This window comes from Domibacillus antri (assembly GCF_001936625.1).
Lineage (GTDB): Bacteria > Bacillota > Bacilli > Bacillales > Domibacillaceae > Domibacillus > Domibacillus antri.
This window is the reverse complement of the sequence record NZ_MSDU01000022.1, coordinates 57,672-115,342: the sequence shown is the minus strand read 5'-3', so window position 1 is coordinate 115,342 and position 57,671 is coordinate 57,672. Positions and strand designations below refer to the sequence as shown.

Below are 57,671 nucleotides of genomic sequence, written 5' to 3'. Positions count from 1 at the left end.
TAGCTGCTTAACTGTTATCCGTATTCTTCAACGGAAGCTTCAATAAAAATTCGGTTCCTTTTCCATATTCACTTTTCACCGTAATACTTCCTTGAAGAAGTTTGACAATTTCATACACGATAGCCAATCCCAAACCGGTTCCTCCCATTTCTCGTGACCGGGATTTCTCAACGCGGTGAAAACGGTCAAAGATGAAAGGAACATCTTCCTCCGGGATTCCATTGCCGGTGTCTTTGACAGAGATAGAAATATGTTCTGCCGCCTGTGTAGCTGTTACGGTCACTTTTCCTTCTTCTGTGTAGTTAACGGCATTTTCCAGCAAATTAAATAAAACTTGTTCAATACGTGCTCCGTCAGAATAGATGAGAGGCAATTCTTGATCTATCTCATACTCAATTCCTATATTTTTTTCTTTTGCTTTTAATGTTACTTTTTGAATAGAGTGTTCCAGCAGTTCTCCGACATCAACGGCCTGCATATATAATTGGATCCGTCCCTCCTCCATTTTAGAAAGTTCAAATAAATCATCGATCAGCTTGGCTAATCGAATGGCTTCGCTTTCAATAACCGCCGAATAAGATTCCAGCTCTTCTTTATCTTGATATCGATGGTGTTTGATCAACTGGGCATATCCTCTCAAATAGGAAATGGGCGTCCGCAGTTCGTGAGAGATATTTGCTAAAAATTCACTGCGATTTTTCCGGTAATGGTTAAGCTCCACGCTTAAGTCATGAATGGCCTGGGCTAAAGATCCAACTTCATCGTTAGACTTCAACTGCATCTGTGTATCTAACCGTCCTCTGGCAATTTCCCGGGTTGCTTTTTCCATTTTGATTAAAGGGCTTGACAATTTTCTAGAAACAAATAAAGTGAATCCTAATGCTAATAAAGCTGCTCCGATCATGGACATTACAATCCAGTTTCGTAGTCTGTGCATCGTACTATGTATTTCATCAATAGAGGAGAACACAATAAGGCCGCCGTGAAATGTCTCATTTTTCATCAGAGGACGCCCTACAATAAAAAATGAGGCACCCGTTTCATTATCCACATAGTTCCGTTCGAAATGCTGGCCATGTTCTAAAATATGCAGCAAATCTCGTGGTATGGGTTCTCCTTTTTTAAACTCCATCATGGAATTGGTGACAATCGTTCCCTGCTCATCGAATAAAACCAGTTCTTTGCCGGATACCTTGCTTAGTTTCTCGTAATAGTCAAATTCTCGCGCACTCGGTTCATTCAGGATATTCACCAGTTCCCGCGATAGATCATTTACCTTTTGGTAGACTTGTGTAGAGTAGACACTTAAAAAAATTCGATCTGTAAAGAATCCTAACGGCAATAAAACACTGAAAAAGAGAATCATAATGGTTGTTCCTAACTTAAAAACAATGCCATTCCATTTCATCTTGTATCCTCTTGAATATTTATTGTATAGCCTACTCCCCAAACCGTCTTAATGAAAGGATGATCCGCTTCGGCATTTTTTAGTTTGGTTCGGATGTTTTTAATATGTGTATCGACAATCCGTAAGTCACGTACCTCATAATGATCCCAGATCTGATCCAGCAAAATATCCCTTGTGAATACCCGCTCCGGATGCGAGGCAAGGAGCGACAATAGATCGAATTCTTTTGCTGTTAATTCAATCAACTGCTGATTCATCACCAGTTTTCGGCTTTCATTATCCACAATAAACCGTCCATTTAAAAACTTGATCTTATGATCATTATTCCTTTTTCGAACTTGTTCAGACCGGCGCAGCAAAGCCCTTACTCTTGCTTCCAACTCTTCAAAATCAAATGGTTTGACTAAATAGTCATCCGCACCGATCTCCAAGCCCTTTACCCGGTCACTAATCTCGCTTCGGGCCGTCAGCATCAGAATCGGCGTATCATCTTTTCCTCGTATTTTTTGACAGACAGTCCAGCCGTCCACATAGGGCAGCATGACATCCAGGATAATTAAGTCAAAGGACTGTTCCCGAATCAAAGTCAATGCCGCCTCCCCGTCTTTTGCTTCAAAAAGCTGATAATCTTGAGAAAGATGTATTTCCAATAAATCCATCATGTACATTTCATCTTCAACAAGTAATATTTTTTTCATCTTGTAAACTCCTTAAAGGTACACAATTAGTGATTATTTTAGTTCAGTAAACACTGTGAATGTGTAAAATCTTTGAAGATAAAATCAAAAAAAGAGAGGTACATTCCTCCCTTTATTGTTCCACATCTTGATGAAATTATCTATTTTGTTAGTGAACCCGCCACTCTGCACAGGCGTGAAGCCGTACAGCTGCACTTACCTTATCAGGAATCTGCCCAACCACAACGATTTAATATTGTATCAGGAGAGCACAACAGAGATGATATCGCAACGACGTTCAACAGCGCGATTCCTTTTCTTTTTAGCGCAATAACGCCTATTTATGAGCAAATCTCGCTGCCTGAAACGTCATATATTTTCTTTGGGCCGTATTAAAACAGTCCGTTTCATGGATTATTGCTCATAATCTATATTACGGTCAAACATGTTCTCATTTATTCCTTGTCATCTTCATCATGCGTCAGGTGTGCACCGGGGTCCTGCCTCGGGACGTTTTCGTGCTGGTTTCTGAACTCATAGGTAAACGCACTCGTATATTGCTGGCCGTCTTCCCACCGTGTACTCTTATTTTCAACCGGCTTTGTTTTGCCTCTCGGCGAACCAAAGGGCCCTTCCGGAAATTCTTCTGATGTTAAGAAATTCCGCTGTTTCTCCACGTTTGATAATTCTCGATATTCTTTTTTCTTATCCACACGAACACCCCGCCTTTTTTCTTATAGTGTGGCCCAAAAGGAAGAAGGTCATGCGATATACAAGAAAGTAATGTGTACGTTAATTTTGCGGTGTCGTTCCGTTCATTATCCATTTCTCCATCCCATCCGGTAAAATGGATGTGTCCCACGGATGCCAAAACCAGACATCGCCATCAAAAAATAAGGGAAACTTATAGGCAGCCGTCTGATCCGTGTAGAAAATCATTTGATACATCGCCGGGTCGCCTGATGCCGTATTCGGAGAGAAGGAAGGTGTTGTTTCCCCGCTGTCCAAAAGGTTTATGAATGCCTTTATCGTTTGTTGATCGGAAAAAGTATGAAGCAGACGGCTGTCTTCATTATATATGTCAATTTTGTTTAATTCATCTTTGTCTACATGTTTGTAATGCCATTGATATTCATCTGTATTTGCGTAGTAAAGGCGATACCCGTGAATTTCATGTTCATCCTGTACCGCAATCATGTCCGGCTCTCCCTTTACGGAAAAGATTTTTGTCCCTTTTTCCCAAAAAGCGGCATCGCCGTTTTTGGGGCGGTAATGGGGATTGGAGATGTTATCCACCACCATAAATTGGACTTGTCCGATTTCACCTCCTGCCATCTTTGGATCGGCAGCGACTCCGGAATAGATCCCTTCATATTGCCGTCCATTAAACTTGATAAAATCCACCCAATCGATGGTGCTCATCCCCGTACCGATATTGCAAGACGCTAAAAAAAGACAGCATATACAAAGCAAGAATCGTTTTTTCATCCCGTTCTCCTTTTTGCATCATGGATTTGGTGCTGCAGGAACTTTCTCTTTTGAGATCAGCTGATCATCCTCGAAAATCAACATCACTTTTCCTTTGTCCTCTTTGCTTAAAAATTCATCTGTCTCGTGTTTAACGTCTGTCCCTTGATTATTTTTTCAAATGACATCGTTGACATACCGGCCTGGCTGCCAATGATGGCTTCCACATCAGCCATACTCATCCCGTTTTGAAGGGCATCATATTCTTTTCCTGTCACAAAGTGGTCATCTGGTTCGAGCATCAAGCTTTCTTCTTTGGACGCTAACAGCCCGTTTTCAAATATAAACATGGCTCCGCCCACTTCCGGATCTTTCGAGTCCCACATATACACCTGCACCACCGCATCGCTTGCCGGATCGTCTATTTCTGTATGCAGTGTCAGTTCTACACCAAGGGTCTCTGTTGCCTCTTCAACCGTCATTCCTGACTTCACCTTATAAAAAACCGCTTTCGTGAGCTTTCCGGCAGAGGCTTTTTCAATTTCCCGATCCGGATCAAATGTATCGCTTACTGTGGCATCATCTGTTTCTTCATCCGTCTTTTCTGTCTGGCAAGCCGCGAGTCCAACGCTTAAACAAAGCACTGTCACGATCCATCCCACTTTTGTTTTCATTGCGTACAGCCTCCTTTTATACAGCTTTTTATGCTGCGTTAAGCCGATCATCACTTTTGCATTTTTAGAAAAAATAACATTACATTTACATATTTTAACATAAAAAAAGAAGGCAGGATTCCATTCTATTGAAGAGTGCTGCTGCATGTACAGAAAGAGCAGCGCAATAAACGGGTGAAGGAGATGTCTCAAAAGTTATCGTGACATCTCCTTCTTAATCTGATGGCCGGATTTTCGGTGAATCCCGCCATCTTATTTCTTTAGCTTACTTTAAATTGTTGAACGACTTTTTGCAATTCCTCCGCCATCCGGCTGAGCGAATGGGCAGAGGAAGTAATCTCTTCCATCGAGGCCAATTGCTCTTCTGCGGCAGAAGCGACTTCGTGTGTATTTTCGGTCGTTTCCTTTGTGATCGCGGCAATGGTTGTGAAGGACGCTGTCACCTGCTGCGAGCCGGCCGAAATTTGCTCGGCTGTGGCCGCCATGCTGTCAATTTGATCGGTTACTTGTTTCGTTGATTCGATAATCTCATTGAAATTTCTTTCCGTGTCGCCGGCGATGGCCAATCCTTCTTTCACTTCGCGGGTTACGTGAGCCATGCCGTCAATGGAACTCGTCATATCCTGTTGAATGGCGGTAATGAGCTGCCCAATTTGACTGGACGACCGCCGGGATTCTTCCGCCAGCTTCCGGACTTCATCCGCGACAACAGCGAACCCTTTTCCCTGCTCACCCGCGCGTGCCGCCTCAATAGCCGCATTGAGCGCGAGAAGGTTCGTTTGCTCCGCAATTCCATTGATCACTTCAATAATTTTTCCGATTTCCTTTGACCGTTCATCCAGTGTGCGGATCGTTTGATCGGATGTTAAAACAGACGTTAAAATCGAATTCATTTGGTCAACCGTCTTTTTCACCGATTCTCCGCCCGACTGCGCTTTTTGAATCGTCACAGACGATGTTTCCGAGATGCGGGAAGAAGATTCCGCCATTTGCTGAATGCCAAACGAAACTTCCTCCAGCGCCAGAACACTTTCCGCCACCCTCTCGTTTTGCTGTTCAGCGCCGCTTGATACTTGTTGAATGGAAGCGGTAATGTTTTCAGTTGCTTTGCTTGTCTGATCCGCGCTGGCCGTTAATTCGCCCGCGTATGAAGCCACATAGTCTGCATTTGAACGGACGCGGTGAATAAGATTCTTTAAATTTAACGACATTTTATTCATGCTTTCCGTGAGCCGTCCAATTTCGTCGTTTGTTTTTACTTGAAGCTCATCACCTGTTAAATCACCACCCGCAATCCGCTGTATATGTTCCGTTACGTGTTGAATCGGCCGGCTGATTCTCCCCGCGACAAACCAGGCAATAATCAGAATGCCGATCACGGATAACCCGGTGACCAGTAACGTGAAATCTCTTGTCTTATCCGCTGCGGCCAATATAGTATCCATCGGTGTATTAAAAGAGAGTGAGTAGCCTGCGATGTCAATCGGTGTATACGCAAGAACATACTCTTCTCCATTTTCAGTTACGATTGAATTGCCTGCTTCCGTCTTTCCTTTCACCAATAAATCCTTTGTATCCGCGTTCAATTCTGCTTCATTGATATTTTTCCCGATAACCTCTTTGATTGGATAAACTTGAAGGATATCCTGATTATCCACCAAGATTGGAAATGCGCCCATGTTATCCGTATTGTTCAAAAAATCATCAATCAGCTGCTCAAAATTAATTGTGGCAGACAGAACGCCCATCGTTTCCCCATTGTTTCCGATCACCGGAGACGCTGCAACAATAATCCGGTTTCCGGTTGATTTTGACGTCAGCACGTTGGAAATGGTCGATTCACCGTTCATTCCATTTTTAAAGTAATCACGGTCCCCAAGGTTCATCACACCAATATTTTCTTTTGTTGTATGGGCTTGTACAACTCCATCAGGTGCTGTAAAAACAACGGTTTCGTAAACCCCTGACTGTTCTTTCATCGTGTCCATCAATGTTAATTGTTCTTCAAGGACGAGTGATTTAATCGCTTCTGTTTTGGCGATCAGCTGTACTTCACTTGACCGTTTATCAAGCCATTGCCCCATCCCCTGCGCCGTGCTGTTGACGAGTGCCTGCAGTCCTTCCTGCTCTTTTTTTACCATTTCATTGCTGTTTAACGAATAAAGCAAAGCAGATACGAGACCTAACGGGATTAACCCGACGGCCAAAAACCAAATGATCAATTTCTTCCGAATGGTCGGCTCGGAATTTCCTTTTAATTTAAGCGTTTCCATGCTGCTCCTCCCTGGATGTCGGATGACCTGTTATGTTCATATTAACAGTATCATGTTAGATGGTGATAAAAAAGACCTAAATTTGATTGTTTTTCCATTTTTTCATCACTTCACAGATAAGCATAAGAATCTGTCCTTCAGAACGCGTTCATCTATATACATGGTTCTGCTCATCTCGTTTTATTTTAAACAGGCAAGGGAAACAAAGAAAGAAGAGGCGTATGAGGATTCAAAATCAAGTTTTTAAATACGTACACAAAGGGGAGAAAAACCATGACAAAAGCAAAGTGGACTGTGGATCAAGCCCATAGCCGTATTGAATTTTCCATCCGTCATTTGATGATGAGCAATGTAAAAGGCACGTTTCACACGTTTTCGGCTATGATCGAGGCGGAACCAGCCAATTTAACGACGGCCAACATTGCCTTTACCGTTGATCTTGACAGCGTCGATACCCAGAATAAAGAACGCGATGCTCATTTACTCACGTCCGATTTCTTTCATATTGACAAATTTCCGCAAATAACGTTTCTGGCAAACAATATTGTGAAAACGGGAGAAAACACATACGACATGATCGGTGAGTTCTCGCTGCATGGCGTCACCCGTACAGAGACGTTTGCTGTCACATTTGAAGGAGCCGCAAAAGACCCTGCCGGAATTGAAAAAGCGGGTTTCAGCGCATTTGGAACCATCAACCGAAAAGACTATGACTTACATTTCAATACGCCATTAGAAACAGGCGGTGTCCTGCTTGGGGATCAGGTAAACATTTCATTGGATATTCAAGCGGCCAAGGAATTGTAGGTTCCTTTTAAATACACCGCAGAAAGCGCCATTTTACTCTTTCGGTGTATTCGTCTATTTCTTTTTTGTTTTTACACTGAATCCTTCTGTATAAAGCACGGATAATGTTTCTTCATCAATGATGAACAAGGAACACGTAATCCTCTCTTTTTTTTCAAAGGCATTATGTACCACCATCACGCTATATGGATTCATACGTTTTCCTCCTTTTTGCCGGATTCGATTTTGTTTACCATTGTTAGCTCTTAGAATCGATTTTAATCATCCACTTGGCGAAGGCTGTATACGAAAAAACAGAGTGTCCACAGGCACTCTGCTTCACCAAATATAAATGGCTGGGTTTGTTATTTATCTGGTTTCATTCAGCCGTCCTTCTATTTATAATCCCGCCGTTTCAAGCAGAAATCCACTGTCTCAATGAAGAAAAGGAAAATGTGAATGATATGGCTATTATCCCTTATGCCCGCCCACATGATTGGCACGCTGCAAAAACGTGCCGCCCTTCATTAAACTGTGCGCTCTGAAAATGGAATCTTTCCCGTACCGCTGCCGGATCTCATCCATCACGGTGTCGATCGCGTGATTCTTTTCATCGAGTTCAGCCGGCGTAAACAAATCCAGCTGTTCGTAATCGGCCGGAGCGAGTTTGCTGCAGGTTACCTGTATTTGCCGGACGGGCTGACCGCGCCAGTATCGCTTAAACAGCTGCATAAAATAAACGGCCAGTTCTTTTGTGCTGTTTGTGCTTCGCGGCAGCAGCATTTGATGCCTGAATCCCTTTTCCTCGATGTCTCGGCTGTACGAAATGCCGAGCGCGATGCCGGACGCAGCGGCTTGGTGTCTACGAAGCCGCATCGCCACTTCATCGATCATCTCCTGTATGACAAGGACGACTTCTTGTTCCGAATAATAGTCCCTCATCAAAATCTGACCTTTCGAATACGATTTTTCCTTAGGGCCCACACGTTCAGAAAGAACACTGTAATCTACGCCCCACGCATGGTAGTACAGCTGATGTCCTAAAATCCCGAGCCGTTTCTTCAGCTTGAATGGGTCTGCGTGCGCCAGATCATATACGGTGTAGATGCCCATGTTGTGCAGCCGCTTCTGATAGCCGCCCGAAATTCCCCACATGTCCGTCAGTTCCGGAATACGCCAGACGGTTTCTTTTACACGTTCATACGGCCAGTATGCGAGCCCGTCCGGTGCCTCTTTCGCTTCGTTATCCAGCGCGAGCTTAGCCAATAACGGATTATCACCGATCCCAATCGTGACGACTAATTTCAGCTCTTTAAAAATCGTGCGCTGAATCTTCTGCGCAATGTCAACTTTATCACCAAACAATCGGCGCGAGGCGGTGACATCCAAAAAGGCTTCATCAATACTGTAGATAAATAAATCTTCGTCGGCCACAAACCGTTTAAAAATATTAATGATCATTTGGTTCACTTTTAAATACAGCGCCATCGACGGCTCCACAATCATGAGCCGGCGGTCATCGGGAATTTCATACGCACGCGAGCCCGTCTTAATGCCGAATTCTTTTTTCACTTTCGGCGAAGAGGCCAGAACGACAGAACCGGGCCGATTTTTATTGGAAATCACTACAATATACGCACTCAGCGGATGGATTTTTCGCCGGACTGCTTCGACGCTGGCAAAAAACGACTTCACATCGATACAAAGAATATCCCGCTTCGGCATTTTCGTATAGTCAATCTGCATTGCCATCACCGGCTTCATCGATCCAGCATGAAATGCCGGACTCTTCTAAGTCTGCTTCAGGATAAGCCTCATCAAACATCCTTTTATCGTGCGCTAACATGTACAACGCCTCCCGGAACATACATTCTTTATTTGTTATTATAAGAACAAACGTTTCGATAGGCAAAGGCTTATTTATGGGGATCGTGACAAAATATGCATGATTGTACGCTTTCAGCCATTCCCGCCGGTTTCCGATTCCTTCATTGAAATAAATCATCTCCGGATCGTATATGAAGAAAGAGGATGTCCCATAAGTATGGAGGAAAGGCCGGATTCTGAGCCATTTAGGCCGATTTATTGATAGGAAAGCCGGCTATAGAAACGAGAAAAGGGCTGTCTCAATGATCTTTTGAGACAGCCCTTCCTTATTTTATATGGCCGGTTTTTCGGTTACTCGCCTGTTTTGGCAAAATGTTCGATTCGTTCGCCAATTTCATCACGGACACGCTGGAATACAGCCCATTTTTCCTCTTCTGTTCCTTCCGCTTTTGCCGGATCGTCAAATCCCCAATGTTCACGGCGTACAGAAGGCGGCGTGAACGGGCATTTATCAGCCGCATCGCCGCATAATGTGACAGCCAGCGTGGCATTGTTTAAGATGTCAGCCTCAATGATGTCGGATGTTTGATTGGAAATATCAATGCCAACTTCGTTCATCGCTTTGACCGCGTTCGGATTTAATCCGTGTGCTTCAATTCCCGCACTTTTGACTTCCCACTCGTCACTTAAATATTTTTTTGCCCATCCTTCCGCCATCTGGCTCCGGCAAGAGTTCCCTGTGCATAAGAAATAAATGATTTTTTTTTCCATAATTCCGATCTCCTTTTTCCATTCAATGAATAAGCAATAACCACAAATATAATCCGGCCAGTGTGATAAACAAGGTTGGAATCGTTAATATAATGCCTGTTTTAAAGTACATCCCCCACGAAATGTTGACTCCTTTTAAACGTAAAACGTGCAGCCATAACAGCGTGGCAAGGGAGCCAATCGGCGTAATTTTCGGGCCTAAATCAGATCCAATCACGTTGGCATAGACGAGCGCTTCTCTGATCATCGGGGAAACAGCCGTATCCGAAATCGCCAGCGCATTGACCATCACAGTCGGCATGTTGTTCATCACCGACGACAAAATGGCGGCGATAAAGCCCATGCCGATTGTTGCGGCGAATAATCCCTGCTCCGCCGCCGCCTGTATCACATCCGCCAGAACGGTTGTCAATCCGGCATTACGAAGCCCGTATACGACGACATACATGCCGATCGAGAAGAATACAATCGCCCATGGTGCCCCTTTAACCACTGCTTTCGTCTGCACAGCCCGACTCTTTCTCGCCATAAACAAGAAGAAGAGCGCAATAATGCCGGCCACAATCGAAACGGGTATATCAAACGGCTCACTGGCAAAGTAGCCGATAAGAAGAAGGGCGAGCACATACCATGAAAGATGAAACATTTTGATATCTTTAATCGCTTCTTTCGGTTCTTTCAGCTCTGCAAGGCTGTATTGCTTCGGAATGCTTTTTCGGAAGTATATATATAAGACAAGAATACTCGCCCCCAGTGAAAAGAAGTTCGGCACAATCATCCGTGAAGCATATTCGATAAAACCGATGCCAAAATAATCAGCGGACACGATATTGACAAGGTTGCTGACGGCTAACGGCAATGACGTCGTATCCGCGATAAAACCACTGGCGATGATAAATGGGAAGATCATTTTTTCTTCAAAGTTTAAGCTGCGGACCATCGCCAGCACAATCGGTGTCAAAATGAGCGCGGCGCCGTCATTCGCAAAGAAGGCAGCGACTAAAGCGCCGAGGAGCGACACATACACAAACATTTTCACACCGTTTCCTTTGGCCATCCGGGCCATATGTAAAGCCGCCCATTCAAAAAAGCCTATTTCATCTAAAATCAGGGAAATGATGATAATGGCAATAAACGCTAATGTCGCGTTCCAAACAATCGATGTCACATCGACGACATCGCCAAAATCAACCACTCCCGCTAATAAAGCAGCGGCAGCCCCTATACAGGCCGACCAGCCAATCGAAAGATTTCTGGGCTGCCAGATGACGAAGATGAGCGTCACCAAAAAAATAATCGATGCTGCAATAACTGAAAACAAAATACTTTCTCCTCTCTATTCACAGGAAATACGCAATCCCTGCGCCTCCAGTTCCACTAATCGTTCCTGTTGATCCGGAAGGTGTTCTAACAAGTCTTCGATCAATCCGGCATACTCACTGTCCCGGTTCATCGAATAAAAAATCCACTGCCCGCGGCGCGATTCTTGTACAAGACCGGCATCTTTCAGCTTGCGCAAATGCTGGCTGATTCCAGGCTGGCTCATATTAAATATCGCCACAAATTCGCACACACAGCAGTCATGCGACTGAAGCAGTTTCATCATTGTCAGACGGGTCTTATCGCCAAGCAATTTCAATATTTGAGATACTTTTTGCATATCGAGCGATGTCTCCACACTCATATTGTCTCCCTCCCATTCCGATATTATTATATAACTATATGCTTATACAAATAAATGACTTTCTCAAAAAAGGATCATGGCCGGATTATGAGCCATTTAGGCCGGTTTATCAATAGGAAAGCCGGATTTTGTTTCATGAAGGCCGAATTGTTAGAAATTCGGCCTTCATTACAAGGAAATCGGCCCAAAATTAAAAAACCGGCCAGCGACAATAAGAAGGAGACGTCTTGAGACATCTCCTTCTGCAATAAAGAATTTTTTCTCGTATTCCGATCCTACCGGACAATATCAATAGCCGTCTTTTCATAATCGAATTGAACAAAACAGCCGGATAAATCATACGGCTTTTCAATGAATCCCTGATGGATGCATGCTTCATAAAAGGTTTCCAAAATCTTTTTGTTTTTGGCCCAGCCGTTGTCGTTCCATCCTTCCTGCAGGAAACTAGATTCCGTCTCATGAAGATGCCAATCCGCAAACGGCAAATAGAGGCCGCTCATGTGTCCGACTTCCCGATAGCCCATCTCTTTTGATCTCTCAAACAGCTCCATGATGCCAGGAATGATGTCCGGATTATTTTGCAGCAGGTCTTCTCTTATCGCCATGACATGCGTAATGGGGATCATCCCGCCATCTCGTATGGCTTGTACTTGTTCCTCCGGAGAAGGAGGGAATAACCAGCGGAGACCTTCGAAATGATCCGGCTTTCTTGCGTAAAAGAAGCAATCGATCTCACCGCTTCTAAGCAGTTCCGCCGCATCCCCATTTACATAATCCCAATTGAATTGATAGTTTTCCGGATACGGCATGTCCTCCATCCGATCTTTTCGCAGCGGACACCAAATAATGCTTGCTGGATCGACGCCATATTGATTTTCCAATAGCCATCTATGCCAAATGGATGCGGTTACCCAGTTTTGAAACACAGCCACTTTTTTCCCGCTTAAATCTTGATAACTGTGAAGATCGGAATGTTCCGCACAAAAAGCATAGACCTGGGGAATTTTCCGGGAAAAAATCGGCAGCGCCTTTAAACCGGAATCTTTCTCCTGAACTTTTAAAAATGTCGCCAGTGACATTTCGCCAATATCAAATTCCTTCTTCATCATTTTGAATGTGCACTCATCGATATTTTTGACCGTTTCTGCCGTATAATCGAATTGCTTCGTTTCAATAGAATGGGAAAGCAAAGAAAGAGATTGTAAATTCATCGTACTGCCAATTTTTATCGTTTGTTTAGACATTTCATCTGCTCCTTTTCATTAAACTTCGACATGCCCGACTTTTCCAATCCGCGGATCGGAAGCACCTTCCCATAAATCCGTTGTGCGCAGCGTATGATCCAGCATTCTAGGCTCACGCGGGTTTTCTTCCGGGAATTCCTCCATATCTTGCGTATATTCAAGGGTTAAGCCGTCAGGATCAAGGAAATACATAAAGATACTGCCTGAAGCAAGGTGGCGCCCCGGTCCGAAAATCACCGGCACATCTAAGTTAATTAGGCGGTTGCGCGCGATTCCTATATCGTTTATATCCTCCACTTTATAAGCGATGTGAAACATGCGCAGATCGTCTCCCTGTGAGATGCCGAAAGAGTGATGAAACGGATTAGGAAAACAGCGCATAAATGCAAAATACATTTCACCGTCCGGTTTATGACGGGTATCCGATATTTTAAAGTTCAGCACTTCATTAAAAAAGCGGACGGTGTCCTGAAGATTAGGCACCCGCAGCACGACATGATCCAATTTTAATACTCTGACCGGACTCGGCTCATACGGTTTCGCTCTTTGCATCATTTTATTGTAAAACTCAAACGTGACGCCATTTGGATCACGGAATCGAAAGGCCTTATCAATTTTAAGAAGCGCCCGCTCTTCCTTGTCCACCTCAACAGGGTCATAGCCTTCTTTTTTCAACAGTTCAAATGCGTTTTCCCACTCTTTTGTGCTTTCGAGTTCAAAGCCGATTCTCTTTAATCCTGGTTTATCGGACTTATTCAGCATTAAATTATGGTAATCCGAACTGGATGATAAAAATGCGACATCTTCGTTAATTTCTCCAACCTGGTCAAGGCAGACCATATCCCGGTAAAAATGGGCGCTCCGTTCAACATCTGTTACATTCAGTGCGATATAACCAAGTTTTTTATAGCGAATCATCGTAAATCCTCCTATTCTTATAAATGATCAGCAGTCCCATGCCGAAAAATTCCTCATTCTTTCTCTTACTGTTCCACTTTAAATTCAACCGTCCCCAATCCGTCCCATTTAGCGGATACGAGATCTCCCTGTGATAATAATTGCGCTCCGGTTATGCCACCCGTCAGAATGACTTGTCCGGCTTTCAATTTCTTTCCTTTACGGGACAGCATATTCGCCAGCATGGCCACCGAATTTGCGGGATGATCCAATACAGCGGCACTGGCACCTAAATCTCTCAATTCACCATTAATAGCAAGCGTGACACCGACTAAATCGAGTTCCATTTCATCCGGCTTCTTCATAACGGAGCCGAAAAACACCCGTGAAGAAGATGCATTATCGGCAATGACGTCAGGTAATGTAAATTGAAAATTCTGATATCTGCTGTCGATCACTTCCAAAGCCGGGACGACGTACTCCGTTGAGGCTAAAACGTCTTCGGTGGTCACATCCGGGCCTTCAAGATCGCTGCTAAGGATAAACGCAATTTCCGCCTCCACTTTTGGATGGATGAGTTCATTCACATGTAATACATTCTCATCCGTTACCATATAGTCAAAAATATAGCCGTAAATCGGTTCATCCACATTCAATTGTTTCATTTTCGCATGACTGGTCAGCCCCATTTTCGGTCCAATCATCCGGTGCCCCTGGCCAAGTCTGATATTGACAAGTTCTTCTTGAATGGCGTACGCTTCTTCAACGCTTAAATCAGGATATTCGGCGGTGATCCGGGGCACTTCCTTTTTTTCCTTTTCCGCTTCAACTAAAAAATCAGCTATTTTTTTGATGGTTTCATTTTCCATGTTATCCCTCCCGTCAAGCCTGCAGCTCCTTCTGATCTTCTCCAGTACGGATCATTTCCTATTAATCTGTAAACGCCACACTGACTTCTCCAATATGAGCCATTCGCGCGGTGAAAACGTCCCCGGCTTCCGCTTCAACGGCTGCAGAAAGCGCTCCGGACAGAATGATTTCCCCCGCTTTTAAGTAAATGCCGAATTCGAATAATTTATTGGCGAGCCAGGCAATTGCATGAGCAGGGCTGCCGAGGGCCGCTGCACCAACACCGGTATTCACCAGTTCGTTGTTTTTATAGAAAGCCATACCGAGATGGGAAATATCCACTTTATCGACGCTAAGTGGACGACCGCCTAATACGTACAAACCGGAGGACGCATTATCCGCAATCGTATCCTGCAGTTTAATTTGCCAGTCTTCGATTCTGCTGTCGACAATTTCGAGCGCCGGCTGTATGTACTCCGTAGCCAGCAATACATCCGTTGCTGTCACTCTCGGTCCGACGAGGTCCTGTTTCAATTTAAAGGCAATTTCCGCCTCCACTTTCGGCTGAATCACCCTGCTTAAAGAGATTTTCCCGCCATTTTCCACTTCCATGCTGTTCAATAAATGTCCGTAGTCCGGCTGGTCGACCCCGAGCAATTTTTGCATGGCGAGTGACGTTAAGCCGATTTTTTTCCCGACGATGCTGGCACCGGCTTCTACCTTTCTTTCAATGGTTTTTAATTGAATCATATACGCTTCTCTCATCGAAATATCAGGATACAATTCAGTTAACGGTTTCACTGCATTCCCGTTTTGTTCAGCCAATGCCAACCGCTCTGAAAAGGAGACAGTCTGTAATAAATTCATCGGAATTCTCCACCTATTCCATGATTAATTTTGTTGTAAAAACGCTCTCTGATTCCTTATTAAAATGGGGGACAGGGTGTACCTGTTCTTCTTCCCGGCCGGTACACCCCTTTGTTTCCTTTTTTTCGTGATGATTTTTAATATATGCGGCCGATAATCAGCTTATAACCGGGGCCGGATGAAATATTTTTCACCAAACCTGGAGGATAGTCGCTCTGTCAACCGCTTCCCAAACGGATATCACTTCAAACCCCTCTTTTTTCCAGTGAGCCTCTTCCGTTCCGTCTCTTAACACAACCAGCACTTCTGCATTCAGTTCCCTTAACTTTTTGGCATGTTGATAGCCTTGTTCATCGTATCCTATGATGGCAACCGTCTTATTGCGAAAATAAGAATGAATTAAATCCTCTGAATCACGCTGCTTGATCATAAGCAACTTCCTCCTATAGTTAGTTCATACCCCCCGGTGAACATTGAAATCGGGAATAAATTGAATCTGCGAAACATTCTGTGAATCAGCTCCAAGGGTTTACAGTAACGTGAATAGCCCCTTTTTCTCCCTCTCCACCGACTGTTTTTAATGCTCGGTCCACTTCGTTCAGCCCAAAATCATGTGTGCACATCTCTCCTAAAGGATATTTACCCGAGGCGATTAATTGGATGGCCCGTTCAACCGAATCATAGCTATGCCCGCGGACACCCTTCATTGTGATGTATTTTGACATCAATTTATCACTGTAAAAGCCGGGTATTTCTTGATGTTTTTTCCCTGCAATAATGATCGTGCCTCTTATTTTCACTAACTCGATTGCCAGCGTAACGGTACTTGGACCGCCGGAGGCAACATCGATGACGATATCAGCCATTGCGCCGCCCGTAATCTCTTTCACCCGTTCATGAATATCTTCTTTCTGAACATCGATTGTATAATCAGCGCCAAACTTTCCGGCTAATTCCAGCCTTTCTTTGTCTGCTGTCATCCCGCTGACGATAATGCAATCCGCTCCAGCCTGTTTTGCGGCAAGGACACAGCCCAGCCCCTGCTGGCCCGGCCCCTGTATCAGGACTGTTTTTCCAGGACCGGCGCCGCCTTCATTGACGGCCCATTCAATCCCGTTCCCTAACGGCAGAGCTAATGCGGCCTCTCTGGCGGGAACGTGTTCCGGCACTTTGTGAAAGACCGAGTTCGGATGCAAATACAAAAATTGACTGTATCCGCCCCATAAAGAGGGCGTTTCATGAACGGTCGTGTATCCAAACCGGATACCGCCGTTCCATTTGTCGGTCGCTGCGCACAAACGAAATTCACCCGACCGGCAGCGGGGACAGTGTCCGCACGGGAGATATTCCTCCAGTGCGACACGGTCTCCTTCTTTCACTCCCCATCGTTCCGCGGCAAACTTCCCGGCCTTTTCTATATAGCCAACGACTTCATGGCCTAAAATCCGATCCCCAATATATTTTTTGTAGTCCGGCCAGTCACTGCCGCAAACACCCGACACCTCTACTCTCAGCAATCCTGCATCGTCAGGAATCTCCGGAATGTCAAATGTTTTCACGATCGTTTGTTTTTCGCCTGATTGAACAGCTGCCAATACTTTTTCGGTCAAAAATAACGCCCCCTCGAATATTTAATTAAGAAAATTTCGATCATTTAAAATATTCATTTTACATCCTGCATTGATTCTGCTTTATTTTGAACAGGCTCTTTGTTTGACTCTGCATCCCGAATATAATCTTCCTCTGTTAAGGCTAAAACGTCTTTAGCCCCGATTTGAAATGGAACACCCTCCGGTAAAACAACCGATGCAGATCGAACACGATGCGTTTCGGGACTTAGCGCCGGAGGAGTTTTACCTTCTTCAAGGTCCTGCGCTGCTTTCAGCATCATTCTGCGTGCCGCAATGATCGCCGCATCACTTGATCCGAGACGTTCCTGTGTCCGGTCCGCAATCAGTCCCTGTGTTTCCTGTACCGCGCTGTCTTGCGCCTGAATGCCGTGTATACCGGTGAAGGACTGACCGCTCGCCTGCAGCTCCCGGTCAATTAAATAGTCATTTTCTTTATTTTGCTTGGCTCTCAGCGTGCCCGGGATCAGTTCCATATGAATCCCTCTGCCGCTCTTCAATACATCAATTTCATGATCTGTCAAAGGACGCGCCGGGTTCCAATTGATATTCCATGTATAGACGTTCTCATCATCCATCGGCACCCAGGCATGAGCACCTCTTGGCGTATCTTCATAAGGCGGAATCATCGTATACCAAGGCATTAAAAATTGGGTAATCCGCCAATAAAGACTTCCTTTTTCGGCATGACGATTGGCTCCCACCAGCATTCCATAATCCATTTTTTCCACTTCAAATTTCGGCGCAGTATCTTGAGTCAGGTAGTTGGCTACTTGACTTCCAGCTGTCTTTTTCAGCCCCATAAACCCTTGGCCGCCCGCCCCTCTGTGCAGGAAAGAAATATGACTGGAGTCTAATCCGCCCTCGATCGCCTGAAAATAATTGTTGTATTGAATTTTCCTTGTCATATAGCGATGACTATCGGGTACTAAATTCCATTCCAGTTCAGGTAATTCGGGCATTAATTCTTCCGGGCCCATGTAGGTCCAAATGACCCCTCCGCGTTCCCGGCAAGGGTACGATTTGATTTTCACCTTATCTTTGAAATTGCTTGAAGGCGGTTCAGACGGCATATCTACACAGTCTCCATTTACATCGAATTTCCATCCGTGATATACGCAGCGAATCCCGCATTCTTCATTTCGGCCAAAATACAGGGACACTTTACGATGAGGACAGAACTCATCAATGAGTCCAACCTTGCCGTCTGTGTCACGAAATGCCAGCAGTTCTTCTCCCAGCAGTTTAATTTTTACCGGTGTACAATTCGGCTTCGGCAATTCAGTTGAAATCATCGCCGGAATCCAATATCTTCTAAAAAGTTTCCCCATAGGTGTATCCGGGCCGGTTCTCGTCAGCTTTTCATTATTTTCTTTTGATAACATTCTTTTATCCTCCATTTCATATTTTAAATTTCTTATAAATATTGTTGTTTTCCGATTTTTCCCCTCAACAAATCCATTATGAGCGACACAACTTGATAGGATTCTTTACGCTCTAATGAGATCATGGACAGGTTCTCTATAATAGGCGGGAGATTCTTTACCTCCACTTTTTTCAACAGCCCCTTATTGATCTCTTCTTCTATGCTGATCGTTGGTAATATGCAAATAAATGGTGAATAACTGACCATTTGTTTGGCTGCTTCAATCTGATTCAGCTCCATGGCCACATTCGGTGCCGCGTTCCATTCCGCATAAATTTTCCTGATTTGAGTCCAGGCGTCTGATCTTTGCTGATACGTGACCATCGGCGCTTTTAACAGTTCGTCCATCTCCACTTCTCTATCCGCGAAAGAATGCTCGGGGCTGCATACCACACTTAACTCACAGGACGACAACTGATATTGTTTTACTTCCTGTTTTTTTACTTTCGTAGACACGAGTCCGATGTCTATTTGATCCTGCATGAGCATTTCTGTAATTTGAACGGAATTGCCTGTCATCATCTTTAACTCAATGCCCGGATAATGTTTAAGAATACTCCCTAAAATAGCCGGGAGAATGTAGACCGACCATAAAGCCGTCGCCCCGATGGTTACTTTTCCTTCCAGCGTTTCATTTAAGCTCGACAGCTTTTCTTTCACAACACTTTCGATCTCCAGCAGTTTTAATGCGTAAGGCAGAAAGGCTTCCCCCTCCTTTGTCAGCTTAATCGCGCGTTTGCTGCGGACAAACAAAGATTTTCCTAATTCCTGCTCCAGCGTCTGAATACGCGCTGTGACGGTCGGCTGGCTCAAATGTAAAATATGAGAGGCTTGGGCAAAACTCATTTCTCTTGCGATCGTGACGAAGGTATGCACATTTTTCAAGTCCATTTCATCTCACCTGTCCTTATTAGTTGAATGATTTTTTTCATTTTAAATGATATTTTCTATTTTATAAATAGAAAATATCTATCGGACAGGCAGAAGAAAAGGATGGCACAAGGAGTGCCGAATTGTGTTAATTCGGCAGCTCACTTGGCAGTTCAGCATTGCTCTTTACTTTCGTAAATCTTTGCCACAGTAATACCGCTATTCCCAAAATAAAACCGATGAGCGGATAAAGAACACCCGGTCCTATTAATAGTAACCCAGCAATGCCCGTTACAACTCTTTCTACTGTATTCATGTTTTTGATGAAATATCCCCGAATACTGCAAGCAAGCAGAATAGAACCTGCAATAGCGGTAATAACCGCAATGGTTATATCTGATACGGACCCTTTAAGTAAAAGACCCGGGCTGAAAATAAAAGCAAATGGAATCAGGTAGGCGGCGATGCCTAACCGTACAGCCTCTCCCCCCGTTTCCCAAACTTTACTTCCACTAAGTCCGCAGGCAACATAGACCGCAATACAAACCGGCGGTGTGATGAAAGAAGATAAGCCCCAGTAAACCACAAATAAATGTGCGCTAATATCCGGAATGCCCATTTGAATTAACGCCGGTACAATCAGTGTAGCCAATGTAATATAGGCAGGGATTGAATCTAAGCCCATTCCCAAAATCAAACTGGCTAATCCGACCAGAAGCAAAGTGACAAGTAAGTTTCCTCCTGATACGTCTAAAATGAATTGGGAGAATTTAATACCGACACCGCTTAATTCCAGCGCCCCTACCATAATACCGACTGCGCCCGTGACAACGGCGATCAGCACCCATCCTTTAACAGCGGTTTCAAAGGATAGCATGATATTTTTAGGAAGAAGCCAATTTTCCCGGTCTTTTGATAAAAAGCTGCAGCCGATTAAAAATGGAAGCGAGTAGATTCCTGAGATTTCAGGCGTGAAGCCTTTTACAATTAGAAAATAGACTAAAGCGATAATCGGAATTAAGTAATACCAGCCTGCTGTAAACACCTTCCAAAAATCAGGGAGTTCATTTCTTGGCAGTGCCGGTATGCCTTCTTTGTACGCTTGCAGGTGGACGGAAACAAAGATGATTAAGAAGTAAAGCAAGGCCGGCACTAAAGCGGCAATCGCAATTTGCGCATACGGTACACCGATCCATTCCGCCATGACAAAGGCGATTGCTCCCATAACAGGCGGTAAAAATTGCCCTCCTGTTGAAGCGGTAGCCTCCACGGCGCCGGCAAACTTCGGTGTATAGCCTACTTTTTTCATGAGTGGGATGGTAAAGACGCCCGTTGTGGCTACATTCCCCGATGGCGAACCGGAAATAGAACCAAATAAAGCACTTGATAAAACCGCCGCCTTGGCCGGACCGCCTTTTGACCAGCCAGTAAGAGAGAGGGCAACGTCCATAAACCATTTCCCGGCACCGGCCCGTTCCAGCAAGGCGCCAAATATAAGGAAAACAATTAAGATCGAGGTGGCTACTTTAAGCGGCAGCCCGAAAATCCCGCTGCTTCCCACGAAAGCGCTGTATAATAATCGGTCCAGATCATAGCCTTCCCCGTATAAAATACCCGGAAGATACTTTTGAAATATCGTAATACTGACTAACGACAGAATCAGAATCGGAAAGACCCAGCCTGTTTTTCTTCTGACCGCTTCCAATAATGGAATGCAAAGAAGAATGGCTAAAAGGACGCCTGTTCCATCAAGAAACCCAAACTGGCTGTACTGAAGTACTCTATCATAGAAAAAGATCACATATCCTAAGCTCACAATCGAACAGCCAATTAACAAATAATCATAAAAAGGAATTTTCGAACTTTCTTTTTTAGTAGCACGGAATAAAATGAAGATGATGATCAATGCACAAGTCAAACTGATGGCCAGATGGACTTGTGTAGGGATGAATAAACCAATCTGAGGCAAAAATTGTCCGGCGATAATAATATGGTAGAGACCAATTATTGTGGAAATCCATAAGACTAATTTAGATCGCAGCAATCTTATCACCTTCCCTTTATAATTAAAGCATCACTATTACTGGCTTTCTAATGTTTGCTGGATCGCGTCCATTTCAGGATTCCAGGCCTTGATTTCTTGATAATATTGAATGGCCCCCTCATGGAACGGGATAACAGGATCCGTTAAGGAATGTTCAACAGTCCAGTCTTTAGCCGAGCTGTGAAGCGCGCTGAATTCTCCGTAATTGTCAAACATCGTTTTCGTTAAGCGGTACACCGCATCCTTTTCTAAGTCTCCTTGTGCCACTAAATACGTGTTCAACGCAAACGCGGTGACATCTTCTTCGTGATTAGGATAGGTTCCACCTGGAATCACAAATTTATGGACCGCTTTAGGCAGCTGTTCTAAAATGGCATCGGCTTTCTCTTCATCAAAGGAAATAAGCTTAAACTCTTCATCGGAAAAGAGTTCAGATAATGTTGCCGCATGTAAGCTGGCAGGGAAAAAGGCGGCGTCCACATTGCCCAGCTCTAAAGCTTCCAGAACTTCCGGTGAATCCGTCGTTGAAATAATCGTTACATCGTCTTTTGAAACGCCATACACATCCAGGGCCGCATTCATAATTTTGGCAATCTCAGGCATGGCGGGACGATCGGCAATAATTTTTTTTCCTTTTAAATCACCCGGACTGTCAATGCCGGAGTCTTTTCGGACAATGAGCTGCCGCACGGACGCTTGTCCTTGTGCGACAAGGCGGACATCCACTTTCTTTTCAAAAGGAGCCACTCCTTTGAATCCATCCTCCGCTGCAAGCGAATTCGTGATGGCAAAGTCAACTCTATCCGTATCGAGCGCAAAAACATTCGGGTGTGATCCCCCTACAGGTTCAACGGTCATATTAAATCCGGGATCATGTTTGGACATAATGTTCGATAATCCTACTCCGACCGTATAAAAAGGACTTCCTGAACTGGATGTGCCGATTCGGACCGAAGTTTGTTGTCCGGTTTGACCGGATGAATTTGAAGGTTCAGCTGAAGTTTGTGCGGAATTTTGGTTCCCAGTTGATCCACATGCGCTTAAAAGCAAACTAAATGTGAAGATAGCTGTAAAAAAAACGACAACTTGTTTTTTGACCAAAATGAACTTCTCCTCCCTTTTCCTCTTAAATTGATTAGAGATTGTGTCAAATACTCCTTTCACCGAAAAAATGTATGCGCTTTCTTAAATTAAAAAAGGCAATAAATAATGTTTTAATATTTTGACTTTTTTAATTATTAACACTTTATCTTATACATCGTTGAATTGTAAAATAGATTTTTTCTATCAATTGCCGAAAAGAAAAATGTGTATTCGAAAAAATCTATTGTTACGAAAATTTCACCATTCCCTTTCTCTTATAAAATTGGATTGAACATTGTGACAGAATGCTCTTCACACTGTATTCTATTCTCCCTGTTTTCTCTTTATACCGGCCGATATTCAGGATAAAACAAAAAAACTCCCTGGAGGAGCTTTACACTTTTTATGTTTACGCATAGCGTTCTTCTATGTCTATTTGTTCTTTCAGGTTTTCCGCCCGCCCCATAAATCGGACTCCATCATTTATTTGAACGGTGTCACAAACAAGATGCACAACTTTGTTTTTTTCCGTCCAGGCAACCAGATCTTTTTCCAAAATCCGTTTTCCGCAGGCACAACATGTAAAACCAACTGCAAAGTTCATTTTATACCCTCCATTTGTAAGCGCTTCATTTGATTATATCTTAAATAAAATGAAAATATTGTAAAAACATCAAAAAGATTATGTCGAATAAAAGGAATATTTGCGGTTTCATCATTTCAAAAACAAGAGCTGTCCTAACAGGTAGTAAAAAAGACCTCCTTCTTATTAAAGAAGGAGGGATAATCATTTGAATAGGACACCCCATCCATCAATATGAAGCAAGGAAGCCTAAGAAGATCGTTTATTTTAAGACAGGGAATGCAATCGTGAATGTTGTCCCTTCTCCCTCCTTGCTCTGAATATCAATTGTACCGTTGTATTTTTCAATCCAGCGTTTCGCAATCGCAAGGCCCAGTCCCAAGCCCCCCTGTTTTCTGCTTCGCGCTTTATCTACCCGATAAAATCGATTTAATACATAGGGAATTTCCTGTTCCGGGATGCCGATTCCTTGATCCGTCACCTTTATCCACACAGTCTCCTCATCTGATGCACACGTAATGAAAATCTCTTTCTCTTCCATTGAAAATTTTACCGCATTGTCTAATAAGATAATGAGAAGCTGCTCTAAATGACGGGCTGGAAGGGCAGCACGCGGCGTATCTTCCTGCATGTGCATCGTAAATCGATAGTCTGGATGCAATAAGGCAAAGTTATGCTTAACGGATTGAATGACCTGAATAACCTGTGCGGGTGTCTGATCAATTTGTCCAGTTGTTCCCGCTTCCGCTCTTGACAATTCCAGCAGTTCTTGAACAAGCAAAATCAAGCGCTCCACTTCTTTTAAACTTGATTGAAGCGATTTGTTCAATACGTCAGGATCATCTTTTCCCCACCGGTTTAACAGAGCAAGGTGGCCATGGATAATGGCAAGCGGCGTTCGCAGTTCGTGGGAAGCATCTTCAACAAATTGCTTTTGCTGCATAAACGATTCTTCCAAATCGTCCATCAGTTCATTGAACAGTTTCCCTAATTGGGCAATTTCATCATTCGTTTCGCGGACAGGGACACGCTCTTTAAGACCATTCACTTTTATTTTTTGCATTGTATCGGTCATCGCCCGTACATTGGATAATAATTGTCTGGAAAGAAAGGTGCCGCCAAAAAAACTGAGTAACAGTCCGCCAATTCCCGCCGCCATTAACATAAAGAAGATGTTATCAACGAAGTCATCAAACATTTCCATGCTTCGGATAATCTCAATCGTTCCTGTAAATTCGCCGGTCACGATCGGTGCCCTTAAAATCAGAAGCGGGTCTTCACCATTGCGAACGGTTTCAAACTGCTTGCTTTTGACAGGCAATGGAGCCATTTCTGTTTCTGGATAACCATCTGAAACACTTAAAATGATCTGTCCTTTCTCATCCATGATTCGCGTTAATTGATCTTCCTCATTGATTTTTGAAAAGTCGGATTCTCTTTTTTGGATCGCTTCTATTGTAAGAGGCTGTTCAGCAGTTTCAAGTAAAACGATCATTTCTTCTAATTGTCTATTTACATTTTGTTTCTCAAAGCTTAAAGTCCTTTGTTCAATGATCACATATTGCAGCACTAAATAAGAGAAAAAAAGAATAAACATGAATGCAGAAGACCATATCGTTATTTTCCATTTAATAGGTAATCCTGAATAATAATTTTTCATTTTGTTCATTCCCGCATCACATATCCCACTCCCCGTACCGTTTGAATGTAAGCTTCTTTTTCATCTGTGTTTAATTTCGTGCGCAAGTGCCGCACATACACATCAATCACGTTTGTTTCGACAGCCGTATCATACGACCATATGCGTTCTAACAGCATGTCCCGTGTCAATACCCGGTTAATATTTTTCATAAAAAAGGAAAGAAGTTCAAACTCTTTATTCGTCAGCTCGATTGTGTCGTTCTCTTTCGTCAGGAGCCGCGATTCTAAATCGAGTTCCAGATCTTTAAATGTTAAAGTACGTGTTTGACTTGCGGCCATTCTTTCCTGGCGTTTAAATATAACACGCATTCTTGCCAGCAGTTCTTCAATAGCAAAAGGCTTTGGCAAATAATCATCCGCGCCATTATCGAGTCCCATGACACGGTCCATGACGCTGTCTTTAGCGGTCAGCATAATAATGGGCGTATTTTTGACCGTTCGCAGGCGTCTGCATACTTCGATCCCATTCAGCCCCGGCAGCATCAAGTCGAGAAGAATAAGGTGAAAATCTTGATTCATTGCTTTGTCCAATCCTTCACGTCCATCATACGAAATGTCAACTGAATATCCTTCGTATTTAAGCTCCAGTTCTAAAAATTCAGCCAGCCCTTCTTCATCCTCTATGATCAAGATCTTTTGCATCGTTTATCTCCTTTCTTCCATTCCCTGATTTCATGAGCTAATTCTACTATAAAGAATGGATCATTTTAATAAAATAAAACCGCTCATACGGAACGGTTCAAAAAGGTATGTAAGAAAGAAGCCTACTTGCGATTCGCAAATAGGACTCCCTTTTTTGTGCATTGTCATGCTTTATTCGTTATCATCATCGTTTTCTTCAGAATCATCGTCCTCTTCGGAATCGTCGTCTTCATGATCAGCCTCGGCTTTTAACACCTTGCCGGATTTTGCGTCGACCAGGATTTCCTGTTCTTGTCCTTTTTGATCTATCACGTCCACCGCATACACGACCACACCGTCTTCTTCTTCAAGCGCTGCCTCTTTTACTTCTCCGGGAACTTTTTTAAGCGCGGCCGCTATTCCCTCTTCTTTTGTTAAGACCGCTTCTTTTTCAAGCTTTTTTTGTTCTTCCTGGTCATTTTCTTCTCCATCTTCTTGTTCGGACTCGTCATCAATCGCTTCTATTTTTAACACTTTTCCCGTATTCGCATCTACCACGACCTCGTGTTTTTGGCCCTGGTCATCTGTAACTTCTACGCTGTAGACGATAACACCATCTTCGTCTTCAAGTTCAATATAAGAGGCCTGGCCCTGAACTTCTTTTAAAGCAATGTCAATGCTTTCTTGCTTTGTCAGTTTCGCTTCCTTTTCCAATTGTTTCTGTTCTTTTGTCTCGGAAACTTCTGTTTGACTGCCGCTTGTATTGCCTGTCGCAAATGCGGAAAGGTTTAATACGGAACCCGCAATGCCTCCACCTAGAACGGTTACGGCTAATGCCGGCACTAAAAATTTCTTTTTCATTGTAGTGTTCCTCCTTGATTGCTTGTTTTATCTTACATCATTACAATAACCCCCAGCCATGAAGTTCCTATGAATGGAACATAAAAACAACCTAATTTTTTCATTAAAAATTTTTCATTTTTCCATTTGTTACATTATAAAGGTCTTCTTCTCCTTCTTCCTGTCCGTGTACACGCCGCTTCCGCTTCTGCATAAATTGAGATAGAGCACTTTCAATGAATGGGGGAATACGGATGAACAACACGTATCTGGATTTACTGGCCTATTTCGGCATTGGCGGGGCGCACCCCGGGGGGTTTCCTTTTACACAGCGCATCTTTCAGGATGAACGCATTTCCCCGGCGGATTCCGTTTTAGAAATTGGCTGCGGCACAGGGCAGACTGCTGCGTTTATCGCACAAAAATACAGCTGCCGCGTGACAGCTGTCGATCATCACCCCATTATGATTGAAAAAGCAAAAGAGCGGTTCAAAGATTCAGCGTTACGCGTCCATGTCATCGAAGGAGATGCACAAAACCTGCCATTTCAAGACCATTCCTTTGATTTTATTCTGGCGGAATCTGTTATTTCATTTATGGATATTTCCAGGACTCTGCAGGAATTATTTCGATTAGTAAAACGGGATGGACGGCTGGTCATGATTGAAATGACAGCGGAAGAACCTCTGACACAGAACGTACAAAGAAAAGTAGGCAGTCTGTATGGCATCCATGAAGTGTTGAGTGAACAAGAGTGGAAAATGAAACTGCAGGAGACCGGATTCACAAAGATTGACATGCTCCCTGCCCCTTCTGAACGAATCGAAACAGCCATAGCGGATATGAATCCGTCCGAAAATATTAGCGATGAATTGTATGACAGATGGGATGAGCACAATGCTTTTCTCAGTCAAACTGATGTCCCTCTTGGTTTTCGCGCGTTTCGCTGCGGTTTTCATACGCAAAAATAGAGCCTGCTATTAACTCATCGGATGATTTGGTGTATAATTCGTTATTTGGAAAAGGACCGAGGCGAGTTTCATACGTGTCAACGATTTGAAACCCGATGTGATAGCCAATCCATTTCGGAAGCTGCCGATCCTCCCGGCCATATAAAAAATCATCGCAGCTGTCTTTGCCGGCCAGATGCAAGGCTGGTACAAAACGATGGTTCCAAATATCCGCGATATCAGCAAACGAATACAGACCGGTCCACGGAGCCAGCCATTTTTCACCGTATAACTCTTTAACGGCAAATTCCCCGAGCCCTTCAATAATAAGCGCTTCTTTTAAAGACAGCTGGTGATCATCCACATTTAGGTGCGTTAACCGGCATACATGGTTATATTCATGGGCCAAGGCGGCCTTTATTTCTTCTTTGGCAAGATCAGGGGCCAGAAATAAAAAAATCGCTTTTTTAAACGCAAGCCCATTTTTCTTCACTGCCCTTTTATCCGCCGCCAGATGGGCCTGTCTAACCGGAAAAATGAAGATGGGTATTTCAGGCCCTTTCCACTTATTTTTTAATCGGTTATATTCCCTATTCACCATCTTCCATATGTTATTTTTATCCATTTCATGAACAGTATTTTCCATATTAATCCATTCATAGGGTTCAAATAATCCATGGACAAGCAAGTGATAATGCAGTTCTGCCGGGCTTAAATCCGGAAACCATTTCGTCAGCGGCGACCCCACTGTGTCACATTGACTAAAGTAAGGATCTTTCCCTGTCTTTTTTTGGCATGCGGTCACGAAATCACAGATCCATGTTTGTGTGTTCATCACGGACACGGTTCTCTCCTCCCCTTTGCACATGGGTGCTCTCTTATCTATATGTGCTTCGCTTGTAAAGGTTCTTGATCATTCATGCATATAGACGCTTATCCATGACAATATCTCTTTTTCGGCATACGTTAATAAGTATAATAAAGTAAAATAATGAGGGGGCTCATGATGTCCAGCACAAGCATGTATAAACGCTGCTGCCATTATGACGGAAAAATAGTCCGGCTGACCGAGCATGATGGCAAAATTCATATAGCGGAAATGACCAATGTGAATCGGGAGTTTGTTTGGCTGCGCCCTGTTGGAAACTGGAGAGGATTTGGACTTGGCTATCCCATGGCACTTGCTTTTATAGCCGGAATTACCCTCGCATCCGCACCGTTCTGATCATTGATAAAAGATAAGAGTTCCTGCTGCATTTTCGCAGGAGCTCTTGTCTTTTTTCCATGGCTTCATCAGTCCTCTCCCCATCCTCCATCCGCGAAATCAATAAAGGCGATATCTTTCATATAAAAATACGCACTGGACCCAGCTATCTGGATATAGCCTTCTTCCCAGTGAACGGATTTCACCACGCCGGTCACGGTGAAATACGGCTCACCAAACGTCATCATTTTGATTTCAATCGGCTTTCCATAATGAACCGAAGCAGCGAGCACCCGGTCAAATATGTCCTTCGCCTGCTCGTCCAGAAGAATGGGGTTCTTTTCGATGACCGTTTCCTGCATCTGCTCAGCATGCTCCGACAGCATAAATCCCTGCCACTTTAACATTTTCCGGTCATTGTATAACATGTGCAGCGCCTCCTCGAACATTCGTTCTTTTCGTTTTATTATAAGAACAAAAGTTCCATTTAGCAAACGCTTCTTTTTGGTAATCATGGAAAATGTGCAATGGACCGGTATTTTCTTATAAGAAACGGAGAGAATAACAGGAACCCATTTTCAAGAAGGTATCAGGATGGCTGATCATAAAGAAGAGTATGATTGTAAAATCCGGCCCAAATGGTACAGAATCCGGCCATTCATCCGCAATTTATGGGGCAGCGGCTTCTTTTTCTTTGTAGAATCTGGACACGGCATGGCTAAATGCCTGTTTCCGTTCCAGCAGCGTCGCCTTGGCTTTTTTCATTCCTTCATCAAATGTATGCCAAGAGATTCCATATTTTTCTTCAAACCAGCCCATGAAGTCCAATTCCTTGCTGCCCTGCGGATAAACCAACTCATAAATGGTGTCGTAGGCTTTTTCGGCATCACAGGCTGACAGAGGCCCCGTCAAAACGTTCAACGCCGCTTTTCGTCCATCCCCAACATAAAACGATACGGCTATTTCGGGAATGGCGGCGATGTGCCGGCCGTTATGGGTCACAATAAAACACTCGGCATTTTTGCTCCCGCCGGCAAAAACACCGGCAATCTTGATTCGGTCCACCTTGTCATCACCTCTAAATTGGTTTCTGCCCTTCAGTTTTCCCCATTTTGCTTTTCTTTAAAATGAGGATTTTTCAGGCGGCATATAGGCCGCCGTCTGCAAATGATGACAGCCCCCAGTATGCCAGCCAGCGACAGAAAAAGAGACATTTGAAAGTAAGGCGGATAATAGACGAATTCAATATGATTGATTCCTTCTTTTAATGCAAAACCCGTCCATGCATAGTTTGCTTTTTCAACCGGCTGTTGTTCGCCGTTTATGCTCAGTTCCCAGCCTTTTTCATAAGGAATCGGCAGCATCATATACATTTCGCCGGACCGATTGTGATAGTCAATCGAGATTTTATTCCGATTCCATTCGAAAGAGGGATTGTCCGCTTCTTTCCCGGCAGCCATCTTCAGTTCACGATAGTCTTCTTCGTATAAGGCAAGTCCTTTCAATTCATAGCGTCCTTCCGGTACACGAATCGACACTTTTTCCCTTTTCGGCACCCGGATCACCAAGTCGTTCACACCTGTTTTATAAATGGACGCACCGTGTTTTCTCGTTGTCCGGTAGTCATTCACCTTCAAAGAAAAACCCTTTCCATCGAGATTTTCAATCGTAAAATGGACGTAGAAATCGCCTGATCCGAGAAGCTTCCGGTCCGGGATTAAATCGATTCCGCCTGTTTTTTCTGAAACGGTGAGGCGGTTCTGCTGATACGCTGCCCCGATTGTTTCCATGACGGTGCTGCCTATATGATTGGTTTCCTTAGACGGCTGGCGCGTACTGCTCCGGTTCAAAATGATTCCTTCGAGCATCGCATGCTCCCGATCAAGCGGCGGGGCGGATTGCAAGTCTTTTTCAGAAAACACGTTTTTAACTGTCCGGACAAAAGGCAGCGGCATGGTGTTTTTGTACACCACATAATTCTCGGATTCCGCAAAAAGAACAAAGCCATACGGTGCCTGCCCGCTTTTGTTTTTCTCTCTCATCCAATAGTCTGCCTGCAGCAGGCTGTGAAGATTCGAACGGCTGCCAAGCGTGGCAAAACGGCTGACACTTTCTCTGCCCATATCGATTTTCAAATCATGCCAATAAAAAAATAAAAGCGCTTCGTTCAAAATACTGGAATACAGGCTGGTCCCGTTAAAACCCTGCACAATGGGCGTATTATTCCTTGCCGCTGTCATCCAGTCAATCCGAAACAGGCGGTCCCCTTCTTCGTGTTTTATTTTTTCGATCAGCTGCTGCTGTTCTTCGCTGTTGAAGTCATCACTCGTTAAAAATTTATTGGACACTTGATGAACCGAATAGTCAGAAACGGCATACTTCTGGTAAACATTGACGACCAGCACACTCGACAATAAAACCCATCCTTGCAGCATCATCCTTGTCCATTTCTTTTTTTTCCAGCTGAAAAGCAGGACGATAATGACGGTCATCAACAGCAAAGACAAAATAAAAGCATACAGCGCCTTCAACTGTCCGCTGCTGATCGGCAAACGCTGTTCCGCATAGCCGATCAGCCCATACAGCAAAATCGTTCCGGCAACCGACCCGAAAACTGGGCGGAAATGGGTGTTTCTTAAAAGGTTCAGCCCCGCCCCCGTCACGCCGCCTGCTGTAAAAGACAGCACATATTCCCATCGGTATTGCGGAGCGGAAAAGCCATTAAAGGCACTGGCCGCCAGCGGGCTGAAATGAAGCAGGACCAAAAAAAGGCTCAATGCGGCAAAAAAAGCAAAGACACGGTGTTGATAAAAAGAACGTGTCAGCAAAAAGAGGACAACGAGAGACGGCAGAATAATGAAGCGGCTGGAAAACAAAATATTATCGGTAAAATCAAACCATGGTATTTCCTGTTGGTATACTGGGCGGGCATTGTTTAGAAACCCGTAAACGGCCGGGAGAAGAGCGACGGCACTGATACAAAAACTGATGCCCCCGCCTTGTATAAACCATTTCAGCTGCCGCCCTTTTGACAGCTCACTTTCCGTTAACGGAAACATCCAGCGGAAAACCATATAAATGAATAAAAAAATGAGATTGATGTAAGCAAAATAAAAGTTATGGATCAGCATGAAAGAGAGCGTCACAATGAACAAAAGAGACCGTTCTTCCCTGATGATTTTTTCAACCCCGAACACAAGCAAAGGCACCCAAAGCATCGCATCCGCAAAAAACTCCCAAAAGACCACATGCCGGAAATACATAATGGACACGCCATACACAGCGGCCCCTGAAAAAGCGGCGGCCGTATGGATGTTCATATACCGGTACACCAGTGTGGAAACAAATAAAATGACACTTAACCGGAGGATGCTGACAATCAAGCCCGCCTTCAGCCAAAAGAAAAAATCGGGCGGCCCAATTATATGAAAGGATTCCATCAAAAAAACAGCGCACATCGTGAGGAGAAACACGGCGGACGTTGAATAATAGTAGGCCAGCTGACTGTAAAATCCTCCGCCAAGTCCAAATCCCCACGAATAAAAAAAGGTCCCTTTGCTGTATTGTTCATAAATAAAGGTTTTAAAAGGAACGATTTGAGACAGTCCGTCATTGGGGCCGGCCATAAACCTTCCTTCCGTCCACTCGTGCAAAAAAAAGACATGCGCCGCCGCAGACAGCAGCAAACTGCCGAGCAGTAAAAGCCATATCGATTTTTTGCTCATCCTGTAACACGCTCTTTTTTAAATATTTTACCTGTCACGATAAACGTCACCGGAACCGCAGCGGCGACAGCGATGATCGGCGCCATCGTGCTGTTCATATGGAGATATTCAATAAAGACATACATGACAAGAGAAGAGACAGTCACATTAAAAAGCTGTGTGAGCGGGAACGCAAAAAAAGCGGACAGCGTCGGCTTTACTCTATAGGTAATGTATGAATGCAAAAAAAAGGAGAGGATCATACTGACAAAAAAGGCTGTCAGATGAGATACAATATACGTTAATCCAGCCGCCGAATGAAGCAGCAAATACATCACATAATAATTACAAGTATTCATTGCCCCTATGATGACGAATCTGATAAATTCTTGTCCTTTTCTTCTCATATGGCACTCCATTCCCAATATTGGTTTCCTGAATTAAAAAAGGAGGCCGTTTTTTCGTTTCATAATAAATCCGGCCGATATATTCGCCAATAATCCCCAGACTTAACAGCTGAATACCTCCCAGCAAAAGAACGGCTGAAATGATCGTAAAGTAGCCGGGCACGTCAATTCCATTTTTCACAATATAAAAAAACGTCATGGCGCTGTAAATCACCGCCATCAGCAAAATAAACGCACCTGTATAAAAACAGGCTCTGAGCGGCTTATGATTAAATGACCAAAGCCCGTCCAGCCCGTAGTTCAGCAGTTTTGAAAACGACCATTTTGTATCGCCGTTTTCACGGAGCACATGATCGTAATCGATGATTTTCTGCTGCATGCCGATCCAGGAAAACAGCCCTTTGGAAAAACGCTGATTTTCATTTAAGGACAAGGCGGCCTGTACCGCTCTTTCACTCAGAAGCCTGAAATCACCGACGCCGTCCTCAATATCCACATCCACCACTTTGTTAACCATTTTATAATAAGCGGCGGCGCACAATCGGCGAAACGAGGGCTCCCCTTTCCGGTTCCGCCGGGCAATGACTTGATCATAGCCTTCTTCATGCCCTTTAATTAATTCAGGGATTAACGAGGGCGGATGCTGCAGATCGGCATCCATCAAAATCGCCGCTTTGCCGGTTATATACTGCAGCCCGGCAAAAAGAGACGCTTCCTTTCCAAAATTGCGTGAGAAGGAAACGTATTTCACATTTGACGTTCTCTTGGATAATTTTTTGATCCGTTCAAGCGTTCCATCCGTACTGGCATCATTGATAAACAGCACTTCCACATCATAAGGGAGTCTTGAGAATTCTTTAACAATGCTTTCATAAATTAACGGTATATTTTCTTCCTCGTTGTAAGCGGGAATAATAATCGAAATAACCTCCATGCGGGCGGACCACTCCTTATTTAACACTCATCAGACAATAGCCTGCCCTTCTTTTTCCTTCTCTATAACCTTTTTTTAAAAGTGGAGATTCACGAAACCGCAAACGGTGAAGAGCCTATGAATCATCCAAAACAGCCATGATGCATGATAGAGATCACGTTACTAGTCCTATGTCTCGTGAACACTCAAATTTCCTTGGAAGATTAGGTTTGTTATCCAGTTACATTTTCATAGAGGTGAATATAAATATACTATTAAATCGGACAAGAAGGGCTAATGGCTCAGGCTCTTTTGAAAAAGGAGAAGGTAATCATGAGCTTCGAAATGGCAATCACCGTATTTGTGTTTATCATGACCATGTTCGTCATATTAGCAAGACCGGGCGGGATCAATGAGGCATGGCCGGCATCCGCCGGGGCAGGCGTGATTTTACTCACAGGCATTGTATCGAGCAGCGATATTTCAGATATTATCAGTAAAATCGGCGGCGCATCGATCACCATTATGGCCACGATTGTCATGGCAGTTATTTTGGAAAGTTTCGGTTTCTTTCACTGGGCGGCGGCACGGCTTCTCCATTTAGCGAAAGGTTCCGGCTATCGCCTGTATTGGTACATTCAGCTGCTCTGTTTTTTAATGACGCTTCTATTTAACAATGACGGCAGCATTTTAATTACGACACCTATCTTAATACTGCTTCTGAAAAACCTTCGATTAAAGCCGCATGAACAGCTCCCCTATTTATTAAGCGGCGCCCTGATCGCAACGGCTTCGAGCGCGCCCATTGGGGTCAGCAATATTGTGAATTTAATCGCCCTGAAAATTGTTCATATGTCGCTTTATATGCATACCGCCATGATGTTTGTCCCTGCTACACTCGGTCTCTTGTTTATGTCCTGGCTGATGTTTATCGTCGTCAAGAAAAAACTGCCAAAGGAATTGCCAAATTCTTTATATGATATAGAAGAAATTTTTTTCACGAAACATTTCCATCCGTTAAAGGGTTCCGTCAGTGTCGAAACAAAACGGAAACGAACCAAGTTTATGCTGAAAGTCCTGCTGTTTGTCTTTGTCCTGCGCTGTCTCCTTTTTGTCGCTTCTTACCTGTCCATTCCTATTGAACTGGTGGCCGTACTCGGGTCGCTCATCCTGCTCGGGTGGAGATGGTATCATTTGCGCACAAACCCGATTGATATTTTGAAAAAAACGCCTTGGCACATCCTGATTTTTGCCTTTTCCATGTATGTCATTATTTACGGGCTTCATAATGCCGGATTGACCGCGATGCTCGTTCAAGTATGCGAGCCGATCGTCAGCCAGGGACTGCTTCAGGCGAGCTTCATTATGGGGGGATTAGTATCTGTTTTATCGAATCTATTTAATAACCATCCTGCTTTAATGATCGGCACGATTACGTTAACAGAAATGGGACTGGACCCGATTACGTTAAAAACCATTTATCTCGCAAATATTATCGGCAGTGATATGGGGTCCCTTTTACTCCCGATCGGGACACTTGCCTCTCTTATTTGGATGGACATTTTGCGGAAAAACAAGATTAACGTCACATGGAATGACTATTTAAGTGTATCGTTAATCGTCATTCCTTTGACAACAGCGGTGACGCTATTTTTATTATATTACTGGGTACAAATAATCTTCTCTTAACATGTCATCCATTTCCGATGTATACCTTTCTTGACTGTTCGTCCATACTGATAAAAGAGGAAAAATGCTACCAGGAGGAAAGATATGTTGGAAACAGTAGATCTGGGTTTACTGACCATAAAAGTCATCGTCGGGTTTGCCGCTTTATTTTTCATTATTCTCGTCAGCGGCAAAACGTCCATCAACCAATTATCCCCCTATCATTTAGTGTTTGTGCTCGTCCTGGGGGATTTCTTAGGAAGTACATTATACGATAATCAGGTGAGTACGTTTCATTTTTTATACGCGATAGGCTTATGGACCGCTCTCATGCTCGGAATCGTATTCCTCACGCAAAAAGTGAAAGCGGCCCGTTCCTTATTGGATGGAAATCCTTCCATTATTATCCGTGATGGCGTACTTGACCGGACGATGTTGAAAAAGAACAAATTAGATGTCAACGAAATAACGAGTTTATTGAGACAGAAGAATGTTTTTTCTGTGCGTGAAGTGAAATACGGCATATTAGAAGCGAATGGACAAATCAGTCTCCTGCTGCAATCACCTCATGAAAATCCGACAAAGCAGGATCTCAACATTCCAGAAAGCCCCGTCGATCTTCCAACAGCCATCATTATAGACGGCGAAATTATTTGGGATAACTTACAGGATCTCGGTTTTGACCAAAAGTGGCTGTCTAAAGAATTAAAGGCGCATGGCTACAACGATGAAAAAGCGATCTTTTTTGCCGATTGGAAAAAAAGTGAAGGCATCCATATCAGCCCGAAATAAAGGCTCCATCCTTTTCATCTTGTGATACACTACAGATAAAAAGGATGGGAGGCTGCCCGGATGCTTTCGACTTTTCTCGCTAAAAAAATCATAGATGAAGTAAAGAAATGTTTAGATGAAAATGTCCTTATTGCCGGCGTGGATGGCGTGATCATGGCAAGCTCTGATGCGGCGCGGGTCGGTTTGTTTCATGAAGGTGCTTTGCTGTGTGCCCGGGAACGGCGGAAGATGGTGATTTATAAAGAAGATGAAGAGCGGCTGCAAGGGGTCAAAAACGGCTTAAATCTGCCTATTTTCTTTCTTGGCAGCGTCATCGGCGTCATCGGGATTACCGGAGAACCGGAACGCATTTTACCTTATGGAGAGCTGCTGCGGAAAATGACGGAGCTGCTTATTCAAGAAAGCTATTATTCGGAGCAGTTTCAATGGCGGACACGCGGTTTGGAGTCATTTGTCTATGATTGGCTGCAGGCGGATACGTGGTCACAGGAGTTAATCGGACGAGCGGCCCTTTTTAACATCGATTTAACCGCAAAGCGGCAATTTATTATTATTCAGCTGGAGGAGTTTACGTATAACAGCCTGGCCGAATTGACACGGTTCTGGGATGATCCGCGCGATCAGGATTTTTTCGTCCACCGCGGCAATGACCGTATTCTTCTCATTCACGGCGCGCACTTTGAGAAAGAAACCCTTACATATAAACTGGAAAGATTACGTTCATTTATGAATCTGCCTGTCCGCATCGGAATTGGACAAGCAGTGGAGGCAGCCGATGTGGCAGCCGGTTACGCACAGGCGGAGCGGGCGCTGGCTGCGGCTAAACCAAACTGGATTGTCTTTGAAGAAGACTTGCGGCTTGATTTATGTCTGCACGAAATCAGCTCCACCGCGCGGGAGGAATTCATAAAACGAATTTTGCGCAATGTGAGAAACAACCCGGAACTGCTCGACACCTTCCAGACGTTTTTTAATCAAAATATGTCTTTAAAAGAAACCGCCTCGGTCCTGAAAATTCACATTAACACGCTTCATTACCGGATGAAAAAAATACAGGACTTGACCGGTCTGGACCTGAAACAATTACCGGATGTCGTCTCGCTTTATTTAGCGCTTCGTTTTTTGGATGAACATACAAAAAACGAATAAAATTCCGCTTCATTTTCCCATTTATCTCTATATAACAACACGTGTTTATAGGTTAAGATACAAGAAAAGGAGCGAATAGTATGATTTCAGATTACATAAAAACAAAATTCACCGCGATCGTCGGCGCTGAAAATGTCGATGTCTCCCCTGCCGGACGACTTGTCTATTCATATGACGCGACGCCTAATTTTCAATCGATGCCTGACGCCGTAATAGCACCGCGGAATACAAAAGAAGTCTCTCAAATTGTAAACGTTTGCCGGGAAGAAAAGATTCCCATTGTCCCGCGCGGTTCCGGAACAAATTTAGCCGCAGGCACGGTCCCTTCTGAAGGCGGAATTGTGCTGCTGTTTAAACATATGAACCAAATTCTTGAGATCGATGAAGAAAACTTAACGGTCACGGTGCAGCCGGGCGTTGTCACACTGAATATGATTAACGCCGTCGAAAAACGCGGCCTCTTTTATCCGCCTGACCCGAGTTCCATGAAAATCTCAACCATCGGCGGCAACATTAACGAAAATTCCGGCGGCCTGCGCGGATTGAAATACGGCGTCACACGTGATTATGTCATGGCCCTTGAAGCCGTACTGCCGAATGGCGACATCATCCGGACCGGCGGCAAACTCGCAAAAGACGTGGCCGGCTATGACTTAACACGACTTTTAACCGGATCGGAAGGAACGCTCGCGGTCATTACCGAAGCGACGCTGAAGCTCATTCCGATGCCGGAAACGAAGCAGACGATGCTCGCGCTCTATCAAAGTATGGACGCCGCGGCGAAATCCGTCTCAGAAATCATCGCGGCCAAAATCATTCCGGCGACGCTTGAGTTTCTCGACCGCCCGACGTTAAAAGCCGTCGAAGACTTTGCGAAAATCGGCCTGCCCACAGATGTGGAAGCGGTCCTGCTCATTGAACAGGACGGACCAGCGGAAATTGTCGCCCGTGACATGCAGAAAATAGCGGATATTTGCACGCGCGAACAGGCCGTTTCCGTTCAAATCGCCGCAACGGAAGCCGAAGCGCTCGCCTTGACAAGCGCCCGCCGTGCAGCCTTGTCTGCGCTTGCCCGTTTAAAACCGACGACCATCTTAGAAGACGCGACCGTACCCCGTTCAGAAATTGCCAACATGGTCAAAGCGATCAACGAAATCGCGGCGAAACATAACGTGACGATTGCGACGTTCGGCCACGCGGGTGACGGCAACCTTCATCCTACATGCCCGACCGATGCGCGCGATCACGATGAAATGGAACGGGTTGAAGCGGCGTTTGCGGACATTTTCGCTAAAGCGATTGAACTCGGCGGCACGATTACCGGCGAGCACGGCGTCGGCATGATGAAAGCGCCCTATTTAGAATGGAAAATGGGTCCGGAAGGCATCGCGATTATGAAAGCGATCAAGCAGTCCTTTGACCCGGACAATATTATGAACCCCGGTAAAATCTTTGCGAAAGAAACACGGAAAAGGCTGGTGATCTCCCAATGACAACGATGACGGCACGAGAAAAAGCGATTCAAGAATCGTTCAGCTTGCGGATGGATGAAGCGGAACTGTTAAACTGTATGCGATGCGGCTTCTGCCTCCCTTCCTGTCCGACGTATCTGGAAACGGGATTAGATGAAAGCCAATCGCCGCGCGGACGAATTGCCCTCATGAAAGCCGTGCATGACGGACTGATCGCACCGGATGATGACGTCGAAAAATCATTGAATCTATGCCTCGGCTGCCGGGCGTGTGAACCCGTCTGCCCGGCCGGCGTGAAATACGGCCACTTGCTGGAAGAAGCACGCGACATTTTCAACGATCATAACGAGCATTCCGCACCGGTGAAAGCCGTTCGAAAAACCGTATTTGAAGGGCTTTTCCCGCACCAAAACCGGATGGAACACGCGGTCACACTGCTCGGCATTTACCAGCGGAGCGGCCTGCAAAACGCCACGCGTAAACTCGGTTTCATGAAGCTGTTCCCGGAAAGCATGCAGGCGATGGAACGCGCCCTTCCTGCTGTTCCGAAAAAACGCGACATGAAAAACCGTCCGCGAAGCTTCTCAGCACTCGCTGAAAAAACGGCCACGGTCGCCTTTTTTTCCGGCTGCCTGATGGACACGATGTTTTTGGAGACAAACAACGCGACGATCAAGCTGCTGCAAAAAGCGGGCTGTGATATCGTCATTCCAGACGGACAAAATTGCTGCGGCGCTCTCCATGGCCACAGCGGTGAAAAAGACGGCGCAAAAAACCTGGCAAAACGCAACATTGACGCGTTCGAAAAAACAAACGCCGACTACATTATCACGAACGCGGGCGGCTGCGGAGCCTTTTTAATCGACTACGATCATCTGCTGAAAGACGACCCGGAATATGCGGACCGCGCGAAAGCCTTTACCGCCAAAATGAAAGACATCACGCAAATTTTATTCGAGCTTGATTTCCATCAGCGGATCGAATTAAAAATGGAACCGCAGACAATTACGTATCAGGACTCCTGTCATTTGCGCAATGTCATGAACACCCATATTGCCCCGCGCGCCCTGATGAATGCAATCGACGGCGCCAACTACAGGGAGATGGAAAATGCGGACAGCTGCTGCGGATCAGCGGGCATCTACAATATCGTCGAATCCGACATGTCCATGCAGATTCTCGATCACAAAATGGAAAAAGCGAAAGCGACTGAAGCGCATACCATCGTGACTGCAAACCCGGGCTGCCTGCTGCAAATGAAGCTCGGCATCGAACGCGAAGGCCTGTCAGACAAAGTCCGGGCTGTTCACATTGTCGACCTTTTGCTTGAAGCGTGTGGCGAGCTCACGCATTAAGGACGCGCGGTCTTTTTCAAAATCAGCGTCAAATTCAATCGGCGTCTCTTCTTTCTTAAACCAGTCCGGAAGCCTTTCTACCCGGACTGATTTTTTCTTTTTCCGGCTGTCTGTCTCCCAATTGCGTAAAATCGCGCGAATATACGCCCAGCTGGTAATCCCTTTCGACCGCGCAATTTCCACCGCTTCTTCGACTTTTTCTTTTCCGATCGATTGCTCAAACATTTCGCGTTCCGATAAAGAAACATCTCCTGTAGATATCTGCTGTTGGCTACTCTCTGTTATAGGTGTATCCGGCTTGGTCACATCGTCTGTCCGTTCTGGCTCCGTCGTCACGTCAGATTGATCACATGGACCCATCATGGATTCCAGCTTGTTGTAATCAATCGTGTACCATTTTGTCCGGTCAAATGCCATCACACTAAAGGTCCCTGTCAATAAAAGCCCCTTCTTCTCAAGCCCTTTCAGCGTGCGGCGGATCGTGGTCACCGACCAGAATGGAAACTGTTTTTGCCAGTCTTCGTATGTATTGTACACCCAGCTTTTCCCTTCAATCACATGCCGTTTCTTTTCCAGCCAGTAATGAATTTGCTGCAGAATGACCGCTTCGTTCAAGCCGATCTTTTCGGCAAGCTCCGGTAAAATAATAAGCGGACGTTCGTTTCGCAGAAAGTTTGGCATCGTAAAAGCTCCTTTTATTTTTTATGTACAGAAAAAAAGGAAAAATCGATACCAGAAGAAGAAATGTATGAAAGAAGACATATTTATGAGTAAAGAAACAGTTCAAATATAAGCCTATTCAAACAGCCCTTTATTCCGTCATCTCTAACATTTTTGGTAATTTAATAGAAAATATTGCTCATTAATTGTAAAATAGGATGAGCGAAATAAAAAGGAGGACGTCAATGGAGCTGCTGCACCGGTTTCATTATTGGTCATTGCATACGATAAAAGGACGTTTTTTAGTGAGTACCGCCTTTTTGTTATTACTTGGCGGGCTGCTGGCGATACTGCCGCTTGTTGTGTTTGTGTATGATCAGCGCGAACAGGAAGCAGCTCATAGTCTTGATGAAGCGCTGCGTATGCAGCACATGATGATTGACGAATGGATGAATGGATTATCCAATGATGTATCCTATTTGGCCTCTTCCGCCGGCTCACGGAAGGATTTATACGACCGGCTGAACAAGTTTGCCGAAACACGTGATGATTTCGATAATTTAACCGTGATCAATAAAGATGGTTTAGTCGTATACAATCTAAACCGGAACGGCGTAGAGGGAACGTTAAATGTAAAAGACCGCGCTTATTTTAAAGCGGCTATTGCGGGCAATACCGTCACGACCGGTGTCATTGAAAGACGGTCTGACAATACACCTGTTGTCGTGTTTGCCTCACCTGCCCGGAACGCGGACGGGGAAATTGACGGCGTAGTCGCCGGCATGATCACGATGGATATGATCTCGAACGTTATTAACACCTTTCAATTTGGCGAAACGGGCAAGGTGTATTTAACAGATCAGTCCGGTCTTGTGTTAAGCCGAAATGATGAATCCGCCCCTCTCACCATTTCCGGAACTGATGTGTTTCAGCAGGCGCTGAAAGAAGAGGCCCCTGGGGATTCGTATGAAAATGCCTCCGGCGCATCTGTGATCGGTCAGTACCGCTGGATTCATGACGGCGAATGGCTGCTGGTCGGCGAAATTGAAACCGCGGAAGTGAATGCTCCCTTCTGGCGTTCGCTGTTCTTCATGAGCTGTATTTTGCTGTTCGTCTTTATCATTGCATCCGGCGTTATTCGGCTTCTTATGCAGCAAATCATTTTTCCAATCAATCAGCTGCTCGAAGGAACAGTTGTCCTGAGACTTGGGAATTACAGCCACCGCATTTCTAATCGGGTTCTTGATCAATCGCTCGATGAATTTAAAGCGCTCCATTCCGCCTATAATCAAATGGCGCGTGAACTCGAACAGGAATTTTCACTGCGGCGTCAGGCGGAAAAAGAACTGCGCCAGGCGAATGAAATGTTAAAACATCTTTCATTGAGCGACAGTTTGACCGGCATCGGCAACCGGCGCTATTTTGACGAAGTGCTCGAGCTGTCATGGAAAGAAGCATTGGATAAAAAAAAACCGCTGTCGCTTTTATTGCTGGACATCGACTTTTTCAAAAAATATAATGACCGGTATGGACACGACGCCGGAGATAAAGCACTCCGCCAAGTGGCCGTTTCGATTGAAGAAACAGTGAAAACAGCAGGTGCAGTCGCCGCCCGTTATGGAGGAGAGGAAATCGCGGTCATCATCCCGCCCGGCATAACGGCTGTAAGCTACGGCCTGGCCGAACTCATCCGGAAGTCCGTGGAAAACTTACGCATTCCGCACAAAGACGCACCGGACGGCATCATCTCTGTCAGCATCGGAGCCGCTACCATGTCGCCGCATCCCAGAGAACAGCCGGCGCAGCTGTTCAAAAAAGCCGATAAAGCACTGTATCACTCCAAACGGAAAGGACGCGCCCGTACAACTGTATATGACACAACTACGCCGTGAACTGAACCATCATGTCACGGTTTTTTTCTGTTTTCAGCGTCAGGACAAATGAAATATTGCCACCTTCCCCTATACGGCTTTACATGATTAATAGTCTTATTATTTCCACCAACTTGCCCGGTCCGGTTTCGATTTTTTCGCTTTCACTGTATATAACAAGCAAGAAAGGAGGAATGTTTCATGGACACATTGCTGCCGCTTATCCAGGATGTCGGATTTCCGATTGCGGTCACGTTTTATTTACTGTACCGCATCGAAACGAAACTCGACGGCGTCATCGAATCCATCCAGACTCTTCCCGACAAAATGAAACAGTAACGTATATTAAAAAAGGCAGGGGATGTCTCAAAAGCTCATTGAGGCCTCCCCTTCTTCATGTTTATAGCCGGATTTCTTGCAGTTTGGGACGTATTTTCTGATTTTGGGCCGGTTTCCTTGTAATTTGGGCCGAATTTTTGTAAATTCGGCCTTCATGAGGCAGAATCCGGCTGTAATATCGATAAATCGGCCAAAATGGTTCAGAATTCGGCCTTCCCCCATACTTTTGGGACAGCGGCGCTTTTTTATCCTGACAGCTTCTGATGTCAACTTATTTTATCTAAAGTTTTTTAAAAACAAGGTATCGATTTTTAAGATTTCGCTGTACATAACCAATGAAAGGAGGGATACAACATGGCAACCATGACGTTGAACAAATCGACGCTTCGTCTCGTGTTTGATCACGGGGTGGATGAGTCAGGCAAATCCGTGTATAAAGCGAAGTCTTATTCAAACGTGAAACCGGCCGCGACAGCCGATCAGTTTCAGGCAGTAGCCAACGCGATTGCGGCACTTTCATCATTGCCGCTCGCATCCGTCGAACGCAGTGACACATCGGTTATTAACTAACAATAACAAAGGAGGAATGTCATTATGGCGAAAACATTGAAGCTTCAGTTCAACACATCGGAAGGCGGCAGTGCGAGCTTGACGGTTGATGCCCCGGTTGAGCCGGTCAATGCCGCGGCTGTGCAGCAGGCAATGGATGCGATCATTGCATCCGGCGTGTTCATCTCGACAACCGGTTCATTCATTTCCGTAAAAAAAGCAAGCCTCGTTGACCGCGAAGTCACGGACATTTTGTAAGCAAACGAAGCCGATCCTGGCAGAGGGATCGGCTTTTTCTTATTCCCGGTGAAACAAACCAACCACTTCAACGGTCTGTGTAATGTTCACAAACGCAGTCGGGTCAATGTCATGAATGATCTGCTTCACTTCATTTAATTGATAGCGCGTGATGACGGTCATTAAAATCTGCCGGCTTTCCCCTGAATAGGCGCCTTTCCCTTCCATCACCGTAATGCCGCGGTAAAGACTTTTGAGCAGCTTCTCACACATTTCGTCGCCTTTTGACGTGACAATGTTCAATGTTAATTTAATATGTTTCGTATGAATGGTATCGACGACTTTTCCGGTCGCATAAATCCCGATTAATGTGTTTAAAGCGGCGTCCCAGCTGAACAAAAAGCCGGCCACGACGATAACAGCCGCGTTCATGACGGACAAAAGCGCCCCGAGCGGAAAATCTTTTTTTCGGGCCAGCAGCATCGCAATAATATCAAAGCCCCCGGACGATGCGGATGCGCGAAAAATAATTCCGACTCCCGCGCCCGTCAGCACGCCGCCGAATAACGAAGATAAAATCGGTTCCGTCGACAGTTCAATGACGGGCACCGCATACAGCCCGATTGACAATGTCACAACGGATAAAATGGTATACGCAATGAACCGTTTCCCCAGCTTCATCACGCCGAGAATAAGAAGCGGTAAATTTAATAATAAGTTTAAAAGACCGGTGTTGAGCGGTGTAATGATGCCGAGCATAATCGCAATCCCGCTCAGCCCGCTGCTTAAAATTTCATGCGGAATTAAAAAGAAATTATAGGCGACGGCGACAAGCATGGAACCGGCCATAACGAGTAATATGTGCATAAGACGCCCCCTTTTTCCTCCATTATAAGGGAGAAATTCTTCCCGGCTTAAAAAATAGTGTTTTCAGAAAAGCGGAAAATGCGTGTTTTTTTTTCAGTTGCGTTATAATTAAAGAAAGACAGTAAGAGGAGTTGGGGGCATGAAAGAAAACGAGCCGCAAAGTTCTCCGCTCGTCCGTTTTTTAGGCGGACGCACGGCGATTTTCGTCTTAACCATTTTGCTCTTAATCGGGCTCATTATTATGGTTTTTTCAAAAGTATCCTTTATTTTCGATCCGCTGCTCGGCTTCATTGCGACCGTAGCACTGCCGGTGATCTTGTCGGTTGTCGGTTATTATTTATTAAGTCCGCTCGTTAATTTATTGCAGCGGTATAAAATAAAACGCGGCTGGGGCATTTTGCTTGTGTTCGTCGCCTTGTCGGGACTCATCACCATTCTTGTGCTGACGATTTTCCCCTTTTTACGTGACCAGACTGAAGCACTCATCGCCTCCTTTCCTGATTACGCCCGTCAGCTTGGCATGGATATCGACAGGTGGGCACGCAATTCACCGTTTGAAGCACAATACATGGAAATTTCAAAAAACATGCAGACGAATGCCGAAGAATTTCTCGGCTCGCTGACGCAAAACTTTTCCGACATTGCCGGCCGGACGTTAGACAGTATCACCGGCGTCATTGCGACGCTCACCAATTTTGTCGTCTCGCTCGTCACCGTGCCATTTATTTTGTTTTATTTATTAAAAGACGGCAGTAAGTTGTACCAAGGATTTTTGCACATCCTTCCGCCGAAAATGCGCGGACGTACGGGTGCGATGCTTATTGAAATGGACGAACAGCTCCGTTCCTACATTCAAGGGCAGATGCTTGTCAGCCTTTGCATCGGCATCATGATGTACATCGGTTTTCTCATTATCGGTCTGGATTACGCCTTGCTTCTGGCCGCCATTGCCAGTGTGACAAGTGTCGTTCCATATCTCGGGCCAGTCATTGCGATCACACCGGCGATTATTATTGCCGTTGTCACTTCTCCGTTCATGGTGGTAAAACTGGCACTTGTCTGGACCGTTGTGCAGCTGCTCGAAGGAAAATTCATTTCTCCGCAAATTATGGGGAAAACGCTGCAAATCCATCCTGTTACCATCATTTTCGTTTTGCTGACAGCCGCTCACCTGTATGGAGTCGTCGGCGTGTTGATCGGTCTTCCGACATACGCTTTGTTGAAAGTTTTCATTCAATACTTGTTCGAACTGTACAAACAGCGCTACAACCGCTTTTCTGAACAAGAAGAGAACCAGTACGCTGTTGTTGAAAAAGATGATCTTGTTTAATGATTTGTGAGCCGGGTAAAGAAAGAACAGACAAACAACAAAGGAGAGATATTTACCATGGCTCACGACAACAACGGATTAGGCGACAAAATCAAAGGCGCCGTCAACAAAGCAAAAGGCGAAATAAAAGATCAAATCGGCAGCGCCACCGATAACGCGCGGCTTCAGGCTGACGGCAAAAAAGACAAAATCAAAGGCGAAGTACAGGAACGAATCGGCGAGTCAAAAGACCGCTATTAAAAAAGGATGCCCAGAGAGGGCATCCTTTTTTGATTATATGGAAGGCGGCTGATTTCGCTTAAATGTGACCAATGCACTTTGAACGTGACCATTTGTGTTTAAACGTGACTATCCGTTGATCAGCCTGACTAACTGGACAGGAACGTGGCTATTTGCGCTTAAACGTGACCAATTCTATTTGAAGGCGGTAAAATTCAAACAATCATTTATGATTTATTTAAATTTCGCAAATTTTCTATCTTAAGGCTGAAGACTTTCTCTTTTTGAAGTATAATGGTCACAATCTTGATTTGAAAGGAGTCTATATGACAATCATAAAAAAAGTAACGAAGCCTATTTTTCTCTGGCAAATGGACGCATTATTGCAAAGGCTGCCTGGATGTCCAAAACGAAAACGTATCGAAACAGAACGGGCCAGAACAGCAGCAGGACTTAGAGGAGAACAAACCATTGAATATTTTGCAAAAGAAATCACAGGCCCCTCATCCCTTTTCCATGACATACGTCTGCGCTTAAATTATACCTCTTTTTTTCAAATAGACTGCCTTATCTTAACCCCTTGCTTTCTCGTTATTTCCGAATCTAAAAATTATATTGGAAAACTATCATTTGAAACAGAGAATAAACAAACGATTCAAACCTTTGAAGGTCATGAAACCGTTCTCCCCGACCCTATTTTACAGTTACGAAGACAATCACGTCACTTAACGGACTGGCTGCATAAAAATAACCTTCCGCAGATGCCAGTCTTTTCATATGTTGTTCTTTCTCATCCCTCTAACCGAATTTCCATTACACCGTCAAATAGAGACTATGAAAGGCGGATTATACGCAGCATCGAAATTCCTGAAACCATTCATTCTTTATTTCAGAAAAATAAAAATCCGTATTTAAATGAACAGCAGTTTCAGAAAGCGTCCTCGCTGATCGCCAAAAGCCACATTCCATATGAACCCGATATTTTTAGACGATTCAACATCACGGCTGATGACATTCAAAAAGGGATTTTTTGTCCATTATGCAGTCATCCCGGAATGGTTCGTCATAAAAGAAACTGGCTTTGCCTTTCCTGCAAACATACTTCCAAAAGCGCGCATAATGATGCTCTGCGCGACTATTATCTTCTTTTTGGAAAGAAAGTCACCAATAAGGAATTTGCGCGTTTCATTTCAGCACCCTCATTATCTGTGAGCTATCGTATTTTGAAATCTGCTCATGCTAAAGAAGAAGGCGGAGATCGAAATCGAATCTATATTCTTCCTGACCGGTTAATTAAAGATTTGACTTGAACATGAACAACTTCTGTTAAACGTGACCAACTCGTGATGAACGTGGCTATTTCCATTTAAACGTGACCATCCGGGAACGAACGTGGCTATTCGGCAACGAACGTGACCATTTTCGCTATTCCGTCCATACCACCAAAAAAACAGGCAGCCTCCTTCAATGGAGACTGCCTGCTGCTTCATTATGCTTTTTTCCGCATCCATTTAGAAAGTGTTTCATACACGATTGGCACAATGACCAACGTCAACAGCGTGGAGCTTGTCAAACCGCCGATGACGGTTACGCCGAGTCCTTTCGAAATCAATCCGCCGCCTTCAAGTCCCAGTGCAAGCGGGAACAGGGCGCCGATTGTCGCAAGTGCGGTCATCAAGATCGGACGAAGTCGAGTTGATCCGGCTTCAAGTAAAGCTTCTCTCGTCGACAGACCTTCATTTTCTTTATGAATCACACGGTCAATTAAGACAATCGCGTTCGTGACGACAATCCCAATCAGCATCAAGGCGCCGATCATAGCGGAAATACTGATCGTCTCGCCTGCAATCAATAGCGCCACCAGTGCACCGATGATCGTAAATGGCAGGGAGAACAAAATCGCGAGCGGTGCAAGTCCGCCGCCGAACGTAATCACAAGCACGAGATAGACAATCGCTACTGCCGCGAGCATCGCAAGTCCAAGCTGCGTGAACGATTCGTTGATATCCTGCGTAACGCCGCCCATTGAGACTTCTACTCCGGATGGCAGATCAAGTTTATCCAGTTCCGCCTGCAAATCCGCGGAGGCTGCTGAAACGTCATCGCCTTCCAGTTCGCCGCTCACATCGACGAATACTTTCCCATCACGGCGATTCACCGTATCCGATGTTTCGCCTTCTTCCACTGTCATCACATCGCGGATCGCAACGGATGTGCCAAGCGGTGATGCCACTTCTTTTCCTGTCAAATCATCAATGGTTTCATATGCTTCCACCGGCACGTCTAAATACACATTGATATTTTCCCCGTCTTTTTCAACCGTGGTCAATACGGGACGTTCACGCATCGGGCTTAGTTCCATCGCAATTTGTCCAGCTGTCAAACCGGCTGCCGCCAATTTTTCCTGATCGGCAACGAGTGTGTATTCTTCATAGGAATCCGCAAGTCCTGTTTCCACTTTCTTAAACGAGCCGCTGTCGTTCATCATCTCTTCAATTTCTCCGGCGACCGGTTCAATATCTTCAACCGTTTCACCGTACACATTCACGGCAATGGCGTTGCTGACGGCGCTGGCGGAGAAGTCCTGTGACGCCCATTCTCCTTTTTCCACACTCGCCTGTAAATCAGCAATCGCTTTTTCTTTTTTCTCTGTAAAGTTCTCTGTTTCTTCATCATACATGACATAGAACATCGCGCTGTTCGACTGTCCCGGACTCATCGGGTTTTCACTTCCAACGGAGTATTGAACGGTCTCTACATCTTCAATGTCCATAAAATATTTCTCTGCATCCGCTGCAAGATCTGCAACTTCCTCCTGTGTCTGCCCTGGTTCCGGTGAATACGTCACAATGACCATTTTCTCTTCATCACCAGGCAGGAAGCTGACTCCAATTTTTGGAACGAGCAGGAAACTTCCCGCAAGCAGCGCAATGGCCATGACAAACGTGATAATTTTATGATTCAATGTCCAGTTCAACACGAACTTATACCACGCAGCCAGTTTCCCCGGCTTCTCTTCATGCGTTTTCGCTTTCACACCTTTTTTAAACATGGTGTGTGCGAGCATGGGTACAATCGTCACTGCCACCAAAAGCGATGCCAAAAGGGCAAACACAACGGTCAATGCGAACGGCAGGAATAATTCACCGACCATGCCTTCCACTAAACCGAGCGGCAAGAACACAGCAATCGTCACAATGGTTGACGACATAATCGGCACAAACATTTCCTTCGTCGATTCACGGATCAATTCTTTCCCGCGTAATGTTTCTCCTTGCAGTGACAACCTGCGATAAATATTTTCTACAACAACAATCGAATCATCGATTACCCGGCCAATCGCTACTGTCATCGCACCAAGTGTCATCACATTCAGCGTAATGTCCATCTGTTTCAGCCAAATGAGCGCAATTAAAATGGACAGTGGAATCGAGATAACCGAAATGACTGTCGAACGCACATCACGCAAAAACAGCATAATGATCACGACTGCGAAAAGCGCGCCAAATAAGGCTTTGTTCAGCATCGTGTGAACCGATTCTTCAATTGGACCGCCCTGGTCAAACGTCGACGTGACCGTTAATCCTTCAAAATCCGCTTCAAACTCGGTTACTTTTTCCTTCACCGCGTTTACAACATCTACCGTGTTGGCGTCTGCTGATTTCACAATTTGCAGGCCGATTGATTCTTGTCCGTTCGTTCTTGAAATGGATTCTGCTTTTCCTTCCATTTGAATATCGGCAAGATCAGACAGTTTAGCCGGACCAATCTGCATATTTTTCAAGTCTTCCAGCGTTGAAATATTGCCATCGACCATCACGGATTTTTCCGTGTCGCCAAACGTGAACAATCCAAGCGGCGCATTCATGTTGGACGCCTGAATCATCTGTTTAACCGTTTCTTCATCCAATTGCAGCCGTGCTAACTGATCGTCTTTAAAGATGAGTGTTGCTTCTTCCACTTGCTGACCGGAAATTTGAACGGATGCGACACCGTCCAATCCTTCAATTTCCGGTAAAATCTCTTCTTCTACTGTTTTCGTAAGTTCTGCCAAGGTTACGTTTTCATCGGAAATACTAAGCGCCATAACCGGAAAGGCGTTAATACTTAAACGGGAAACATCCGGCTCCTGTACGTTTTCAGGAAAGTCCACATCCGCCAGCGCTTCTGCTGCTTCCTGCTCCGCTTTTTCCATATCGGTGGAAAACGTATATTCCACCTGCACAGACGAGGCGTTTTGATACGACGTCGAACTGACGACTTTTACGCCGTTTAAATTTTGGAGCTGCTTTTCAATCGGTTCCGACACGCTGTCCGCCACTTCCTCCGGCGTCGCGCCTGGATACACCGTCGTCACCGTTACGATCGGCGGCGTAATATTTGGAATCGTCTCAAGCTTCATCGAAAGCCCGGAATACAGACCTGCCGCCGTGATGATGATCGTCATCAGCCAAACGGCAAATTTGTTTTTCAAGACGAAATTAATTAAGCCATTCATGAACAATCTCCTTTTTGACCAATCGGTCACTTTTTCCATAAATATATATGACTAACCGGTCAGTCGTCAATAAAAAAATTGTTTCAAATAAGTGACCATTGGGTCATAATAGACATATGAGGTGACCATCATGAACGAAAAAGAAAAACTCATCATTGAACAAGCCATGAAATTATTTGCGGAAAAAGGCTTCAACGCGACGTCCATTCAAGAAATTGCAACCGCATGCGGCATTTCAAAAGGCGCTTTTTATTTGCATTTCAAGTCAAAAGAAGCCCTGCTGCTGGCGATTTTACACTATTATTTTCAGTTAATGTACGATCAATTGAGCCAAATTGAAGAGGAAGATCTGGAGCCTAGAGATAAATTTGTTCAGCAGATAGAATGTCAGGTACGCGAAATTCACCGGCATAAAGAATTTCTCATCATGCAGGCACGTGAAAATGCGATTCCTTTTAATGATGAAATTGAAGCGTTTATTTTCAAAATGCGGATGGAAACGCATCGATTTTTTCATAAACGGCTGATATCGATTTACGGGGATTCCATTAAACCGTATTTCTGGGACTTGTCGATTGCGCTGCAAGGCATTCAGCATTCGTTCCTTCATGTCATGATGATGGATAAAGTGGAAATTGACTACAACCGCTTTGCCCGATTTGTGCTGACCTGTGCAGACGATATGGAAGCAGGCTTTCGAAAACGGGCAGCTGCCCCGGTTATTGATCCGGCTGCTATGAATGATTTATTTAAAGAGCGGATCAATGATAAAACGATTTTGGATTGGCTCATCGAGTTGAAAAAAGAATGGAAAAAGGAAGACATCCGTATTACACTGGACGTCATCGAAAGTGAAATAAAAAGCGGGCAGCCCCGCATCCCGGTTCTGCGGGGTATGCTCGTTAATTTAGAAACGGAACCCGGACTACACGAGTTTATGCACATCATAAAAGAGTATTACAACATAAAATAGGCCGCGGTACGCGCGGCCTATTTTCTTGTGTCTATATTTCTATTTTGCGTGGGCATCCGGACTGGAACGCGGCCAAGTTTTATTTCGGCCGGAATCCTTCCTCCAGCAAATAGCGCTCCGCTTCTTTAAAGGATTCAAAGCTCTCTTCCAGATTTAATCCGGTGTACACATTCCAAAGTTCATCTTCGTTCGCTAAGAGCAGCGTTTGTCCTTCCCGGTTACGCCATTCTTCTTCCTTTGAAATAGGCTCCTGTTCGATGACTTCCTCTTCTGTTTTGTCCGAGAGGTAGCGAATCGAATCGGCAATAGCTGCCCGCAGTTCTGATTCTGATGCTTCGCGAATGTTGACGAGCCCTTTTTCATTCGCCTCGTAACCTGGCAGATCACCGACAAAAACAAAACCGTTTCCATTCGGATGAAGATGGTACACAACGACGGTTTTTTCGTAAAGACTGTCTTCAAAGTGATAATTGACGCGTTTCATGGACACATCTTTCGCGGTTAGCTGCGGAAATGTATCGATAATGGCTTTTTTTTCTTCAAATGTAAGCATGTTTTGCCTCTTTTCTTCATTATTCATCATTACGAAACAGTATACCACACAAGCCGCTTTTCTTCTCCAAAGGTTCTATTCTCCATTCCCGGGCTATGCTGTCTTAAAATGATGAACGCTGCTGTGAAGCTGTTCAGACATTTCACGGAGTTCCTGAATGCTTTCGCTCATGTCATTCATCCGCTCGCCTTGCGAGGCACATTTGTCCGCAATGTCTTCAATATGGTTTTTCGCTTCATGTGACGCGCCGGCAATGGTTTCAATCGCCGCATTTACTTCCTCGGTACCGGCGGATACTTCATCCGTCGCCTTTGTAATCGCCTGCAACCTGACCGCCATGCCATGAATTTCTTCCAGGACATTCATAAACGACTGTCCCGCTTCTTCTGTAATTTCTTTTCCTTTAGCCACGTATTCACTGCTTTCTGTCATCCTGCTCGATGACCGCTCCACTTCCTGCTGCATGCGTTCAATTAATCCTTGAATTTGTCCGGTTGCCTCGTTCGTCTGTTCCGCGAGCTTGCGTACTTCATCGGCGACAATCGAAAATCCGCGTCCATGTTCTCCTGCGCGGGCCGCTTCAATGGCCGCGTTCAACGCCAGTAAATTTGTCTGGTTCGAAATAGCGGAAATCGTGGATAAAAACGAACTGATTTCAACCGTATTGGATTGAATGACACCGATTGTTTCCGACAATGCCTGCACGGATTCGTCAATGGTCTGCATTTGACCCACCGCTTCCGTAATAACAGTATGACCTGTTTCCGCCGCTTCTTTCGTCCGCTCTGACTGTCCGAATAAATCGCCGGCCGCTTCGGCAATATGCTCAATATTACGGGCGAGATCAGCCGTCGTCTGCACGCAGTCATCGGTCATCGCCGTTTGCGTTGCCGCTCCTGATTCAATACGGCGCACCGAATCTGACACGAATTCCGTTTCATGAGCTGCCGCCTCGGTCAGAGCGGCTAATGAGACAGATGATTCCACAACTTGGGATGCCGTCTGCTTAACCTCAACAATGATATGTTGAATTTCAGATATCGTTTTATTAAAAGCGGACGCCAGCTTGCCGATTTCATCTTTGGCCGGCACCTGCAGACGCGCTGTTAAATCCCCTTCTCCATTGCTGATTTCTTCAAGCGATGACGTCATGACACCGAGCGGCTTCAATAACGTCCGCACAATAAAATATGTAATCAAAATAACGAGCAGTACGCTGATTAATGCCGCAGCTCCTGTATATATTTGAACCATTTCCATCACTTCATTGGAAAGTGCCGCGACCAGCATTTGACCGTTGGGTAACGATTTGGCAAAATACATGACATTTTCTCCGTTCACGGAGCCTTCCCATCGTTTTCCATCTGTAATATCCGATTCAGGCGGCACGCTTTCATCCGTTGAGGCAATGACATCCCCTGACTCATTTAAAACAGCGGCATATTTCACTTCTTCACTCAGCTCGCTTTTCAGCTTTTCCATCATCGGCGCAACACCGATTTTCTGATCCATCTCGACAAGCATCGACCCGTCACGGCCAACCTGTACGATCCTCTCATCATCCCAGCCGGTGACACCGACAAACTTATAAAACTTTCCATCGACAGAACGCTCCGCCGCTTTTTGCGTCACGACCGTCTCTTCACCGGAAATCAGCTTCATAAATTCATACGCCTGTCCATCTGGATCACTGCCGAAATTGAAATCAACGGACGATGCCATATTGGTAAGGACGGTGTTTCCCTCGCCATCCGTAATCCAGAACTCATCAAGCCCGGACTTCTCAGACAGCTGCACAAGCTCCTCGTAAGTCGTTCCTTTATCATATAAAAGAGCCGTCATCGCCGCCTGACCGACCATTTCTTTTTCTAAAATCGACTCCGCTGTCTCTCGTGACACAATGGAATCTTCCAAGCCGATCTGAATCGATGCAACAACCGCTTCTCCTTTTTGCGCCAAGGACTGTTCCATCTGATTCGTCAAAAAGAACGAAAACCCCGCAAAAACAAGAACAAGTGACGTAATAATAGGGAGCAAAATTTCCCACCTAATTGGGATATACATACGGCCACATTTCCTTTCTATGACAAATTATCCATTCTTTCGTCTATATTTTACATTATAAAGATAATTCTGCATATTCTGAATGTACTATCTTTACAAAGACAACATATTTGCTCCCGGTCAAAAAATGGATTTGCAGAGGGAAAATAAAAAAAACGTCCCGGCAGCGGGGCGTTTTTCCTTATCCTGGCGTGATCGTGACCAATCATTCCATCAATATATCTTTATTTCATTTAACGGATAAAAGCGCAGCTGCACTTCACCAATGACCGATTCTTCCCGAATAAAGCCAAACATGCGGCTGTCTTTACTCACCGTCCGGTTATCACCTAGCACAAATAAATACCCATCCGGGACGGTATCATGGGCCGTCACTTCCGCCAGTGTAAAATCACCGGTCAGCTTTTGCCCGACCAGCACACTCTTTTTATTTTCATCCAGATACGGTTCGTCCACCGCTTTTCCGTTAATATACAGCACATCATCTTTCATCTCCACTGTATCACCCGGCACGCCGATCACCCGTTTAATATAATTATTATCCGAATCCGGCGCACGAAAAACAATCTGGTCAAAACGCTCAATTTCACTCATTTTCGATACAATAACCTTGTCCTCATCTTTAAATGTCGGCGACATCGACTCCCCGTGCACAACAAGTCCTTCAAAGAAAAAATACTTTCCCGCTGCCGTCAGTACAACCGCCAGCACAATCGTCTTGATCCACGAAATCACTTCCGCCCTCAGCGCATCCTGCTCCATCCATGCACTCCCTTTCCATTTCCAATTTATTATATCACGCTCCGCCCGGCTTAAGAAAATGGAATTATCTCTCTCTATTATGGAACGAATAGCTAGTGCACACCCAATGATTTGAACGGAGGTTTCGTTTCCCTCTCCATCCCTTTTTTTGAAGCTCCTGTACCCTTTCAGGAATGCAGCGAATTTTTAAAGACAAAACTTACTCGCTCATACCCCATCTTTTCCTCATAAAAACGATGCGCGCCCTCCCGCTGCAATCCAGACGACAACGCCACCTGCCCATACCCGTTTTCATCCGCCCACTCCTGCACAAACTCCAGTAGCTTTTCTCCATAGCCTCTTGACCTGGCAGCCGCATCCGTTACCAAATCACACACCCATACAAACCGGCCGTAATACAATGTTATCATCGGCTTAAAGCCTGTCACCGCAACGATCTTCTCCCCATCTATTAACGCAAACAAGCGATAGCTGTCTTTTTCCATCGCCTCGTTGACAAGCTCCACATACATCTTTTCATCCAAATGCGTCCGCAGCTGGCTCATCACCGGAAAAGCCGATAAAATCTCTTTTTCTGTTTTAAGCTCCATTACATTCATCGATGACCCCCCGTCGATATTTACATGACTACGCCGCCAATAGAAAAATTAATAAAATATCGAGCGGCAGCAAACTCGTTCAAAACGTTTGAAAAGAAGTTTAAGTCATAAATAGCCGATACATTTGCTTTTAGTTTCACAACAGGACATCATTTTATAAAAACGTCCAAAACACACTAACAATAGTATGTCACAAAAGGGAATAACAGGTCAAATACCCATTTATAATCCAAATATATAAAAATGCAGCGTTTAACTATCTAGCCATCAAAAACGCATTATGAGGTTATGATGAAGCAGGTCCATTGTAATTATCTCAATCCTCTTCCTCAATAAAGATAGAAGCATCTTGATGGTTTCCGTCATAAAAATCCAAATTTACCCTTCTAAAAATCGCCACAGCTCTCTTTTTCCAGTACAAATCAATTAAGGAAATTAAAAGGGATAATATTTGATCTATAGAATATATTATTATGTACACAAATGTATACAAAGGGGCGAACGCTTAATGGATGATTTCCGAAAAAAGACGTTTCGAGGGGCTAAGATTGAAGATATCATTTTGGAATTGGAAAAACTGAGCCGGCTTTGCGAAGAAAAAATAAATGAGAGTCAGCAGTTGGAACGGCAGCGATTTTACGAAGGAATGGCGGTTGCTTACACCACAATCGCCCTCAAGCTGAAAGGCGGTTTCGATTATATTGAGCCAGCTGTGATCGATGAACTGTACAGCTCAATGGAAAAAGTGCGTCCGGAACAGCCCCAGATGGATACTTGCTCCTTCTGCCGTCAGCCCAAAAAAGAAATGAACGAGCTCGTCGCCGGACCGGGCGTTTCGATCTGCGGCGACTGCCTTTCATTCGGAAAAGAAGTACTCGAATCTCAGCGGTCATAATTTCCAAGGGATGTCTCAAACGTTCATTGAGACTCCCCTTCTTCAAAAGGGAATCAGCAGGAGGTGTTTTTTTGAAAGAGACCATTTTAAAAACGCTCGAACAGATTGAAAAGGACCATCATGTGAAAGTGCTGTACGCCTGTGAATCCGGCAGCCGGGCATGGGGCGTTTCGTCAAAAGACAGCGATTATGATGTGCGGTTCATTTATGTTCATCCGCCCGACTCTTATTTAAGCATCGATCCGGTTGGTATCGGAAAAAAACGTGATGTGATCGAGCTGCCGGTCAACGTTTTGCTTGATGTGAGCGGCTGGGAGCTGACGAAAGCGCTGAAACTGTTTCGAAAATCAAATCCGCCTCTTTTCGAATGGCTTGGCTCGAACATTGTTTATTACGAGGCGTATTCCGCCATCGAGGAAATGAAAAAAATGAAGCAACGTCTTTTTTCCCCTTCTTCCTGTCTGTACCATTATTTGAACATGGCCAATCAAAATTTCGGTCAAATTTTGCGCGGCGGTCAAGTGACGCCGAAACATTATATCAATGTTTTGCGCCCTGTTCTGGCGGCGAAATGGATTGAGCAGCATCATACCTTTCCTCCGCTCGAATTGCAAACGCTGCTTGAACAAACTGTACCGGAAAAAGAAGTGAAAATGGAATTCGAGCGTCTTTTAAAACAAAAAATCGCCGGTGAAACGTTAAATACAGCAATGCGTTTTGACTTGATGAATGACTTTTTAACTGTTGAAATTGCCCGAATGGAATCTTATGCGAAAAAACTCCAGGTGAATAGGCCAGATCCAACCCGGAAGCTTGATTTGCTTTTTCAAAATACTCTTGAAGAAGCGTGGCATTAAATCAAAAAATGCCGCTATGAGAAAAGCTCAAACGTTTCTCTGTACGCTCCTTTTTTTCCTGAGGGTGATTTTTGCACCAACAAAAACAACCGGTGATTATTCAGCGGCTGTTTCTTGCTGATATATCATCCAGACTGCTTCTGTTCCATTAATTTGATTGGATACATCTATAATTTTATTCATGACACGTTCTTTTTCGGCTCCATCAAGTCGTTTCGGCTGGTAATTGTTCCGCTCCGTCAGCGATGAAATGGAGAATGGGACCGCATTGATGTCTTTTTGACCGGTCAGCTTGCCGTCCTCTAAATGGAACGTCTGCTGGAACACAAATGTATCTTTATCAGCCGGATTCCGGTTGCCGCCGAACATGAAATTGCCGAGACTGTACACGATAAATTTCCCGTTGTATTCTTCAATCCCCTGGATAACATGAGGATGGTGGCCGACAACAAGATCGGCTCCCGCATCCACTGTAAAGCGGGCCAGTGTCTTTTGAGATTCTTCCGGTACGTAGCTGCGTTCAATCCCCCAGTGGAAATGAACGATCACAATGCCGACACTGTC

58 protein-coding genes (1 of these 58 only partly in view) are annotated in these 57,671 nt (G+C 44.8%); 19 read left to right on the top strand and 39 right to left on the bottom strand.

Features of this window, described 5'->3' with window-relative positions:
* Window positions 1-7: 7 nt before the first annotated feature.
* Together BTO30_RS10985 and BTO30_RS10980 are read right to left on the bottom strand one after the other, a co-directional pair.
* Entirely contained in the window at window positions 8-1,408 is a 1,401-nt protein-coding gene (locus tag BTO30_RS10985) for a sensor histidine kinase (protein ID WP_075398772.1), read from the bottom strand.
* Entirely contained in the window at window positions 1,405-2,106 is a 702-nt protein-coding gene (locus BTO30_RS10980; protein WP_075398771.1) for a response regulator transcription factor, read from the bottom strand. The genes BTO30_RS10985 and BTO30_RS10980 overlap by 4 nt, the downstream gene beginning before the upstream one ends.
* A 72-nt stretch (window positions 2,107-2,178) precedes the next feature.
* Here BTO30_RS10980 and BTO30_RS17025 point away from each other — a divergent pair, with 72 nt between their 5' ends.
* Window positions 2,179-2,481 (top strand): hypothetical protein, encoded by a 303-nt coding sequence (locus BTO30_RS17025; RefSeq protein WP_143331946.1) that lies wholly within the window; start codon window positions 2,179-2,181, stop codon window positions 2,479-2,481.
* 59 nt (window positions 2,482-2,540) lie between these two features.
* On the opposite strand, the gene BTO30_RS10975 is transcribed toward BTO30_RS17025, so the two are convergent.
* The 4 genes from BTO30_RS10975 to BTO30_RS10960 form a co-directional block, all read right to left on the bottom strand.
* Window positions 2,541-2,798 (bottom strand): hypothetical protein, encoded by a 258-nt coding sequence (locus BTO30_RS10975; protein WP_075398770.1) that lies wholly within the window; start codon window positions 2,796-2,798, stop codon window positions 2,541-2,543.
* 79 nt (window positions 2,799-2,877) lie between these two features.
* Entirely contained in the window at window positions 2,878-3,573 is a 696-nt protein-coding gene (locus BTO30_RS10970; RefSeq protein WP_075398769.1) for a hypothetical protein, read from the bottom strand.
* Window positions 3,574-3,680: 107 nt separating this feature from the next.
* Entirely contained in the window at window positions 3,681-4,226 is a 546-nt protein-coding gene (locus BTO30_RS10965) for a hypothetical protein (RefSeq protein WP_075398768.1), read from the bottom strand.
* A gap of 260 nt (window positions 4,227-4,486) precedes the next feature.
* A complete protein-coding gene (locus BTO30_RS10960; protein WP_075398767.1) occupies window positions 4,487-6,499 on the bottom strand; it encodes a methyl-accepting chemotaxis protein in 2,013 nt (670 codons plus the stop codon).
* 273 nt (window positions 6,500-6,772) lie between these two features.
* Between BTO30_RS10960 and BTO30_RS10955 the strand changes: the two genes are divergently transcribed.
* Window positions 6,773-7,306, top strand: a complete 534-nt coding sequence (locus tag BTO30_RS10955; protein ID WP_075398766.1) for a YceI family protein — start codon at window positions 6,773-6,775, stop codon at window positions 7,304-7,306.
* A gap of 54 nt (window positions 7,307-7,360) precedes the next feature.
* On the opposite strand, the gene BTO30_RS17230 is transcribed toward BTO30_RS10955, so the two are convergent.
* The 19 genes from BTO30_RS17230 to BTO30_RS10860 form a co-directional block, all read right to left on the bottom strand.
* Window positions 7,361-7,501 carry a hypothetical protein gene (locus tag BTO30_RS17230; protein ID WP_158023589.1) on the bottom strand — a complete coding sequence of 47 codons (141 nt, stop codon included), beginning with the start codon at window positions 7,499-7,501 and terminating at the stop codon, window positions 7,361-7,363.
* Between the two features lie 255 nt (window positions 7,502-7,756).
* Window positions 7,757-9,010, bottom strand: a complete 1,254-nt coding sequence (locus BTO30_RS10950) for a Y-family DNA polymerase (RefSeq protein ID WP_425429459.1) — start codon at window positions 9,008-9,010, stop codon at window positions 7,757-7,759.
* Between the two features lie 453 nt (window positions 9,011-9,463).
* On the bottom strand, window positions 9,464-9,883 hold the full coding sequence (gene arsC, locus BTO30_RS10940; protein ID WP_075398763.1) for an arsenate reductase (thioredoxin): 420 nt from the start codon (window positions 9,881-9,883) through the stop codon (window positions 9,464-9,466).
* 22 nt (window positions 9,884-9,905) lie between these two features.
* On the bottom strand, window positions 9,906-11,204 hold the full coding sequence (locus BTO30_RS10935) for an arsenic transporter (RefSeq protein WP_075398762.1): 1,299 nt from the start codon (window positions 11,202-11,204) through the stop codon (window positions 9,906-9,908).
* A 15-nt stretch (window positions 11,205-11,219) separates the two neighbouring features.
* Window positions 11,220-11,567 carry an ArsR/SmtB family transcription factor gene (locus BTO30_RS10930; RefSeq protein ID WP_075398761.1) on the bottom strand — a complete coding sequence of 116 codons (348 nt, stop codon included), beginning with the start codon at window positions 11,565-11,567 and terminating at the stop codon, window positions 11,220-11,222.
* Between the two features lie 275 nt (window positions 11,568-11,842).
* Window positions 11,843-12,811, bottom strand: a complete 969-nt coding sequence (locus tag BTO30_RS10925; protein ID WP_075398760.1) for a substrate-binding domain-containing protein — start codon at window positions 12,809-12,811, stop codon at window positions 11,843-11,845.
* A gap of 18 nt (window positions 12,812-12,829) precedes the next feature.
* Entirely contained in the window at window positions 12,830-13,729 is a 900-nt protein-coding gene (locus tag BTO30_RS10920; RefSeq protein ID WP_075398759.1) for a VOC family protein, read from the bottom strand.
* Window positions 13,730-13,794: 65 nt separating this feature from the next.
* Complete coding sequence (locus BTO30_RS10915) at window positions 13,795-14,577, bottom strand: 2-keto-4-pentenoate hydratase (protein WP_075398758.1); 783 nt, start codon at window positions 14,575-14,577, stop codon at window positions 13,795-13,797.
* A 61-nt stretch (window positions 14,578-14,638) separates the two neighbouring features.
* Complete coding sequence (locus BTO30_RS10910) at window positions 14,639-15,424, bottom strand: 2-keto-4-pentenoate hydratase (protein ID WP_075398757.1); 786 nt, start codon at window positions 15,422-15,424, stop codon at window positions 14,639-14,641.
* 190 nt (window positions 15,425-15,614) lie between these two features.
* Complete coding sequence (locus BTO30_RS10905; RefSeq protein WP_075398756.1) at window positions 15,615-15,854, bottom strand: Rossmann-fold NAD(P)-binding domain-containing protein; 240 nt, start codon at window positions 15,852-15,854, stop codon at window positions 15,615-15,617.
* Window positions 15,855-15,939: 85 nt separating this feature from the next.
* Window positions 15,940-17,034, bottom strand: a complete 1,095-nt coding sequence (locus tag BTO30_RS10900; protein WP_075398755.1) for a zinc-dependent alcohol dehydrogenase — start codon at window positions 17,032-17,034, stop codon at window positions 15,940-15,942.
* A gap of 53 nt (window positions 17,035-17,087) precedes the next feature.
* On the bottom strand, window positions 17,088-18,437 hold the full coding sequence (locus BTO30_RS10895) for a Rieske 2Fe-2S domain-containing protein (RefSeq protein ID WP_075398754.1): 1,350 nt from the start codon (window positions 18,435-18,437) through the stop codon (window positions 17,088-17,090).
* 32 nt (window positions 18,438-18,469) lie between these two features.
* Window positions 18,470-19,369, bottom strand: coding sequence for a LysR family transcriptional regulator (locus BTO30_RS10890; protein WP_075398753.1), 900 nt, complete (start codon window positions 19,367-19,369; stop codon window positions 18,470-18,472).
* Window positions 19,370-19,496: 127 nt separating this feature from the next.
* On the bottom strand, window positions 19,497-21,401 hold the full coding sequence (locus tag BTO30_RS10885; RefSeq protein ID WP_245796431.1) for a TRAP transporter permease: 1,905 nt from the start codon (window positions 21,399-21,401) through the stop codon (window positions 19,497-19,499).
* A 27-nt stretch (window positions 21,402-21,428) separates the two neighbouring features.
* The gene (locus BTO30_RS10880; protein WP_075398751.1) at window positions 21,429-22,493 is read right to left on the bottom strand and encodes a TAXI family TRAP transporter solute-binding subunit; all 1,065 of its coding nucleotides are present in this window, start codon (window positions 22,491-22,493) and stop codon (window positions 21,429-21,431) included.
* A gap of 391 nt (window positions 22,494-22,884) precedes the next feature.
* Window positions 22,885-23,079 carry a hypothetical protein gene (locus BTO30_RS10875; RefSeq protein WP_075398750.1) on the bottom strand — a complete coding sequence of 65 codons (195 nt, stop codon included), beginning with the start codon at window positions 23,077-23,079 and terminating at the stop codon, window positions 22,885-22,887.
* Window positions 23,080-23,320: 241 nt separating this feature from the next.
* Window positions 23,321-24,718, bottom strand: coding sequence for a HAMP domain-containing sensor histidine kinase (locus BTO30_RS10870; RefSeq protein ID WP_425429458.1), 1,398 nt, complete (start codon window positions 24,716-24,718; stop codon window positions 23,321-23,323).
* Window positions 24,719-24,723: 5 nt separating this feature from the next.
* Entirely contained in the window at window positions 24,724-25,401 is a 678-nt protein-coding gene (locus tag BTO30_RS10865; RefSeq protein WP_075398748.1) for a response regulator transcription factor, read from the bottom strand.
* Between the two features lie 171 nt (window positions 25,402-25,572).
* Entirely contained in the window at window positions 25,573-26,241 is a 669-nt protein-coding gene (locus BTO30_RS10860) for a PepSY domain-containing protein (RefSeq protein ID WP_075398747.1), read from the bottom strand.
* Between the two features lie 233 nt (window positions 26,242-26,474).
* On the opposite strand from BTO30_RS10860, the gene BTO30_RS10855 reads away from it, so the two are divergent.
* Window positions 26,475-27,191 carry a class I SAM-dependent methyltransferase gene (locus BTO30_RS10855; RefSeq protein WP_075398746.1) on the top strand — a complete coding sequence of 239 codons (717 nt, stop codon included), beginning with the start codon at window positions 26,475-26,477 and terminating at the stop codon, window positions 27,189-27,191.
* Here BTO30_RS10855 and BTO30_RS10850 read toward each other — a convergent pair.
* Window positions 27,127-28,005, bottom strand: coding sequence for a DUF2268 domain-containing putative Zn-dependent protease (locus BTO30_RS10850; protein WP_245796432.1), 879 nt, complete (start codon window positions 28,003-28,005; stop codon window positions 27,127-27,129). The two genes, BTO30_RS10855 and BTO30_RS10850, sit on opposite strands and share 65 nt — an antisense overlap.
* A gap of 171 nt (window positions 28,006-28,176) precedes the next feature.
* Between BTO30_RS10850 and BTO30_RS10845 the strand changes: the two genes are divergently transcribed.
* Entirely contained in the window at window positions 28,177-28,395 is a 219-nt protein-coding gene (locus BTO30_RS10845; protein ID WP_075398744.1) for a hypothetical protein, read from the top strand.
* A 68-nt stretch (window positions 28,396-28,463) separates the two neighbouring features.
* Here BTO30_RS10845 and BTO30_RS10840 read toward each other — a convergent pair whose 3' ends face one another.
* The 5 genes from BTO30_RS10840 to BTO30_RS10820 form a co-directional block, all read right to left on the bottom strand.
* Window positions 28,464-28,802, bottom strand: coding sequence for a YolD-like family protein (locus tag BTO30_RS10840; RefSeq protein ID WP_075398743.1), 339 nt, complete (start codon window positions 28,800-28,802; stop codon window positions 28,464-28,466).
* 241 nt (window positions 28,803-29,043) lie between these two features.
* Entirely contained in the window at window positions 29,044-29,439 is a 396-nt protein-coding gene (locus tag BTO30_RS10835) for a hypothetical protein (protein ID WP_075398742.1), read from the bottom strand.
* 32 nt (window positions 29,440-29,471) lie between these two features.
* Window positions 29,472-32,099, bottom strand: coding sequence for a YfhO family protein (locus tag BTO30_RS10830; protein ID WP_075398741.1), 2,628 nt, complete (start codon window positions 32,097-32,099; stop codon window positions 29,472-29,474).
* On the bottom strand, window positions 32,096-32,437 hold the full coding sequence (locus BTO30_RS10825; RefSeq protein WP_245796429.1) for a GtrA family protein: 342 nt from the start codon (window positions 32,435-32,437) through the stop codon (window positions 32,096-32,098). The genes BTO30_RS10830 and BTO30_RS10825 overlap by 4 nt, the downstream gene beginning before the upstream one ends.
* Window positions 32,424-33,419, bottom strand: a complete 996-nt coding sequence (locus BTO30_RS10820) for a glycosyltransferase family 2 protein (RefSeq protein WP_075398739.1) — start codon at window positions 33,417-33,419, stop codon at window positions 32,424-32,426. The genes BTO30_RS10825 and BTO30_RS10820 overlap by 14 nt, the downstream gene beginning before the upstream one ends.
* Window positions 33,420-33,731: 312 nt before the next feature.
* Here BTO30_RS10820 and BTO30_RS10815 point away from each other — a divergent pair, with 312 nt between their 5' ends.
* From BTO30_RS10815 to BTO30_RS10795, 5 genes are all read left to right on the top strand, one after another.
* Window positions 33,732-35,087 carry an arsenic transporter gene (locus BTO30_RS10815; RefSeq protein ID WP_075398738.1) on the top strand — a complete coding sequence of 452 codons (1,356 nt, stop codon included), beginning with the start codon at window positions 33,732-33,734 and terminating at the stop codon, window positions 35,085-35,087.
* 84 nt (window positions 35,088-35,171) lie between these two features.
* On the top strand, window positions 35,172-35,858 hold the full coding sequence (locus BTO30_RS10810) for a DUF421 domain-containing protein (RefSeq protein WP_342743402.1): 687 nt from the start codon (window positions 35,172-35,174) through the stop codon (window positions 35,856-35,858).
* A gap of 60 nt (window positions 35,859-35,918) precedes the next feature.
* Complete coding sequence (locus BTO30_RS10805) at window positions 35,919-37,007, top strand: CdaR family transcriptional regulator (protein WP_075398737.1); 1,089 nt, start codon at window positions 35,919-35,921, stop codon at window positions 37,005-37,007.
* A gap of 80 nt (window positions 37,008-37,087) precedes the next feature.
* The gene (gene glcD / locus BTO30_RS10800) at window positions 37,088-38,500 is read left to right on the top strand and encodes a glycolate oxidase subunit GlcD (RefSeq protein ID WP_075398736.1); all 1,413 of its coding nucleotides are present in this window, start codon (window positions 37,088-37,090) and stop codon (window positions 38,498-38,500) included.
* Window positions 38,497-39,834 carry a (Fe-S)-binding protein gene (locus BTO30_RS10795; RefSeq protein WP_075398735.1) on the top strand — a complete coding sequence of 446 codons (1,338 nt, stop codon included), beginning with the start codon at window positions 38,497-38,499 and terminating at the stop codon, window positions 39,832-39,834. Before glcD ends, BTO30_RS10795 begins: the two co-directional genes overlap by 4 nt.
* Here the strand turns inward: BTO30_RS10795 and BTO30_RS10790 are convergent.
* Window positions 39,766-40,515, bottom strand: coding sequence for a DnaD domain protein (locus tag BTO30_RS10790; protein ID WP_075398734.1), 750 nt, complete (start codon window positions 40,513-40,515; stop codon window positions 39,766-39,768). The two genes, BTO30_RS10795 and BTO30_RS10790, sit on opposite strands and share 69 nt — an antisense overlap.
* A 224-nt stretch (window positions 40,516-40,739) precedes the next feature.
* On the opposite strand from BTO30_RS10790, the gene BTO30_RS10785 reads away from it, so the two are divergent.
* From BTO30_RS10785 to BTO30_RS10765, 4 genes are all read left to right on the top strand, one after another.
* The gene (locus tag BTO30_RS10785) at window positions 40,740-42,386 is read left to right on the top strand and encodes a sensor domain-containing diguanylate cyclase (RefSeq protein ID WP_075398733.1); all 1,647 of its coding nucleotides are present in this window, start codon (window positions 40,740-40,742) and stop codon (window positions 42,384-42,386) included.
* 180 nt (window positions 42,387-42,566) lie between these two features.
* The gene (locus BTO30_RS10780) at window positions 42,567-42,704 is read left to right on the top strand and encodes a YvrJ family protein (RefSeq protein ID WP_075398732.1); all 138 of its coding nucleotides are present in this window, start codon (window positions 42,567-42,569) and stop codon (window positions 42,702-42,704) included.
* A 354-nt stretch (window positions 42,705-43,058) separates the two neighbouring features.
* Complete coding sequence (locus BTO30_RS10770; protein WP_075398730.1) at window positions 43,059-43,274, top strand: DUF1659 domain-containing protein; 216 nt, start codon at window positions 43,059-43,061, stop codon at window positions 43,272-43,274.
* Between the two features lie 24 nt (window positions 43,275-43,298).
* Window positions 43,299-43,511 carry a DUF2922 domain-containing protein gene (locus BTO30_RS10765; protein WP_075398729.1) on the top strand — a complete coding sequence of 71 codons (213 nt, stop codon included), beginning with the start codon at window positions 43,299-43,301 and terminating at the stop codon, window positions 43,509-43,511.
* Between the two features lie 39 nt (window positions 43,512-43,550).
* Here BTO30_RS10765 and BTO30_RS10760 read toward each other — a convergent pair whose 3' ends face one another.
* Complete coding sequence (locus BTO30_RS10760; RefSeq protein WP_075398728.1) at window positions 43,551-44,357, bottom strand: YitT family protein; 807 nt, start codon at window positions 44,355-44,357, stop codon at window positions 43,551-43,553.
* Between the two features lie 139 nt (window positions 44,358-44,496).
* On the opposite strand from BTO30_RS10760, the gene BTO30_RS10755 reads away from it, so the two are divergent.
* The 3 genes from BTO30_RS10755 to BTO30_RS10745 all read left to right on the top strand — a co-directional run bounded on the left by BTO30_RS10755 (window position 44,497) and on the right by BTO30_RS10745 (window position 47,216).
* Window positions 44,497-45,687 (top strand): AI-2E family transporter, encoded by a 1,191-nt coding sequence (locus tag BTO30_RS10755; RefSeq protein WP_075398727.1) that lies wholly within the window; start codon window positions 44,497-44,499, stop codon window positions 45,685-45,687.
* A 57-nt stretch (window positions 45,688-45,744) separates the two neighbouring features.
* Entirely contained in the window at window positions 45,745-45,927 is a 183-nt protein-coding gene (locus BTO30_RS10750) for a CsbD family protein (protein ID WP_075398726.1), read from the top strand.
* 305 nt (window positions 45,928-46,232) lie between these two features.
* Entirely contained in the window at window positions 46,233-47,216 is a 984-nt protein-coding gene (locus BTO30_RS10745) for a nuclease-related domain-containing protein (protein WP_075398725.1), read from the top strand.
* Between the two features lie 179 nt (window positions 47,217-47,395).
* On the opposite strand, the gene BTO30_RS10740 is transcribed toward BTO30_RS10745, so the two are convergent.
* A complete protein-coding gene (locus BTO30_RS10740) occupies window positions 47,396-50,404 on the bottom strand; it encodes an efflux RND transporter permease subunit (protein ID WP_075398724.1) in 3,009 nt (1,002 codons plus the stop codon).
* Window positions 50,405-50,534: 130 nt separating this feature from the next.
* Between BTO30_RS10740 and BTO30_RS10735 the strand changes: the two genes are divergently transcribed.
* Window positions 50,535-51,377: a TetR/AcrR family transcriptional regulator gene (locus BTO30_RS10735; RefSeq protein ID WP_075398723.1), complete on the top strand. Its 843-nt coding sequence runs from the start codon at window positions 50,535-50,537 to the stop codon at window positions 51,375-51,377.
* Window positions 51,378-51,456: 79 nt separating this feature from the next.
* Here the strand turns inward: BTO30_RS10735 and BTO30_RS10730 are convergent, their stop codons facing one another.
* The 4 genes from BTO30_RS10730 to BTO30_RS10715 form a co-directional block, all read right to left on the bottom strand.
* A complete protein-coding gene (locus BTO30_RS10730) occupies window positions 51,457-51,930 on the bottom strand; it encodes a hypothetical protein (RefSeq protein ID WP_075398722.1) in 474 nt (157 codons plus the stop codon).
* Window positions 51,931-52,023: 93 nt separating this feature from the next.
* Window positions 52,024-53,994, bottom strand: coding sequence for a methyl-accepting chemotaxis protein (locus BTO30_RS10725; protein WP_083632378.1), 1,971 nt, complete (start codon window positions 53,992-53,994; stop codon window positions 52,024-52,026).
* Window positions 53,995-54,207: 213 nt separating this feature from the next.
* On the bottom strand, window positions 54,208-54,756 hold the full coding sequence (gene lepB, locus BTO30_RS10720) for a signal peptidase I (protein ID WP_075398720.1): 549 nt from the start codon (window positions 54,754-54,756) through the stop codon (window positions 54,208-54,210).
* A gap of 167 nt (window positions 54,757-54,923) precedes the next feature.
* Window positions 54,924-55,355, bottom strand: a complete 432-nt coding sequence (locus BTO30_RS10715; protein ID WP_075398719.1) for a GNAT family N-acetyltransferase — start codon at window positions 55,353-55,355, stop codon at window positions 54,924-54,926.
* 508 nt (window positions 55,356-55,863) lie between these two features.
* Between BTO30_RS10715 and BTO30_RS10710 the strand changes: the two genes are divergently transcribed.
* A complete protein-coding gene (locus BTO30_RS10710) occupies window positions 55,864-56,250 on the top strand; it encodes a ClpX C4-type zinc finger protein (RefSeq protein ID WP_083632377.1) in 387 nt (128 codons plus the stop codon).
* A gap of 71 nt (window positions 56,251-56,321) precedes the next feature.
* Window positions 56,322-57,107 carry a nucleotidyltransferase domain-containing protein gene (locus tag BTO30_RS10705; protein WP_075398718.1) on the top strand — a complete coding sequence of 262 codons (786 nt, stop codon included), beginning with the start codon at window positions 56,322-56,324 and terminating at the stop codon, window positions 57,105-57,107.
* A 96-nt stretch (window positions 57,108-57,203) separates the two neighbouring features.
* On the opposite strand, the gene BTO30_RS10700 is transcribed toward BTO30_RS10705, so the two are convergent.
* On the bottom strand, window positions 57,204-57,671 hold the 3' portion of the coding sequence (locus BTO30_RS10700) for a CapA family protein (RefSeq protein ID WP_075398717.1). The gene runs 669 nt beyond the window's last position; only the last 468 of its 1,137 coding nucleotides appear in the window; its start codon lies beyond the right edge, outside the window; its stop codon occupies window positions 57,204-57,206.

What these genes read in the sequence shown, in the direction of transcription:
- BTO30_RS10930 (WP_075398761.1), bottom strand. Translation starts at nt 11,567, where the DNA reads ATGAGTGTGGAGACATCGCTCGATATGCAAAAAGTATCTCAAATATTG.
- BTO30_RS10905 (WP_075398756.1), bottom strand. Translation starts at nt 15,854, where the DNA reads ATGATCAAGCAGCGTGATTCAGAGGATTTAATTCATTCTTATTTTCGC.
- BTO30_RS10790 (WP_075398734.1), bottom strand. Translation starts at nt 40,515, where the DNA reads ATGCCAAACTTTCTGCGAAACGAACGTCCGCTTATTATTTTACCGGAG.
- BTO30_RS10910 (WP_075398757.1), bottom strand. Translation starts at nt 15,424, where the DNA reads ATGAATTTATTACAGACTGTCTCCTTTTCAGAGCGGTTGGCATTGGCT.
- BTO30_RS10915 (WP_075398758.1), bottom strand. Translation starts at nt 14,577, where the DNA reads ATGGAAAATGAAACCATCAAAAAAATAGCTGATTTTTTAGTTGAAGCG.
- BTO30_RS10745 (WP_075398725.1), top strand. Translation starts at nt 46,233, where the DNA reads ATGACAATCATAAAAAAAGTAACGAAGCCTATTTTTCTCTGGCAAATG.
- BTO30_RS10780 (WP_075398732.1), top strand. Translation starts at nt 42,567, where the DNA reads ATGGACACATTGCTGCCGCTTATCCAGGATGTCGGATTTCCGATTGCG.
- lepB (WP_075398720.1), bottom strand. Translation starts at nt 54,756, where the DNA reads ATGGAGCAGGATGCGCTGAGGGCGGAAGTGATTTCGTGGATCAAGACG.
- BTO30_RS10750 (WP_075398726.1), top strand. Translation starts at nt 45,745, where the DNA reads ATGGCTCACGACAACAACGGATTAGGCGACAAAATCAAAGGCGCCGTC.
- BTO30_RS10830 (WP_075398741.1), bottom strand. Translation starts at nt 32,099, where the DNA reads ATGAGCAAAAAATCGATATGGCTTTTACTGCTCGGCAGTTTGCTGCTG.
- BTO30_RS10980 (WP_075398771.1), bottom strand. Translation starts at nt 2,106, where the DNA reads ATGAAAAAAATATTACTTGTTGAAGATGAAATGTACATGATGGATTTA.
- BTO30_RS10725 (WP_083632378.1), bottom strand. Translation starts at nt 53,994, where the DNA reads ATGTATATCCCAATTAGGTGGGAAATTTTGCTCCCTATTATTACGTCA.
- BTO30_RS10740 (WP_075398724.1), bottom strand. Translation starts at nt 50,404, where the DNA reads ATGAATGGCTTAATTAATTTCGTCTTGAAAAACAAATTTGCCGTTTGG.
- BTO30_RS10855 (WP_075398746.1), top strand. Translation starts at nt 26,475, where the DNA reads ATGAACAACACGTATCTGGATTTACTGGCCTATTTCGGCATTGGCGGG.
- BTO30_RS10810 (WP_342743402.1), top strand. Translation starts at nt 35,172, where the DNA reads ATGTTGGAAACAGTAGATCTGGGTTTACTGACCATAAAAGTCATCGTC.
- BTO30_RS10875 (WP_075398750.1), bottom strand. Translation starts at nt 23,079, where the DNA reads ATGAACTTTGCAGTTGGTTTTACATGTTGTGCCTGCGGAAAACGGATT.
- BTO30_RS10960 (WP_075398767.1), bottom strand. Translation starts at nt 6,499, where the DNA reads ATGGAAACGCTTAAATTAAAAGGAAATTCCGAGCCGACCATTCGGAAG.
- BTO30_RS10715 (WP_075398719.1), bottom strand. Translation starts at nt 55,355, where the DNA reads ATGAATGTAATGGAGCTTAAAACAGAAAAAGAGATTTTATCGGCTTTT.
- BTO30_RS10755 (WP_075398727.1), top strand. Translation starts at nt 44,497, where the DNA reads ATGAAAGAAAACGAGCCGCAAAGTTCTCCGCTCGTCCGTTTTTTAGGC.
- BTO30_RS10870 (WP_425429458.1), bottom strand. Translation starts at nt 24,718, where the DNA reads ATGAAAAATTATTATTCAGGATTACCTATTAAATGGAAAATAACGATA.
- BTO30_RS10895 (WP_075398754.1), bottom strand. Translation starts at nt 18,437, where the DNA reads ATGTTATCAAAAGAAAATAATGAAAAGCTGACGAGAACCGGCCCGGAT.
- BTO30_RS10970 (WP_075398769.1), bottom strand. Translation starts at nt 3,573, where the DNA reads ATGAAAAAACGATTCTTGCTTTGTATATGCTGTCTTTTTTTAGCGTCT.
- BTO30_RS10965 (WP_075398768.1), bottom strand. Translation starts at nt 4,226, where the DNA reads ATGAAAACAAAAGTGGGATGGATCGTGACAGTGCTTTGTTTAAGCGTT.
- BTO30_RS10955 (WP_075398766.1), top strand. Translation starts at nt 6,773, where the DNA reads ATGACAAAAGCAAAGTGGACTGTGGATCAAGCCCATAGCCGTATTGAA.
- BTO30_RS10865 (WP_075398748.1), bottom strand. Translation starts at nt 25,401, where the DNA reads ATGCAAAAGATCTTGATCATAGAGGATGAAGAAGGGCTGGCTGAATTT.
- BTO30_RS10765 (WP_075398729.1), top strand. Translation starts at nt 43,299, where the DNA reads ATGGCGAAAACATTGAAGCTTCAGTTCAACACATCGGAAGGCGGCAGT.
- arsC (WP_075398763.1), bottom strand. Translation starts at nt 9,883, where the DNA reads ATGGAAAAAAAAATCATTTATTTCTTATGCACAGGGAACTCTTGCCGG.
- BTO30_RS10950 (WP_425429459.1), bottom strand. Translation starts at nt 9,010, where the DNA reads ATGCCGAAGCGGGATATTCTTTGTATCGATGTGAAGTCGTTTTTTGCC.
- glcD (WP_075398736.1), top strand. Translation starts at nt 37,088, where the DNA reads ATGATTTCAGATTACATAAAAACAAAATTCACCGCGATCGTCGGCGCT.
- BTO30_RS10710 (WP_083632377.1), top strand. Translation starts at nt 55,864, where the DNA reads ATGGATGATTTCCGAAAAAAGACGTTTCGAGGGGCTAAGATTGAAGAT.
- BTO30_RS10735 (WP_075398723.1), top strand. Translation starts at nt 50,535, where the DNA reads ATGAACGAAAAAGAAAAACTCATCATTGAACAAGCCATGAAATTATTT.
- BTO30_RS10860 (WP_075398747.1), bottom strand. Translation starts at nt 26,241, where the DNA reads ATGAAAAAGAAATTTTTAGTGCCGGCATTAGCCGTAACCGTTCTAGGT.
- BTO30_RS10785 (WP_075398733.1), top strand. Translation starts at nt 40,740, where the DNA reads ATGGAGCTGCTGCACCGGTTTCATTATTGGTCATTGCATACGATAAAA.
- BTO30_RS10925 (WP_075398760.1), bottom strand. Translation starts at nt 12,811, where the DNA reads ATGTCTAAACAAACGATAAAAATTGGCAGTACGATGAATTTACAATCT.
- BTO30_RS10985 (WP_075398772.1), bottom strand. Translation starts at nt 1,408, where the DNA reads ATGAAATGGAATGGCATTGTTTTTAAGTTAGGAACAACCATTATGATT.
- BTO30_RS10890 (WP_075398753.1), bottom strand. Translation starts at nt 19,369, where the DNA reads ATGGACTTGAAAAATGTGCATACCTTCGTCACGATCGCAAGAGAAATG.
- BTO30_RS17230 (WP_158023589.1), bottom strand. Translation starts at nt 7,501, where the DNA reads ATGAATCCATATAGCGTGATGGTGGTACATAATGCCTTTGAAAAAAAA.
- BTO30_RS10730 (WP_075398722.1), bottom strand. Translation starts at nt 51,930, where the DNA reads ATGCTTACATTTGAAGAAAAAAAAGCCATTATCGATACATTTCCGCAG.
- BTO30_RS10825 (WP_245796429.1), bottom strand. Translation starts at nt 32,437, where the DNA reads ATGAATACTTGTAATTATTATGTGATGTATTTGCTGCTTCATTCGGCG.
- BTO30_RS10845 (WP_075398744.1), top strand. Translation starts at nt 28,177, where the DNA reads ATGTCCAGCACAAGCATGTATAAACGCTGCTGCCATTATGACGGAAAA.
- BTO30_RS10770 (WP_075398730.1), top strand. Translation starts at nt 43,059, where the DNA reads ATGGCAACCATGACGTTGAACAAATCGACGCTTCGTCTCGTGTTTGAT.
- BTO30_RS10815 (WP_075398738.1), top strand. Translation starts at nt 33,732, where the DNA reads ATGAGCTTCGAAATGGCAATCACCGTATTTGTGTTTATCATGACCATG.
- BTO30_RS10760 (WP_075398728.1), bottom strand. Translation starts at nt 44,357, where the DNA reads ATGCACATATTACTCGTTATGGCCGGTTCCATGCTTGTCGCCGTCGCC.
- BTO30_RS10820 (WP_075398739.1), bottom strand. Translation starts at nt 33,419, where the DNA reads ATGGAGGTTATTTCGATTATTATTCCCGCTTACAACGAGGAAGAAAAT.
- BTO30_RS10840 (WP_075398743.1), bottom strand. Translation starts at nt 28,802, where the DNA reads ATGTTATACAATGACCGGAAAATGTTAAAGTGGCAGGGATTTATGCTG.
- BTO30_RS10850 (WP_245796432.1), bottom strand. Translation starts at nt 28,005, where the DNA reads ATGAACACACAAACATGGATCTGTGATTTCGTGACCGCATGCCAAAAA.
- BTO30_RS10920 (WP_075398759.1), bottom strand. Translation starts at nt 13,729, where the DNA reads ATGATTCGCTATAAAAAACTTGGTTATATCGCACTGAATGTAACAGAT.
- BTO30_RS10795 (WP_075398735.1), top strand. Translation starts at nt 38,497, where the DNA reads ATGACAACGATGACGGCACGAGAAAAAGCGATTCAAGAATCGTTCAGC.
- BTO30_RS10805 (WP_075398737.1), top strand. Translation starts at nt 35,919, where the DNA reads ATGCTTTCGACTTTTCTCGCTAAAAAAATCATAGATGAAGTAAAGAAA.